The organism is Mesorhizobium sp. M0051, assembly GCF_040323235.1.
Lineage (GTDB): Bacteria > Pseudomonadota > Alphaproteobacteria > Rhizobiales > Rhizobiaceae > Mesorhizobium.
Genome location: NZ_JAMYUT010000001.1, coordinates 171,027 through 227,908, shown reverse-complemented (window position 1 = coordinate 227,908; position 56,882 = coordinate 171,027). Strand labels below are relative to the sequence as shown.

Sequence of the window (56,882 nt, the reverse complement as noted above, 5' to 3'; positions counted from 1 at the left end):
CTCAACATCCAGCATGTCGAAAGCCTGAACGACGTCGTCGCCCAGATCACCAAGGTCAGGGTCCGCGAGACGGTTCCCGATTCCATCATCGACCAAGCCGACGATGTCGAGATCATCGATCTCACCCCCGACGACCTGATCAAACGGCTCGAGGAAGGCAAGGTCTATTTCCCCAACACCGCCCAGCGCGCGATCGAAAACTATTTCTCATCAGGCAATCTGACGGCGCTTAGGGAGTTGGCGCTGCGCCGCACCGCGCAGCGCGTCGACGACCAGTTGCTGATCCATATGCAGGCGCATGCCATTCCCGGACCATGGGCAGCCGGGGAAAGGGTTCTCGTCTGCCTCGACGCGCGTCCTGGAGGAGCGGCCCGCGTCCGCTATGCGCGCAGGCTGGCCGACCGGCTGCGTGCCCCCTGGACCGCGCTGCATGTCGATAGCACGCGCTTGGCCAGTATGCCCGAAGAGGACAAAGACCGGCTCGCAAACAACCTGCGCCTCGCCCAGCAGCTTGGCGCCGAGGTGACGACCATACCGGGTCAGAACGTGGCGCAGGACATCGTGCGTTACGCGACGGCGAACAACTTCACCCATATCGTGGTCGGCAGGCCGACCCGGTCGCGCTGGCGGGAATTGATCGAAGGCTCGCTCACCTATGATCTCATCCGCAATGCCGGCGACATCAGCGTCCATGTCATTTCGGGAAACGAACGCGGCACCGAGGCGGCTTCGAGAAGCGTCCGGGCGGCGGACGAGCAGCGGCAGTTCGAGATCTGGCCCTATCTCAAGGCCACGGCCTATCTCATGGGCTCGCTCGCCTTCGCCGTCGTTCTCGATCAGTTTCTCGACGTCCGCAATCTGGCGATCATCTTTCTCATCGCGGTGCTGGCATCGGCGGTGACCGGTGGCCTGTGGCCGGCACTGTATGCCTGTTTCGTCAGTGCCCTTGCCTTCAACTATTTCTTCATGGAACCGCGCTACACGCTGACCATCCGGGATCCGGAAAGCATTGTCGCGCTTGGCGTGTTCCTGGTTGTCGCCGTTATCGCCAGCAATTTGACGGCGCGCGTGCAGCGCCAGGCGGTCGCCGCCCGCTCACGGGCGCGGGCCACCGAGGACATCTACCTTTTTTCAAAGAAGCTCGCCGGTGCCGGCACGCTCGACGACGTTCTCTGGGCCACCGCTTTCCAGATCGCCTCGATGCTGAAGCTGCGGGTGGTGCTGCTTTTGCCTGAAGACGGAACGATCACCGTCAAGGCCGGCTATCCGCCAGACGACACATTGGCCGAAGCCGACATCGCCGCCGCCCGCTGGGCCTGGGAGCACAATCGGGCCGCCGGACGTGGCGCCGATACGCTTCCCGGCGCCAAGCGCCTCTATCTTCCCTTGCGCACGGGGCGCACGGCACTCGGTGTCGTCGGCCTCGACAATGACAAACAGGGGCCGCTGCTGACGCCCGAGCAACAGCGCCTGCTCGACGCGCTGGCCGATCAGGCGGCGGTCGCCATCGAGCGCATCCAACTGGTCGCCGACGTCGACCGCGCAAAGCTTGCCGCCGAGGCGGACAGGCTGCGCTCGGCGCTTCTCACCTCGATCTCCCATGATCTGAAGACGCCGCTCGCAGCCATCATGGGCGCGGCCGGCACGCTGAGGGAATTCTCAGCCGCACTTCCCGAACAGGATCGGGCAGAGCTTTTGTCGACCGTGCTCGACGAATCCGAGCGGCTGAACCGCTTCATCGCCAATCTGCTCGACATGACCAAGATCGAGTCCGGCGCGATGGAGCCGAACTACGCCTTCCACTATGTCGGCGACATCGTCGGCTCCGCCCTGCAGCGGGCCAGGAAGATCATCGCCGAGCACAAGATCGAGACGGACATCACCTCGGATTTGCCGATGTTGAAGGTCGATCCCGTCCTGTTCGAGCAGGCGCTGTTCAACCTTCTCGACAATGCAGCGAAATACGCGCCGGCCGGCTCGACGATCCGCGTTCAGGGCTGGACCGACAATGGTTCTGTCCTCCTGCAGGTCATGGATGAAGGGCCGGGCATTCCCACCGGCGATCTGGAACGGATTTTCGACACCTTCTACCGGGTGCGCAAGGGCGACCAGGTTCGCGCCGGCACCGGGCTCGGGCTGTCGATTTGTCGTGGTTTCATCGAGGCGATGGGCGGGACGATCACGGCGGCAAACCGGACCGATCGCTCAGGCGCGGTCTTCACCATCAAGATGCCGAAGCCGGCCAACACGCCCGATCTCGACGCCTCTGCCACGGATGATGGGGGCGACTTGGAATGACAAACTCGAATGTCAGGATCCTGGTCGTCGATGACGAGCCGCCGATCCGAAAGCTGCTGCGTGTCGGGCTCGGCAGCCAGGGCTATGCGATCAGCGAGGCGCCGAACGCCAAAGCGGCGATCGAACTGATGGAGACGGAGGAGCCGGACCTTGTCCTGCTCGACCTCGGCCTGCCCGGCATGAGCGGCCATGAGCTGTTGCGCAAATGGCGTGACGACGGTCTCGACATTCCGGTGGTCATCCTGTCCAGCCGCACCGACGAGGCCGGCATCGTCCAGGCTCTGGAACTCGGCGCCGACGACTATGTCACCAAGCCGTTCGGCATGAACGAACTGGTCGCGCGCATCCGCGTGGCGCTGCGGCACAAATTCCAGCAACAGGGCGAGAAGCCTGTTTTCCAGACCGGCGACCTATCCGTCGATCTGGTCAAACGCATCGTCAAGGTCGAGGGCAAGGACGTAAAGCTCTCGCCGAAGGAATACGATATCCTGCGCATTCTCGTGCAGCACGCCGGCAGGGTGCTGACCCATCAATTCCTGTTGAAGCAGGTCTGGGGCGATTCGACCGACGTGCAGTATCTCAGGGTTTATGTCCGGCAGCTCAGGCAGAAGATCGAGAAGACCCCCGACCAGCCGCGCTACATCACCACCGAGACCGGCGTTGGTTACCGCCTGCGCGAGGTCGAGTGAGCGGGCAAGGTCTAGCCGATCGCTTCCCGCGGCTGACCGAAGGGCGTGGATGCCCGGAAGGCCGCAAGGCAGCCGACAATGCCGAGCGGTACGAAGGCAAGAAACAGCCATGACGCGACATTCGCCGCGGCGTCATAATTCAAACCTTGCGAAAAGCCGCTGGCGTTGGCGACGATGCCGGCAAGTGCGGCACCCACGGCATAGCCGATCCGCTGCATGGTCGGCACCGCCACCGAGGCGATGGTCTGCTCGCTTTCAGGCGCTGAGGCGACGATGACGCGCGTCAGGAAGGGTCATGAGACGCCGAAGCCGCCGCCCTGCAGCAGCGCGCAGATCAGGATCAGCGGGATGGAGCCTAGGGGTATCGTATAGGCAAAGCCGGCAATACCGGCCGCGATCATCGCCGCGCCGCCGACGATGATCAGTCGCTCGCGTTGCGGTGGTGCGTTGGCGACCAGGATCGACAGGATCGACCAGGCGATCGATTCGGCGGCGATGATGTAGCCGGTGGTCAGCAGCGGAATGTCGTGCAGGCTGGTCAGGAGCAGCGGGCCGTAGACGCCGAAGGAACAGGTCGCCACCGAAAAGGCGGCAACCATGGTCATGCCGGCGCCGACCGGCGTTCGCCACGAGAACAGCCGCGCCGGAAACAGCCGCGAACGCGGCTTCAACGCGTCGATGGAGAAGAACAGCACCAGGCCGACCAGCCCGAGGGCCATCAGCAGCGAGGAACGCAGCAAGGCGATGTCGACGCCGGCCGAGGCGATCAGCACCACGGCGACGGCAAGGCAGCCAAGGGCTGCGAACGGGAAGGGCGGCGCCTTGCCTATGCTCGTCCTGGGTTTCGTCGCCTCCGGCGTGTCGAGCACGATGAAGCTTGCCAGCGCCATGGCGGTGCCGCCGAGGGTGAAGACGCCAAAGGCCCAGCGCCATGACAGAAGCTCGGTCATGATCGCGCCGAGCAACGGTCCGCTGAAGGCGGCTACGCCCCAGATCGCCGACATGATGCCGAAAAGCTGTGGCCAGATGGTGCGCGAGAACAGCCGCTCGACCGAGACGAAGGCCAACGACACCAGCGCACCGCCGCCAAGCCCCTCGATCAGGCGGCCTGCAAGGAACAGTTGCATGGAAGGCGAGGTGGCGCAGACCAGCGCTCCGGCTGCGTAGAGGAGCGCGGCGACCACCATGTTGGTGCGCAGCGGAACATAGCTCACCAGACGCCCGGCTGCCGCGCCGGCAACGATGGCGCCGAGTTCGTAGATAGCCAGCGACCAGCCGACGAGTTGGACACCGGCCAGTTCGCCGACCATGGCCGGCATCACCGTGGCCACCATGGTTTCGTTGGTGGCGTGCAGCAGGATGCCGAGGCTGATGAAGCAGAAGCGCGCCAGGTCGCCGCTTGCCCACAATGCGCGCCAGTCGACCCTGTTTGTGCTGATTTCGGTCATGTCCACCCCTGCTTTCCATATCCTGACGCCAGAGCAGGACGCCAGAAGCCAGTACCGGTTTCCGGCAGGACCATGCGCAGGCAGGAGCGTGTATCGCGCACCGCATCGAGCGCGCTGCTCCGGTCGGGCAGGCTTGTAAAACCTCAACTGGGGTTGAGCTCAAGCGGATTTTTTCGAGATAGGGTTGCGGTCCGGTTGCGCGGTCAATTCTCGGTACTGCGCAACTGGAACTGACTGACGCCGATCGCGAGGTTCATGCCGGTCTGCGTCTGCAGGCTGAGCGGCTGCAAGGTGAAGGCCTGCGAGGATCCTCCGACCAGCAGATTGGCGCCGGCGCCGACGGCTGCCGTCACTTCGGCGCTGGCGCCGATATAGTCGCCGGCCAGCGCACCCGGGGCATAGATGTTCTTCAGCGGCGTCAGCACGATCCACTGCATGAACGTCTGCTTCGTCGTGCCGATGTCGAGGCCGTATTTGTTGACCGCGCCGAAATAGGCTTCCGGTGCGAAGCTCTTGTCGGCGGGGTTGAACGTGCAGCTCAAATCCTTGCTCGAGCCGAAAATGAAACCGGTGCCGCCGCCGATGGCGCAATCAAGCGTGCCGAGTTCTATCCCTTGGTCCCGCGCCCGCGCCGTCCCGGCGAGCAAAGTTGCGATCATCGCAGCGGCAATGGCTGTCTGCGGTATGGTTGCTTTGGGCATGGCGGTCCCCCTCAAAAACAAACGACGCGGAACCATCCTATCCGGTTCCGCGCCGCAGGGTGAGGGGTCGTGGAGCGCATGGCTCCACTGCATTCACTTGAACGAATGGATGAGCTGGAGCGAGGTCACGGCCACAGCAAGGTTGACGCCGGTCTGCGCCTGGACGCTGAGCGGCTCCAGCATGAAGGCGCTGTCCAGGCCGCCAACCAGCAGGTTGGCGCCGCCGCCGGTCACGACGCTCGCCTCGGCGTTGACGCCGTAGTAGCTGCCGGCGAGATCGCCTCCGTCGCGGTCGCGCGTTGCCGCCAGCACGGCCCAGACGAGCTGGCCCTGATGCGTCTTGCCGACATCCAGGCCGACCTTGGAGATCACGCCGGTGTAAACCTCGGACGGTCCGTGATGATGGGGGCGGAAGACGCAGGACACACCCTTGTTGGACGCGACGATATAAGCGGTGCCGCCGTCAATGGTGCAGTCGAGCGTGCCGAGTTGCAGCTTGCCGGCGCTGGCCGGGGCGACGGCAAACTCCGTCATGGCGAGGACAGCGGCGCAGGCGAGTTTCTTGATCATGGGAGGTCCTTTCGCAAATAGCTTTTTGACAACGGTGGGCAGACCGTTCCGCTGAAAACTTGGCGCGAACAAGGCACGGGTCAACCCCTTGCTGCCGGGGTTAACGCACGGTTGCCGAGATGCGTCTTTTCGGACACGCAAAGGACGCCGCGGCACTTGGATGCCACGCAGATTGTCTGGGAATGCTACCGAAATCGATCAGCTGACGCGGGCGAGGCCGTCCTTGGCCGGCTGGTAGGCCGGGTTCAGGCGGACGGCTTCGCGATAGGATTTCGCTGCCTTGGCCTTGTCGCCGCGCCGCTCGTAGATCAACGCCTGATTGGCCCAGGCTTCGGCATTGTTGCCGTCGAGCTTGATCGCCATGTTGAAGTCGGAGAAGGCGTTGTCTTCGTCGTTGGTTGCCAGATAGGAAAGGCCGCGGCCATTGTAGGGTTCGGCAGCGTCCGGCGCCAGCGAGATCGCCGTCGAGAAGTCCTCGATAGCGAACTTGTGCTGACCCTGGCTCTGATAGATCAGGCCACGATTGTGGTAGGCGCGCGCGTCGGTCGTGTCGAGCTGGATCGCCTTCTGGAAGTCGTTGAAAGCGTCCTGGGTGCGGCCCGCCTTGCGATAAAGGTTGCCGCGCCCAATGTAGGCGGCGTCATAGTTTGAATTGATCTGGATCGAACGGTTGTAGTCCTCGAGCGCGGCCGTCTGATTGCCGAGGAAGCGCTGGATGAGCGCGCGGTTCGAATAGGCCTGGAAGAAATTCGGGTTGAGTTGGATGGCCTGGTTGAAATCCTTGAGCGCTGCCTGGTACTGGCCGCCACGGCCATAGGCCGAGCCGCGCACGTTGTACGCTTCGGGATCCTGGGGATTGCGCTGGATGACCGCCGACAGCGAGGAGATGTTCTCGCTCGACCCCTGCGCCTTGTCGATGTTGTTGAATTCGCCGGTCGGGCCTGACGTCTGGCAGCCGGCAAGCGCCAATCCGGAGAGCAGGGCCACTGTCAGGGCGAAACCACGCAATGCGGTCCCGCGCTCCACGCTTGCTGCGTTCATGTCTGCCCTGTCCTCACTTCAAGCCGCGTCGCTCAGGTCCGGTTCCCCCCTCCGGGCCGGGTCACAACCAAAACAAAAAGGTGGCGGCGATTCCGCATCGCGCCACCTCTGATATCCTTCGAAAAGGACGAAAAATTGGCGTTAGAACCGCGGCGGACGCGGAGCACCGCCGGCGGCGCCAGCAGCAACGGGGCGCGGCGTCATCGGCAGCAGGCCTTCGCGCTGGGCGCGCTTGCGGGCCAGCTTGCGGGCGCGGCGGACAGCTTCAGCCTTTTCACGGGCGCGCTTTTCGGACGGCTTCTCGTAGTGACCGCGCATCTTCATTTCGCGGAAAATGCCTTCGCGCTGCATCTTCTTCTTGAGAGCGCGAAGCGCCTGATCAACGTTATTGTCGCGGACGAGTACCTGCACGGGCAATCCTGTCTTTCGGGTTTGATGTCAACAGGCAAGCGGCCATAGCCACTAGCCTCCGCGGCGGTTTACACCACGAATTGGGGCGGCTGATAGCAGAATCAGGCCGCGCTGTCCACAGTCGAAATGGAAGAATGGCGCCGAAGCCGAAACAAAAAACCCGCCTCATGGGCGGGGTTCAGGCGCAAATCAGCACCATACCCAAAACACTAGCATAGTTGCCGTCACGGCTATGGCCAAGGCGGCAAGGCAGTCGCTTCAGACGAATGATGGCGGGCAAGCCGAGGCCAGCTTGCCTCCCACTCCCCGGCGGATCTCTATGCCGTTGCCAAATGCAGCCGCTCAAAATCCTCGAAAAACTCGCCGTAGTCGCAGGTGATCTCCTCGCCCTCGGCGATGTCGCGGGTCGCGGTGGCCCCGCCATACTGCGAAAAATCCGTGTTCGGGCTGGCCGAATGGTTCATGAAGCGCCCATTGTCGACCTCATAGACCATGAAGCCAGGCCGGTCAGGGCTCGGATAGGCATAGCGCTCGAGCAATTCCCTCAGAGGCGGCGGTGCCGCCTCGTATTTGTCCATCGGGATCAACCGGTCGAAATCCGGATCGAGCCGCCAGATCGAAGCGCCTTTCCTGATCGGCTCGGCGGCGAACATGCCGACGCCCTCGATCGCGCTCGCAGCCACGTAGGTTCTGATCAGCATCATGTTGGCAGGACCCGTTTTGGCAAGAAGACCCGTTTCGAAACGGCATCGCCAAATCGCGTGGAAAAAGCAAGACCGGCGGTCTGCGTTATGACTACGAACATGCGTCCTGGCCGCAAAAAGACTTCACGTCCGGTTGATCGACACGCCGCGCCTTCCTTGTCGCTCGCCAAACAGGCGAGGCCAGTGGGGCGAACTATTGCCGCAACAACCATCCCAGGCGATCGAGCGAGAATGCGTAGCTGATGACGATCAGCAGGGCCATGACGATGCCCGTGGTCGTTTGGCCGGCCAGGTAGAACCCAGCCGCGCCGGCGAACAGGATGACGAGTTCCAGCACCAGCCGCACCGCGCCCGGAACCGGCACAGGGGCGCGGCCCGACCGACTCGGATCATTGAGCACGGCGAAGGTTCCCCACAGCGCAGCAGCAACGAGCGGTATGGCCAACGCAGCGACCCAGCGCCACCAATCGTGTGAGAGGCCCCAGCTGGCGATGCCGAGCCCGAGCAAGGCCGCAAGCTCCAGCAGGAAGCGCAACGTCAGATTCCACCAGGCATTGCCCATAATAGTCCTCCAAAGTCTCGCGACAGACAGTGTGACCGAACGGGGCCTTAGCTGCCAGATCGCATGCGGCTTTTTCGCCGTGGCGCAAAACGGCAAGCGCCGTCGCAAACAGCGCAAGGGTGGAAGCGCTGTTTCGCTAGTGATACACCTCGCGCGCCGGGATCGAATGAACGCCCGGCTGCTATTCGCGAGGCCTTTTCTGGGGCGAGGTTGGGACGTTGAAGAAATATTCGGTATTCGCCATCGCCCGCGAGGCCATGCGCGGCCACAAGGGCTGGGAGGAGCAGTGGTCCTCGCCGGAGCCCAAGAAGGAATACGACGTCATCATCGTCGGCGCCGGCGGCCATGGCCTGGCCACAGCCTACTATCTCGCCACGGTGCACGGCATCACCAATGTCGCTGTGCTGGAAAAGGGCTGGCTTGGCGGCGGCAACACCGGCCGCAACACCACCATCATCCGTTCCAACTATCTCTATGACGAGAGCGCCGGCATTTACGACCACGCGCTGAAGCTGTGGGATGGGCTGAGCCAGGAGCTCAATTACAACGTCATGTACTCGGCCCGCGGCGTCATGATGCTCGCCCACAACGTGCACGACGTCCAGGTGCTGAAGCGCCACGTCCACGCCAACCGGCTGAACGGCATCGACAATGAATGGCTGACGCCGGAGCAGGCGAAGGAATTCTGCCCGCCGCTCAACACCTCCAAGGATGCGCGCTATCCAGTCGTCGGTGCCGCACTGCAGCGGCGCGGCGGCACGGCGCGCCACGATGCGGTTGCCTGGGGCTATGCGCGCGGCGCTTCGGCGCGCGGCGTGCACATCATCCAGAACTGCGAAGTCACCGGCGTCAAGCGGGCCGCCAATGGCGCCGTCACGGGCGTCGACACGACGCGCGGCTTCATCGGCGCCAAGAAGGTCGGCGTCGTTGCCGCCGGCCATTCCTCGGTGATCATGAACATGGCCGGCGTGCGCATGCCGCTGGAGAGCTATCCGTTGCAAGCGCTGGTGTCGGAGCCGGTCAAGCCGGTGGTGCCTTGCGTTGTCATGTCGAACACAGTGCACGCCTATATCTCGCAGTCCGACAAGGGCGAACTGGTGATCGGCGCCGGCACAGACCAGTATGTGTCCTATTCGCAGACCGGCGGCCTGCACATCCTGCAGCACACGCTCGACGCCATCTGCGAGATGTTCCCGATCTTCACGCGCATGAAGATGCTGCGCTCCTGGGGCGGCATCGTCGATGTGACGCCGGACCGCTCGCCGATCCTGGCCAAGACGCCGGTGCCTGGCCTCTACGTCAATTGCGGCTGGGGCACGGGTGGCTTCAAGGCGACGCCGGGTTCGGGCCATGTCTTTGCCCACACAATCGCCAAGGACGATCCGCATCCGATCAACGCACCCTTCACCATCGAACGCTTCCGCACCGGCCGGCTCATCGACGAGGCGGCGGCGGCGGCGGTGGCGCACTGATGATGGCGCAGATGGCTGTCGCTATGCCGCTGATGCTGGCGGGGGAACAGGGGATGTTCCATTTTCCTTCGGCGGATGAATTGCGGCTGCAGCCGATCAGTCGCGCCGACAACGAGGCCGACTGGCCATTTTCGGTCGACGATGGCACGCTGGCCTGCGTCTGGAGCGGCGGCCAGAGGGTGGTGATGTTCTTCGAGGGACGGTCCGAAGGGCTCGAGGAGGACGAGACGTTCCAGCCACGTCAGGTCATCGTCACAACCGATCCGATGCAACTCACCCTCGGCAACATGGCGTCTCGCGATCTGTTTCGTCCCGCTGCAAGCGTGGAAGAGCGCATCCGGCTCGTCGCACCGTTCGCGACGTTGGGACAGAAGCTTTGCGATCAACCGGCGGGCGCCCGCGTCGGCCACGGCGAATTGTAGGAACCAGGACAATGCTTCTCATCCGCTGCCCTTATTGCGAGGAAGAGCGCCCGGAACTCGAGTTCCGCAACGCCGGCGAGGCGCATATCGCGCGCTCGGCCAACATGGCCGGCGAGAGCGACGACGATTTCGAGAAGTTCTTCTTCATCCGCTCGAACCCCAAGGGTATCATTTATGAGCGCTGGCGGCACATGCATGGCTGCGCCCGTTTCTTCAACGCCGTGCGCGACACCGTCACCGACAAGTTCGTCATGACCTACAAGGCTGGCGAGCCGAAACCGTCCAAGTTGCCCAAAAACTCCAACGAAGTGGTTGCCAAATGATCGGCGCGTTCCGCATTCCCGGCGCCGGTCGCTTCAAGCAGGCGAAGACCGCGCGGTTCAGTTTCGATGGCCAGTCCTATACCGGCATCGAGGGCGACACGCTGGCTTCGGCGCTGCTCGCCAATGGCGTCCATCTTGTCGGCCGCTCGTTCAAGTACCATCGTCCGCGCGGCATCCTGTCGGCGGGCGCCGAGGAACCGAACGCGCTGGTCGAGATCAAGCGCGACGCGGCACGCAAGACGCCGAACGTGCGGGCCACCGTGCAGGAACTCTATGACGGGCTGGACGCGCAGTCGCAGAACCGCTGGCCTTCATTGTCCTTCGACGTCAGCGCGGTCAACGACTTTGCTTCGCCGCTGTTTTCGGCCGGCTTCTACTACAAGACCTTCATGTGGCCGAAGGCTGCATGGAAGAGCCTGTACGAACCCAAGATCCGCGCCGCGGCCGGACTTGGCGTTTCCCCGGACCAACCGGACCCGGACCATTATTCGTCGCGCTATGCGCATTGCGAGGTCCTGGTGCTGGGCGGCGGCGCCGCCGGCATCGCGGCGGCGCTTGCCGCAGCCGAGACCGGCGTGCGCGTCATCCTTGCCGACGAACAGGCCGAGTTCGGCGGCAGCCTACGGTTCGAGAGCGGTGCGAAAATCGACGGCCAGGACGGCTTTGCCTGGGCTCAAGGTGCGGTGGCCAAGCTCGCCGCCATGGACAATGTACGCGTGCTCTCGCGCACGACGGCGTTCGGCTATTACGCGCAGAATTTCGTCGGGCTGGTCGAGCGTGTCAGCGATCATTTGAAGACTCCCGGCCACGATCTGGCGCGCGAGCGGCTGTGGCAGGTGAGGGCCAAGCGCGTGGTGCTGGCCTCCGGCGCCATCGAGCGCCACATGGTGTTCGCCGACAACGACCGGCCGGGCGTCATGCTGGCAGGTGCGGCGCGCACCTATCTCAACCACTATGGCGTTGCGGTCGGCAAGAATGTCGGCGTCTACACCGCCAATGATTCCGCCTATGCAGCGGCAATCGACCTGAAGAAAGCCGGCATTAACGTGGCGGCGATCGTCGATTTACGCGACAACCCGACCGGGCCGGCGATCGACGAGGCGAGGGCGCTCGGCATCGAGGTGAATTTCGGCCGTGCCGTCATCCGCGCAGGCGGCAAGCTCAGGGTGTCGTCGATGACCGTGCAGCCGAAGAATGGCGGCGGCGAACGCACCATCCCGGTCGATGCGATCCTGATGTCGGCCGGCTGGACGCCTTCGGTGCATCTGTTCTCGCAGTCGCGCGGCAAGGTCGCCTTCAACGACGAGACCAAGCGCTTCGTGCCGGGCACCTATGCGCAGGACTGCGTCTCTGTCGGCGCCTGCAACGGCACCGACGGGCTGTCGGCGACGATCGACGAAGCCTATGCGGCGGGCGCCAAGTCGGCCAAGGATGCGGGCGCGAAAACCGCCAAGGGCACAAAGCCGAAAGTCGATGCCTCGGAAAACTGGTCGCGCGGCATGCTGGGTGCGGCGCCAGGAGCCGGGCCGGACACGACCGTGAAAGCCTTCGTCGATTTCCAGAACGACGTCGCCGCCAAGGATATCCGCCAGGCGGTGCACGAGGGCATGCGGTCGATCGAGCACGTCAAGCGCTTCACCACCAACGGCATGGCGACCGACCAGGGCAAGACCTCCAACATGCACGGCCTGGCGATTGCCGCCGAGACGCTGGGCAAGCCGATCCCGGAGGTCGGGCTGACCACGTTCCGGGCGCCCTATACGCCGGTGACCTTCGGCGCGATCGTCAGCCATGCGCGGGGTCCGCTGTTCGACCCGACGCGCAAGACTGCGATCCATCCCTGGGCAGAGGCGCAAGGCGCGGTGTTCGAGGATGTCGGCCAGTGGAAACGCGCCTGGTATTTCCCCAAGGCAGGCGAGGACATGCACGCCGCGGTCGACCGCGAATGCGTTGCGGTACGCAAGACGGCCGGCCTGTTCGATGCCTCGACGCTGGGCAAGATCGAAGTGGTCGGTCCGGACGCAGCGAAATTCATGGAGCTGCTCTACACCAACCCATGGGAGAAACTGGAGCCCGGCCGCTGCCGCTACGGCATCATGCTGCGCGAGGATGGCTTCATCTATGATGACGGCGTCGTCGGCAGGCTGGCGCCAGACCGTTTCCATGTGACGACGACGACCGGCGGCGCGCCGCGCGTCATGAACCACATGGAGGATTATCTCCAGACAGAGTTCCCGCATCTCAACGTCTGGCTGACCTCGATCACCGAGCAATGGGCCGTCATCGCGGTGCAGGGACCGAAATCCCGCGACATCATCGCTCCGCTGGTCGAAGGCATCGACATGTCGGACGAGGCGCTGCCGCATATGTCGGTGCGCGAAGGCAAGATCTGCGGCGTGCCGACCAGGCTGTTTCGCATGTCGTTCACTGGCGAGCGCGGCTTCGAGGTCAACGTGCCTGCCGATTACGGGCAGGCTGTCTGGGAAGCGCTGTGGGCGCAAGGCCAGAAGCACGGCGCTGCCGCGTATGGGACCGAGGCCATGCACGTGCTGCGCGCCGAAAAGGGCTACATCATCGTCGGCCAGGATACCGACGGCACGGTGACGCCGAACGATGCCGGTCTCGACTGGGCGGTCGGCAAGAAGAAGACGGACTTCGTCGGCATCCGCGGCTTGACGCGACCCGACCTTGTCGCCAAGGGCCGCAAGCAGTTGGTCGGCCTGAAAACGAAAGACCCGAAAGTGGTGCTGGAAGAGGGCGCGCAGATCGTCGAGGATCCCCGGCAGGCGATCCCGATGAAGATGATCGGCCATGTCACCTCGAGCTATTGGTCGGAAAATTGCGGCCGCTCGATCGCGGTGGCGCTGGTCGCCGGCGGCCGCGACCGCATGGGCGACACGCTCTTTGTGCCGATGCCGAACGGCGCGATCGAAGTGGAGGTTGCCAGCATGGTGTTCTTCGACGAGACGGGAGGGCGCCTCAATGGCTAAGGCTGCTGCAAGAAAGACGGCACCGGTGACATCGCCTTCGGTAGAACGCCGTCCGGCGCTGGCCGGACGCAGCACGACCGGTATCGGCGTCAAGGTCGAGGTGCTGCCGCCGGCCGAGCGCATTTCATTGCGCGCACCGGAGGCCTCGCTTGCAGCGCTTTCCAAGGCGCTCGGCGTGACCTTGCCGAAAAAGCCGAAGACGTCCGCTTCGAAGGGCGGGCGAACCGCCTTGTGGCTCGGCCCCGACGAATGGCTGGTCATCGATGAGGCGGGCAAGGATCCGCTGGCCGATTGTGCTGGGGTTTCCGCCTTGCACTCGGCGGTCGGCATCTCGCATCGCAACATCGCTATCGCCGTGACGGGCACCGGGGCAGCAGCGACGATCAATGCGGGTTGCCCGCAGGACCTGTCGCCCGATGGCTTCCCGGTTGGAGCGGCGTCGCGAACCATCCTCGGCAAGACCGAGATCGTGCTGTTGCGCACGGCGCCGGACGCCTTCAGGGTTGAATGCTGGCGTTCCTTCTCGGACTATGTCTTTACTTTTTTGTCCGAGGGATCGCGCGACGCAGCGGTCTGAATCCGGAACGTTTGCAGGGCAGGCTCGTTCTGCATCCTCACGCCGAGGGAGAATGCCGATGCCGTCGAATTCCGCGCCCAAGTCGCCGGTCAAAAAGACGTCGGCCGTCCGTTCGCTCGAACAGGAGCGGCACGAAGCGCCGAGCGCCGAAGAGGAACTCGAGGAAGGCCTCGAAGACACGTTCCCGGCCAGCGATCCGGTGTCGATCACTGGATCGTCCATCTCGGGCGCTCCGGCGAAGCCGGGCCAGGCCAAGACCGTGCCCGGGCGCAAGAAGCGCAAGGCGTAGTTTTCATCGGGCCAGGCGGCATCGGACCTTCTCAATCCCATTGGACATGCTACTTAAAGCGCTTTGGGAGATAAAAATGCCGACAAAAGCGATCGTCTGGGGCGAGAACGTCCACGAGCAGACCAATGCCGCCGTGCGCGACCTCTATCCCCTGGGCATGCATGGCACCATTGCCGCGGCGCTCAACCAGGACAAGGGCATCGAGGCGACCACCGCCACCTTGCAGGAGCCCGAGCACGGCCTGGGCGAAAAGCGCCTGGCCGCCGCCGACGTGCTGCTGTGGTGGGGCCATGCGGCGCATGGCGAGGTCAAGGACGAGATCGTCGAGCGGGTGCAGAAGCGGGTGTGGGAAGGCATGGGGCTGATTGTGCTCCATTCCGGGCATTACTCGAAGATTTTCAAGCGGCTGATGGGCACGCCCTGTTCGCTGAAATGGCGCGAGGCGGGCGAGCGCGAGCGCGTCTGGGCGATCAACCGCGGCCATCCGATCGCGCAGGGCATCGGCGAGTGCCTGGAGATCGGCGAGACCGAAATGTATGGCGAGCCCTTCGCCGTGCCGGAGCCGCTCGAGACGGTGTTCGTCTCCTGGTACGAGGGCGGTGAGGTGTTCCGGTCCGGGCTGACCTACCAGCGCGGCGCCGGCAGGATCTTCTACTTCTCGCCCGGTCACGAGACCTATCCAATCTATCACAACGAAGGCGTGCGGCAGGTGCTGCGCAATGCGGTGCACTGGGCGCGCAACCCGGCGCCGGCCTGGTCCGGCATCACCAATGCCCCGAACGTGCCGACGGATGCCGCCAAGGAGAAGATCGTCCAAAAAGGCCTGCGCCTGCATGCCGATGGCGACAGGGGTCTTGGCTGATCGGCGCGTGAGTCGATTGCGGCGTGAGGTGATTGGGGGCCTGAACTGATGCATCGAATTCTTCTGCTCGGCACGGGCGGCATCGCCGGGCATCATGTCGAGGAGTTCGCCGGGATTGCCGGCTGCGGCATCGTCGCCTGCGTCGATCAGGTGCCCGGCCGTGCGGCCGCATTCGCCGCTGCCAGCAAGATCGGAGATTTCTTCGAGAGCCTGGAGGCGGCGGTCGCCTGGGGCCATTTCGATGCCGCCATCAACGCGACGCCGGATGGTGCACATTTGGCGACGACGCTGGCGCTGCTTGCCGAGGGAAAGCATGTGTTTTGCGAAAAGCCGCTGGCGCCGAACCACCCCGACGCGCTGGCAATGACCGAAGCGGCAGAGGCAGCCGGGGTGGTCAACATGGTCAACCTGACCTATCGCAACTCACCGGCAATCCAGGAAGCGCGGCGCATGGTGCAGGCCGGCGAGATCGGCGAGCTGCGCCATGTCGAGGCGAGCTACCGACAGAGCTGGCTGATCAGCAAATCATGGGGCGACTGGCGGGTCGAGGACAAATGGCTATGGCGCCTGTCGAGCCGGCACGGTTCGACCGGCGTTCTCGGCGATGTCGGCATTCACATCCTAGACTTCGCCACCTATGGCGCCGGCCAGGATATCGTCAGCTTGCATGCCGATCTGGTGACGTTTCCGAAGGCCGAGGGCGAGCGCATCGGCGACTATGTGCTGGATGCCAATGACAGCGTCGCGATGACGGCGCGTCTCGATTCCGGCGCGCTCGCCACGATCGTGGCAAGCCGCTACATGACCGGCCATACCAACGATTTGTCGCTGGCCCTGCACGGCACCAAGGGCGCCATCAAGGTCGAGACCAATGGCAAGGTGTCGAACCTGTCGGCCTGCCTGGCTGGCGATGTCGATCTTCAGCGCTGGCGAACGCTGCCGCTGCCCAATGTCAAGCGTAACGCCCGGCGCTTTGCCGACGCGCTGGATGCAGGCCGAAACGGCGATCCGTCCTTCCGGCGCGCCGCCGACATGCAGAAACTGATCGACGCGGCCTTCGAGAGTTCTGCGGCCAAGCTGCCGATCCTGGTCGCCTGAAGCTGGCCGGCTTTTGCCGGCCGTACGCGATTTCTGCGAATCTTAGAACGAGCTCGGCACGATCCACGGGTCGATGCTGATGCCGAGCCGCGGGCTCTTGCCTTCAGCGGTGTTTTCCGTGGCGCCCTTCTTCTCGACCGAGCCGGTCGAGGCGCAATCGAGCTTCACGTTGGTCTTCGTGTCTACGCAGGTTGCAGCGGACGCATGCTTGACCATGTGGGGCGCGCTGGCGGCGAAGGCCGAGCCCGAAAGTGCCAGCACGGCTGCGAGGGTGAAGAGTGTCTTTTTCATAGTCTGTCTCCGTTTTCGACGGGTGAATTCTTGTCGTACATGTACGATGCACTGTACACATACGTCCGTAGATCGCGAAGTTCAAGATAAAACCGTACGCGTACGCTAAACTTTTTGTTAACCAAGAATTCGAAAGGAAACTGGCGTTCAGCAGTTGACCGGTGTGTCGGTCAGCGGCGGCACGTTTTGCGTGCTGAGCGTGGCAAGCGTGAAATCGCACATGCGCTTCACGAAAGCCTGCGGATCGCCGAAGGGGTAGAACGGAAAGGTGATCAGCAGCGAGATCGTGCCGTGGCCAACTGCCCACAGCATGGTGGCGATGGCGCGCGGGTCGCCCTGCAATTTGCCGGCGGCCACGCAGGCCTCGACCCTGCTGATCAGCACCTTCATCGCCGGGTTGCCCTCTTCCATGTCCTCGTAGCTCCTGCCTTCCGGCAGCTTCGTCTTCTCGGTCATGAACACGGTGCGGTATTCGTTGGGATTCCCGAGCCCGAAGGCGGCATATTCGGTCATGACGGCCTGCAACGCCTCGATCGGATCGTCGGATGGGTGCTCCTCGATGCGGCGGGCTAGCGTCTCGAACGCATCCTCGGCGAGTGCGAACAGGATGTCCTGCTTGTCGGCGAAATAGGAATAGACCGACATCGGTGCGTAGCCGACCCGCTTGGCCAGCTTGCGGATGGTCAGGCCTTCATAGCCTTCCTCCTGAACGAGCCTGTGCGCGGCCTCGACCAGTTCGGAGCGCAGTTCGGCCTTTTGTTTCTCGCGGCGTGTCTGGACACTCGGCGGCAAAGATCGGTGCCTTTGTTCGGGTTGGTGCTGGCCCAAATTATATACGCTGTACGAAAACGGACAAGGGTGTGACAGGCTCCCAAACGGCAACATGCCTCAGCTCGCACCGAGGCTCGTCCATATCCGAGAGCATCAGTAGCGCGTCTTCAGCGGCAAAAGCGGCAAAGCCTTTCGCGACGCCCCGGCCAAGCCCGCCGGCGGCATCCGCGACCGGCATTGTTGCTGCGTCGAAGCGGCCATCGTCACGCCTCCTTGTCGATCAGTCGGGCAGCGAGATGCGAAAGCAGTTTCACCGCCTCGCCATAGGTTCTCGCCTTTTCGGGATTGGAGGCGTTGCCGTCCAGCGCCCGTTTGAAGACGCCCTGACAGATTGCCGCCAGCCGGAAGAAGGAAAAGGCGAGGAGGAACGTCCAGTTGCCGACGCCGCTGAGTCCGCGCCGCCGGCAGTAGCTGGCGACATAGTTTTCTTCGGAAGGCAGGCCGATCGCGGACCGGTCGATACCGCCCAGGCCGCGAAAACCTGAGGCGTGAGGCAGGCGCCATTGCATGCACTGATAGGCGATATCGGCAAAGGGATGGCCTGATGTCGACAGTTCCCAATCGAGCACCGCCACCACCTGAGGCCGATCGGAAGCGAAGATCAGATTGTCCAGCCGGTAGTCGCCATGCACCAGCGAGACGCTGCCGTCATCTTCGGGCATGTGCGTTTCCAGCCAGGCAATCAGCCGGTCCATATCGGCCACGGTGCCGGTCTCCGAGGCACGGTACTGGCTGGTCCAGCGCGCCAGCTGGCGCTCGAAGTAGTTGCCCGGCCGGCCGAAATCGCCGAGACCCGCGGCCCCGACGTCGACATCATGCAGCGCGGCGAGGGTGTCGTTCATGGCATCGTACATGGCGGCGCGTTCATCGTTATCGCCGGCCTCCGGCAGCGCCGGATCCCAGAAAATGCGGCCGTCGACGAAATCCATGACGTAGAACATACGTCCGATCGGCGAGTCCTCCGACGAGAGATGCAGCATCTCCGGCACGGGCACGGCGGTGCCGGCAAGCGCCTTCATCACCCTGAATTCGCGGTCGAGCTGATGCGCCGATTTCAGCAGCTGGCCCGGCGGCTTGGCACGCAGGACGTAACGGCCGCTTGCCGCCGTCAGCAGATAGGTCGGGTTCGACTGGCCGGATTTGAATTTTTCGATTGCGGCAAGCCCGGAAAAGCCCGGTATGTTTGCCTCGAGGTAAGGCGCGAGCGCCGCCTGGTCGAGGACGTTCGGATCGCTCATGCCGTCTCGGGCTGGCGTTCGATCAAGGTCAGCGTCAGCCAGCGTGCCGTCAGCGCCGGTTTCTTCGAGCCTTCGATCTCGATGGTCACGTCATGCGCGGTCTGCACCCAACCCGACGGCCTGACCTTGACGTCGGCCAGCACGAAACGGGTGCGAATGCGCGCGCCGGTCTTCACCGGCGCCAGGAAGCGCAGCGAATCGAAGCCGTGGTTGACGCCCATCTTGCTGTTTTCCAGCGGCGGCATGGTCTCGAAGGTCATCGCCGACAACAGCGACAGCGACAGGAAGCCGTGCGCGATGGTGCCGCCGAACGGCGTCTCGCGCATGGCCCGCTCCGGATCACAGTGAATGAACTGGTGGTCGTCGGTGGCGTCGGCGAACTGGTCGATCATACGCTGCGTGACCACCCGCCACGGCGACACGCCAACCTCCTTGCCGACATTGGCCAGAAGCACATCGAGACTGATCGGTTCCACGCTCATGTCCTCCAGTTCACCTCCGGCTTCTGTGGCCGGAAAATGTTATTCCTTGAACAGCGTCAGCCCATGCTGCACCGACTGTCCGCCGTCGATCGGCAGGACGGCGCCTGTGACGTAGCTTCCTGCACGGCTGCACAGATAGAGCGTTGCGCCGGCAATGTCATCCGGTGCGCCGATACGGCCGATCGGAACATCGTTTCCGACATGTCTGGCCTGTTCTTCCGTGCCGGTGGCAAACGCCGTCATTCGGCTCTGAAAGGGGCCAGGGGCGAAAGCGTTGACGGTGATGCGGCGAGCGGCGAACTCAAGCGCCAGGGTGCGTGTCAGATGGTGAACCGCGGCCTTCGAAGCCGTGTAGGAATAGGCGTCGTCGGCCAGCGGTTGCGTGCCCATCACCGAACCGAGATTGATGACCCTGGCCGGGTCGGCATCGCTGGCGGCGGCATCGAGCAGCGGTAGCAATTCACGGGTCAGATGGAAGACCGCGGTGACGTTGACGCCGAACACTTTCGCCCACGCCGAATAGGGAAAGCTTTCGAGCGGTGCGCCCCAGGAAACGCCGGCATTGTTGACCAGGATGTTGAGCCTATCGGTCCGCGCCTTGACCTCGGCGACGAGTGCGGCAATGCCGGCCTCGCTGGAGACATCACCCGCAAACCCTTCGGCGCGGCCGGGTGCGCCAAGTCCATTCAGTTCGGCGGCGACCTTGATGCAGTCTTCGCCCTTGCGCGAAGCGATCATCACGCCGGCGCCGGCCTGCACCAGCGCCGTCGCCGCCATGCGGCCGATGCCGGTTGCAGCACCCGTCACCAACGCGGTCTTGCTGGCCACCGAAAACAACTCGTCCAGATAGCTCATCACAGTCCTCCGCGCTCGGCATGCGGGCAAACAGTTCGCGTTGACAAGGCTATCCGAAGTACAGTCATCCTTGCCACCGACAAAATGCCTGGCATCCATGAAGGGTTAGCGACCGATGACGGACATGAATCTCGGCATGACCGAGCGGCTGAGGCCGATCCACGCGCGCGTCGCGGCCATGGTGCGCGACGAGATCATGCCGCTCGACAAGGAATTTCTCGCCGAAGTGGGCAAGGAAGGCGATCGCTGGGTCTATACGGCGCGCCAGAGCGAGATCCTCGAAGGGCTGAAAAGGACCGCGAGAGAGCGCGGCCTGTGGAATTTCTGGCTGACCGGCTCGGAGCGCGGCTACGGCCTTTCCACGGTCGAATACGCCTATCTGGCCGAGGAGATGGGCAAGTCGCATCTCGGTGCGGAAACCTTCAATTGCTCGGCACCGGACACCGGCAATATGGAGGTGCTGGAACGCTACGGCTCGGCCGATCACAAGAAAGCGTGGCTGGAGCCGCTGCTCGAGGGCAAGATCCGCTCGGCCTATCTGATGACCGAGCCGGATGTCGCCTCGTCCGACGCCACCAACATTGCAATGCGCTGCGAGCGGCAGGGCGACGACTATGTACTGAACGGCGAGAAATGGTGGGCATCGGGCGCCGGCGATCCGCGCTGCGCCATCTACGTCGTCATGGTCCGGACCGGGGGCGACAGCGAGCCAAAGCACCGCCGCCATTCCATGATCCTGGTGCCCGCCGACACCAAAGGCGTCACCAAGGTCCGCGCCATGCAGGTCTATGGCGACGATGACGCGCCGCATGGCCATATGCATCTTCGCTTCGACAATGTGCGGATTAGGGCGTCGAACCTGATCGTAGGCGAGGGTAGGGGATTCGAGATCGCGCAAGGGCGGCTCGGTCCCGGCCGCATCCATCACTGCATGCGCGCCATCGGCCAAGCCGAGATGGCGCTGGAAATGCTGTGCCAGCGTTCCATGCGCCGCGAGGCTTTCGGCCAGCCCCTGGCAAAGCTCGGCGCCAATTTCGACATCATCGCGGAATGCCGCATGGAGATCGAGATGGCCCGCCTGCTCTGCCTCAAGGCGGCATGGATGATCGATCAGGGCGACGCGCGGGCCGCCGCCCCTTGGATCAGCCAGATCAAGGTGATAGCGCCCCGCGTCGCGCTCAAGGTCACCGACGAGGCGGTGCAGATGTTCGGCGCGCAAGGCATCAGCCAGGACACGCCGCTGGCGCGGTCGTGGACGCATCTGAGGACATTGCGCCTTGCCGACGGGCCTGACGCCGTCCATCGCCGGCAGGTGGCGCGGACGGAGCTGAAGAAATACTCGCAGGAAAAGGTCTGAGCGCCGGTATCATCTTCCGGCGACCGCTTGCCGAGGCCATGGCGCGGAACTGGCCCAACGGCAAGGTGTTCATCCAGCCTTGGCCCAATCCGAAAGACGCGAGAAACTTGGACATGAGCCGGAAGAATGTCCGGTATCTGGCCGCTGCCCGGATCGTCGGCCTCTGTTCCCATCTTGCGACCCCCTATGCCACGCCGCTTTGTCCGTGATATGTCGCCGCCATCGAATTCCGGACGACGTGGGCAAGCGCCTGATCCGGGCGGGTGTAGGGTGATTTGATGACGATATCCAAGCCGGTCTTCGACCGTTTGGGGTTCAGCCTGTGGATCGGAGCGTTCCTGGTCGTTCTTGTCCTGGTCCTGTGGTCACCCCATACGCGCACGGTATGGAAGGCCTATATAGACGGCAGCGAGGCGCTTCTGGCCGGTCTGCCACTCTACGACACCCAATCCGAGATGGGGTATCTTTACGCGCCAGCCTTTGCCGCGCTGTATATTCCAATAGCCAAACTCGGTCCGCAGCTGGGCGGCGTGGTTTGGCACAGCCTTGGCTTTGCGGTGCTGACCTATGCCGCGATGCGACAGGTGCGCAAGCTCGGCGGCGGCGAATTGACGTGGCTGCTTTCTTTCGGTCTTTTCCTCGCCTTGCCAATGGCAGCGGGGGCGATCCGCAACGGCCAGGCGACGATCCTCTTGACCGGCGCTTGTTGGCTTCTCACCCTGTCGGCGCTGGAGGGACGGCGGGTGGAGACGTTCTTCTGGGCTTCGCTTGCCGTCATCGCCAAGCCGACCGCGATCATCATGCTGTTGTTGGTAGGAGCCCTTCGGCTCCGGTTGATACCGGTGCTGGGGCTGGCCGTACTGTTCGTCCTCGCCCTACCTTACGCTTTCGCTCCTCCCGGCTATCTCAACGATCAGTATCGTGTCTTCGCCAGGATGCTGACCTCGATGGCCGTCGAGAACACCAGCCATTTCGTGCCGACTGATTTCACGGCGCCGTTCACCAGGATAGGGCTGCCCATTCCGGAATTCGGCGCCACGATCATGCGCATCGTCATGGCCCTGTTTACGCTTTCGGCGGTCATCTGGTTCGACCGCAAGCTGGAACGCGGACCGGCGGGGCTGGCGATCTTCCTGACGGCCACTTTCTACATGTGCGTCTTCAACCCGCGCGTCGAGCCCAACACCTATGCAATGATCGCGGTACCCGCCGGTCTCGCCATCGCGCTGTTGTGGCGCGAAGAACGCGGTGGCGTTCTGGCCTCGGTGTTGTCGACGGTGCTGTTCGCGACCGGACTGACCGGCATCGATCGCCATGTGCACGACTTGCTCTACCCCTGGTTCCGGCCGATCGCGGTTACGTTCATCGCGGGTTCGCTGATCTGGTGGTTCTGGGCCACGGCGCGGGTAAAGGTGGTGAATGCAGGGATCGCAAATGACTGAATTGCGGCCGACACTCGATATCGTCGCGCCATTCTTGAACGAGGCGCAATCGGCATCGGCCTTCGCACGCCTGCTCGGCGAACTCGAAGCGGCCGTGGCACAGCGGTTCGGCATGACCGTGCACAAGATCCTGGTCGATGACGGCAGCCGTGACGATGGCGCCCAACGGTTTTCGCAGGCGCTGACGGGGTCGTGGGAGATCGTCCGCCTTAGCCGCAATTTCGGCAAGGAGGTCGCGGTGCTAGCCGGCCTCGATCGGTCGCGCGGCGACATGGTGCTGATCATGGACGCCGACCTCCAGCATTCCCTGGACATCAGCCTGAAGCTGATCGCCGAGCTGGTGGAACATCCTGATGTCGATGTCGTCTATGCACAAAACGACCGGCGCGAGGCGAGCTGGCGGCGCAGCCAGCTGGCCCGGCTTTTCTACAGCCTGATCAACAGCAGTCAGCGTTTCGACATTCCTGAGAATGCCGGCGACTTCCGCGTCATGCGCGGCGCCGTGGCGCGTGCGCTGACCAGCCTGCGCGACAAGCGTCGCTTCAACAAGGGCCTGTTTGCCTGGGCGGGCTTCCGCCAGAAGGCGTTGCCCTATTCGCCGGAGAGCCGGGCCAGCGGCACGTCGAAATGGAGCCGGCTCAACCTGATCGCCTTCTCGCTGGAAGGCTTCACCTCATTTTCCGTCATTCCGCTGCGCCTGATCAGCCTCAGCGGGCTGCTCGCGGCACTTGCGGGCGCGGTTTACGGGGCCAAGGTGCTCTTCGAGGTGATCTTCTACGGCATTGCCGTTCCGGGTTATCCCAGCCTGCTGGTCGCCGTCGTCCTGCTCGGCGGCCTCAATCTGACGCTGCTTGGCCTGATCGGCGAATATGTCTGGGTCACGCTCAGCGAAAGCAAGGATCGGCCGGTCTATCTCGTGCGCGATGTCGTTCGCAGTGAGGTCTCCGCCGACAGATCGGTGGCAGGCGCTCTCGACACATGACGCGGCGCATCCGCCTGATCGCCGACGACTATGGCCTGGCGCCCGGCGTCTCCGATGGGATTCTCGATCTGCTCGATCGCGGCCGCCTGACCGGCACCAGCTGTATGTCCGGCTTTCCGGAATGGCCAAAGGAGGCGGCGCGCATAAAACCTCTTTGCGGCCATGTCGCGGTCGGGCTGCATCTCACCTTGACCGACCAGCCTGCCATCACCGGCAGGTCGAGCCTGGCGCCGGAAGGTCGGCTGCCGCCACTCCGCACGCTGGCCTTGCCGATCCTACGCGGCCGCGTCAATGATCGCGATGTTCATGCCGAGCTCGACGCCCAATACAGCCGCTTCGTCGAAGCACTCGGGCGCCGCCCCGATTTCATCGACGGGCACCAGCATGTGCATTTCCTTCCCGTGGTGCGCAAATGGCTGCGCGCGCGTCTTGGCGAAGAAAGCGACAAGCCGGCGCTACGCGGCGCCCCGGCTCTGACTGCGGCGCCGAAAGTCGCCGCGATCGCCGCGCTCGCCTCCGGCTTCAACCGGTCGATGCGGCGCGCCGGCTTTACCGTTTTCGAGCCGCTCGCCGGCATCTATGACTGGCGCCAACCCGAAAAATTCGCTTCCGTGCTGCAGGCCGCCGTCGAGGCGTTGCCGGAACATGGGCTGTTCATGTGTCACCCCGGCCATGTCGACGCGACCCTGCGCGCGCGCGACCCGATGCAAGGCGTGCGCGAGGTCGAATTCGCGACCCTGGCATCGGATGCGTTCGGCGCCAGCCTGGCCCGCGCCGGTGTCGCAATCATGGGTGGCAAGGGATGAGCGACGCCGAGCGGCCCCCGCGTTCGACCGGCAACAAGATCGTCCGCTTTGCCATTGTCGGACTCGCCAACACAGCGATTGACCTTGCCAGCTTCTCCCTGCTGCTCAAGCTGCAGATGCCGCCGCTGCCCGCCAACATCGGTGCCTGGTTTGTCGCCGTCATATTTTCGTTCGCGGCGAACGGCTTCTGGTCGTTCGAGCGCAATCGAGCCATCCGGCTGCATGATGCGTTCCTTCGCTTCGCCTCGCTTGGGGGTCTGATTTCGCTCGGCGTCTCCAGCCTTTCGATCGCGCTGTTCGCAACGACCGTTGGAGTTTGGCCGGCAAAGATTTCCGGTGTCGTCATCGCCGCGGTGCTTAATTTCCTCGCCGCGCGCTGGTCGATCGAAGGCCGGTTGCTGAAATAGCGGCGAAAGCCGCTTCTCAGTTTTCCCGGAATGTCTCTACTCGGCCGGCTCCGCATTGGTGTAGACGGCTTCCTCGAGCTCGCGCTTCAGCCGGGCCTCCTCATGGGTCTTCGGGGTGACGAAGCGGCCAAGCAGGAGATAGGCGACCGGCGTCAGGAACAGCGTCGAGACGGTGGCAAGCCCCAGTCCGCCGACGATGACCCAGCCGAGCGCGACGCGCGCCTCCGCCCCTGCGCCACTCGCCAGCACCAGCGGCAAGCCGCCGAGCACGGTGCAGATCATCGTCATCATCACCGGCCGCACGCGGATGATCGAGGCCTGCTCGATCGCCTCACGCACGCCAAGCCCGCGGTCGCGCAGCTGGTTGGCGAATTCGACGATCAGGATGCCGTTCTTGGCCATGACACCGACCAGTAAGACCAGGCCGATCTGGCTGTAGGCGTTGAGGCTGCTACCCGAGAAGAGCAGCGCGAAAATGGCGCAGGCAAGACCGAGCGGTACCGTCGCCATGATGATGACGGCGCTGACGAAGCTTTCGAACTGGGCGGCCAGCACCAAAAGAATGATGACTAGGGCGAAGCCGAAGATGGTGACCATGGCGCTGTTGGTCTCGCCCAGCGTCGCGGCCTCGGCCAGCGGCAGGATGCGGCTACCGGGCGGCAACAGCGGCGTGGCGATCTCCTCGGCGCGGGTCAGCGCGGCGCCGAGTGCGAAGTCGCCGCTAAGGTTGGATGTGATGGCCACCGAAGGCTGCTGCTGTTCGCGCGACAGCGATGGCGGCACGGCACGCTCGGTCAGCGTGGCGATTGTCGACATCGGCACGAAGCGTCCGTCGGCTGTTTTCAGGAAGATGTTTTCCAGGTCGGTCGGGTCGTTGATCGGATTTGTCGTCGAGACCAGTTTCACACCATAGCTGCGATCGGCGATGTAGACGTCGACGACGTCGTTGCCGTCGAGCATGGCCTGCAAGGTGTTGGCCAGCCCAGTGATGTCGATGCCGAGGTCGGAGGCGCGCTCGCGGTCGATCGCGACGGCGAGCTGCGGCTGCGTCGGGTCGATCGACAGGCGCGGGGTCTGGAAGCGCTGATCCTTCTGCATCTCGGCGATGATCTTCACCGCTGCGTCGCCGAGCGCCTTGCGGTCGTTGCCGACCAGCGCGAACTGCAGGCCGTTGCCGGCGCCACGGATGCCGAGGCTGTTGGGTTGCACCGGGAAGATGCGCACGCTCGGCACCTGTTTGGTCAATCGGCTGATCTCGGCCATGATCTCCTGTTGGCTGCGGCTGCGCTCGTTCCACGGCGCCAGCGTCATCACCATGAAGCCGGAATTGTAGGAGCCGTTCTGGCCGGCATTCTCGAAAGTGCTGCGGATCTCGCCGGAATCGCGCATTGGCTGGATCAGTTTCTCGATCTTCTGCATCTGCTGTGTCGTGTAGTCGAGGCTGACGCCCTGCGGGGCGCTGATACGCAGCAGCACGGCGGCGCGGTCCTCGGTCGGCGTCAATTCCTGGCGGATGGTGCCGAACAGCGCGAAGGCGGTGCCGGCAAACAGCACCGCGACCAGAAGCACAATCCATGGTGCATCGAGGCAGGCGTGCAGGCTGCGCTTGTAGGCAGTATTGAGCACGCCGCCGATGCGGGCGCCGACGCCGTGACCGCCTTCGTGGTGGAGGGATGCACTGGTCAGCATGCGCGAAGCGAGCATCGGGCACAGCGTCAGCGCGACCACGCAGGACAGAAGCACCGACATGGCAAGCACGAAGCCGAATTCGCGAAACAGGCCGCCGGTCTGGCCGGGCAGGAACGAGATCGGCACGAAGACGGCGACCAGCGTCAAAGTGGTGGCAATGACGGCGAAAAACACTTCCTGTGCGCCGAGCACGGCGGCGGCGCGCGGCCCCATGCCTTCGTTGCGCCGTCGCACGATGTTTTCGAGCACGACGATGGCATCGTCGACGACCAGTCCGGTCGCCAGCACCAGGGCGAGCAGGGTCAGGATGTTGACCGAGAAGCCGGCCAGATAAATCGCGGCGATGGTGCCGATCATGGCGACCGGCATCGACAGCCCTGGGATCAGCGTGGCGCGCCAGTCGAGCAGGAAGACATAGATGACGAGCAGCACAATGGTCACCGACAGGCCAAGCGCGATCTCGACCTCGTGCACCGCGCCCTTGACGAAGACGGCGTCGTCGCTGGTGACCTTGATCGACATGCCCTTCGGCAGGTTTTGCTGCAATTTGGCGACAGCGGCCTGGACGCCGGTCGAGATGTCCAGCGTGTTCGATTCCGCTTGGCGGATGATGCCGACGCCAATGCCGGTCTTGCCATCCGAACGCAGCGTGGTTTGGCCGACATCGGGGCCGAGCGTGACGGTGGCGACGTCGCGGATGCGTGTCGTGCCGCCGATAATGATGTTTTCGAACTCTTCCGGCGTGGTCACGTCGGCCGTCGTGCGGACGATCAGGTCCTGGTTGGTCGTGGTGATCGAACCGGCCGGCGAATCGAAGGCGACCGAGGCAAGCGCCGTCCTGAGGTCGGCAACCGTGAAGCCGAGGCTGGCCAGCTTGTTCTGGTTGACGTCGATGCGGAAGATCTTGTCGCGGTCGCCATAGACCTGGACATCGGCAACGCCGGGCACGGCGGCCAGTTCGTCCTCGATCTGGTCCTGGACCACCACCGTCATGTCCTGGATCGACATGTTGTCCGAGGTCACCGCCAATCGCATCACCGGTTCGGAATTGGCGTCGGCCTTGACGATGCGCGGCGGGTCGGCGGTATCTGGCATCTGGTTGGCGACGCGGCCGACGGCATCACGCACGTCCGAGGCGGCGACGTCGAGATCGACACCGTCGTTGAACTCGATGGTGACGCGGCTCGAACCGAACGAGGAAGAAGACGAGATCGACTTGACGCCGGAGACGCGGGCGACGGCGCCCTCGATCGTGTCGGTCAACTCGCGGTCGACGGTTTCTGCCGCCGCCCCTTCAAAGGCGGTGGAAACAGTAACGACCGCACGATCGACGTCAGGCAGTTCACGAATCTCGACGCCATAGAAGGCGGCAAGGCCAGCAACGGCAATGAGGGTGTTCAGAACGAAGGCCATCACCGGCCTGCGGATGAACAGCGCGGTGAAGCCGGTATCGCTGGCGGTGTTGATGGTTCCGGTCATGAGCCCTCGGCCGCCTCCACGGCACGCTGCTCTTCGCCGGCAAAGCGGACTGTGCCGCCCTCGCTGACGCTCTGGGTGCCTTCGGTGACCACCATGTCGCCGCTGTCGATCTCGGCGTCGATCAGCACGGTCTCGGTGTTGCGCTGGATGATGCGCACCGGGACCCGCCTGGCTTTGCCGTCCTCGATCTGCCAGACATAGGCGCCGTCCGAACCCCACAGGATCGCCAGCGGGCTGACGGCCGGATAGGTCTGTCCCGGGAATTTCATGCTGATGCCGAACGACATGCCGGCGCGCAGGGAATCGGCCGGATTGGCGATCTTGGCTTTGACCAGAAGGGTGCGGCTCTTCTCATCGATGTGATTGTCTATGGCCGAAACCGTTCCGGTATAGGCATTGCTGGGATTGGCGATCGGCGTCGCCGTCAATTGCGCGCCGACCTTGACGGCGGCGGCGAAACGCTCCGGCACCAGGAAATCGACCAGAATGCTGGAGCGGTCGTCGAGCGTGGCGATCGCCGACTGGTTGGTCACGTAATTGCCGGCGGAGATCGGCAGAATGCCGACAGTGCCGGCAATCGGTGCCAGAATCGATCGCCGCTGCAGCGCAAGTTCCGCGTCCTGAAGCGCCAGCTTGGCGCCGGCCAAAACCACTTCGGCATCGGCCACGGCAACCGGTGTCGCGGCGTTGGAGGCGCGCAGCGACTTGACGCGATCGAGCTTGGCCTGCGCGTCCTGCAAGGCAAGCTTGGCGCGGTCCTGGGCGATCGTTTCGGTCTCGGAGTCGAGTGTCGCGATGATCTGTCCCTTGTCGACATGGCTGCCGGATTCGACCAGCAACTCGGCGAGGCGGCCGGAACTGTAGGGATTGACGGTCACGGAGGCGTTGGCACGACCGGTGCCGATTGCCTGCAGGCGATCGTTGATAACGGCCGACGTGGCCGCCAGGGCCACCACGTTCACCCGCTGGTTGCCACCTTCGCGGCCGATTGCCTGCTTCGCGTTGGCGGCGCCGCTTTCAGCCGGGGACGTTGCCGCATAAGCCCAGTCAATGCCCCAGCGTGCCAGCACGTCGTGAGCGCCCGGATAAAAGCGCAGCCAGGCGGATGCCGCCACCACCAGCACCACAAGCGCAAAAATTATCTGTTTCCAGGCGGCCATCGGCACTCCGGTTGGCAAAGCAATCCTTCCGTCTACCGGGTTTCCCGAAATGAAGCAGACGCAGCGAGGCTATTATAAGGCAAGAAGCCACCCTGATATCGCGTTTTTATGACAAGTCTCCAAGGGCCGCGCACATTAAATATATGTAACATTTGAGAAAACATGCGTAACCTTTGGGGTCGTCGTTACATGCACTAACGCAGACTTTCCATCTCGCGAATGCGCTTGGCGCCCTCTGCTTCCAGTTGCCTGGTGACAGCGCCGATCAGCATTTCCGCAACGACGAAGAGGGCAGCGGAGGAATCCCACGCCGACGGCACAGCCGTTCGTCCAGCGATGACATGGCGGGCGAAACGCGCGATCGGCGACAGCCACTGGTCGGTGAACAGCACGATCTGCACGCCGCGCTGATGCGCCTTCTCGGCAAAGCGAGCGAGGCTGTCCTGATAACGCCTGATGTCGAAGATCACCAGCACATCGCGTTTGCCCATGTCGATCAGCCTGTCGCGCCACATGCTTTCCTGGCCGGCAAGGTGAAAGACATCGGGCTGAACGACGGCGAGGTGGGCGGCCATGTAGCGCGCCAGCGGATCGGTGAAGCGGCCGCCGATCAGGAATGTCTTGCCGCGCCGGTCGACAAGCCGGGCGGCGATGTCGGCAAGCTGCCCGTCGGACAGGTGCCTGAACGTCTCGCGCATGTTGTCGAGCGTCGCTTCCAGCATTGGTGACACCGTGCCGCCGCCGGGCGAGGGCGGGTTGAGCGTCCTTGTCGCCGGAGATTGCAATTGCGCCGCCAGTTCATCCTGCAGGCTCGACTGGAATTCCGGATAGTTCTGGAAGCCGAGCCGGGCAACGAAACGCAGGATCGTCGGCGAAGAGACGCCGGCCGTGGCCGAGAATTCGGCAACCGTCTTCAAGCCGATCATCGGGTAACTGGCGATCAGCGTCTGGGCCGCGCGCCGTTCGCCGGCCGGCATCGTGCCGATGCGGTCGGCAATCAGTTCGGCAATACTGGAAATCATCTTTTCCCCACCCTTGGAGCGGGATGGTAAACCATTCCGCTCCGTCTGTTTGTCTTGGTCCCATTTCTCCGACGCCAAGTGATTCTACCTGGCTGCAAAACGCTTCGGCCTAGTCGAAGGTCTTTTCCGAAATCGCATTTGACAAAGTCGCCCAAACTGTATGAAATCATCCATAGGGACGCAATGACACAAAATACGTAACATATGATACAGCGTCCCCGGGGACAGCAGACTATGGAGAAAGCACGGCCCGCCAGCCTTGCAGCGTCTGATACCGTGAGGGTGACGAACCCCGGCGGATCGAGCCCTTTTGTGCTGACCTGCGACCACGCCTCGAACTTCCTTCCCGCTGAATTCGGCACGCTCGGCCTTGCCGCCGAGGACCTGTCGCGCCACATCGCCTGGGATCCCGGCGCGCTGCCGGTTGCCCGCCGCATGGCGGAGGCGCTCGATGCCACGCTGATCGAAACCCGTATCTCGCGTCTCGTCATCGACTGCAACCGACCGCTCGACGCGCCCGACCTCATAATGAGTGTCAGTGTCAGCGAGAAAACCGTCGTTCCAGCGAACCAGGGACTCTCCGCCGACGAGCGGGAGGCGCGTGTAGCGCTCGCATGGCACCCGTTCCATGACACTATCGAGAAGACCATCGAGGATCGGTTGGCGTCGGGCCGAGAGACGCGACTGGTGTCGATCCATTCTTTCACCCCGGTCTTCAAGGGTAAGAATCGGCCCTGGCATATAGGCATCATCCACGACGAGGATCGCCGGCTGGCGTCACCGCTGATATCAGCGCTGAAGCGGCTTGCCGGCGTCACCGTCGGCGTCAACGAGCCCTATTCGCCGGCCGACCGCGTCTATTTCACGCTGGAACGCCACGCGCGCTCGCGCGGCTTGCCTTGCGCGATGATCGAAATCCGCAATGATGAAATTTCCGGCGAGACCGGGCAGCGGAAATGGGGGGATCTGCTCACGGGCATTTTTTCGGATCTGGAGCCGGAGGAGGCAGGACAGACCAGATCGCATTCAGTCGGCCAGATCGCATTCAGTCGGAAAGTCAGTTCAATCGGCTAGCCAGAGCGAGATGAGATTGACGCATCTCGCTCGGAAACAACAGGGGACTTCCAATGATAGCACCGGGTTACACAGACATTGACAAGAAGGAGGACCTCAAGGTTCTCCACGGTATGGGCTATGCCCAGGAATTGTCGCGAAGCATGAGCCGCTTCTCGAATTTCGCGATCTCGTTCTCGATCATCTGCATCCTTTCGGGTGGCATCAATTCCTTTGCACAAGCCACCGGGTCGATCGGCGGCGCCGCGGCGGGCATCGGCTGGATCGTCGGCTGTTGTGTTTCGGCCTGCTTTGCCCTTGCGATGGCGCAGATTGCCTCGGCATTTCCGACCGCTGGCGGCCTCTACCACTGGTCTTCGATCCTCGGAAACCGCTTCACCGGCTGGCTGACCGCCTGGCTCAATTTGCTCGGCCTGATCACCGTGCTGGGCGCGATCAATATCGGCACCGCATTCTTCTTTGTCGGAACGTTCGGAAGCTGGTTTGGCATAACCGGAACGCCTGGCGAGATCGTCGGGTTCGTTACCTTCATCACGGTATTGCAGGCGGTGTTCAACCATTTTGGCATCAGGCTCACGGCCATGCTGACGGATGCTTCGGGCTTCCTCATCCTGGGCGCGACGGCAGTACTGATCGTGGCTTGCTTGGTGTTTGCGCCGGCGATCGATATCACGCGGTTGTGGACATTCACCAACTATTCGGGCGATGCCGGTGGCGGTGTCTTCCCGCAGTCCGACTCCATGAGCTACCTGTTCCTGCTCTGCCTGCTTCTGCCGGTCTACACCATCACCGGCTACGACGCGTCAGCGCATACCTCCGAAGAAACAGAGAAAGCAGCACACTCGGTGCCGCAGGCGATCGTTTCGTCCGTGCTCTGGTCTTCGCTAATCGGTTGGGTGATGCTGTGCGCAATCGTTCTGGCAATCCCCGACCTGGCCGCCGGCGCCAAGCAGGGCTGGAACGTGTTCTTCGCCACCATGGACGCGATCATGCCCGTCTGGCTGAAGACGTTGCTGTATCTCGCAATCCTGATCTCGCAGTTCCTGTGCGGTCTCGCCACGGTGACCTCGGCCTCGCGCATGTTGTTTGCCTTCTCGCGTGACGGTGGCATGCCGTTTGGTTCCGCATCGCTCGCCAAAGTCAACCCGACCTGGCGCACGCCGGTCAACGCGATCTGGACCGCTGCGGTGCTTGAGATCATCTATGTCTTTCTTGCGCAGTTCATTTCGATCGGCGGCACCAACATCTACACCATCGTCGTCAATTCTACGCTGGTGTTCCTGTTCCTGTCGTTCATCATTCCGATCGTGCTCGGCATGATGACTTTCGGAACGGCGAAATGGCCGAATCCGGGCCCGTGGAACCTCGGCGCCGGGCTGTTCAAGCTGTTTTGCGTCCTGTCGGTTGTCGGCATGGCGATCATCTTCTACATCGCCATCCAGCCGCCGAACGACAAGGTGCTATACATCACCATTGGCTTCATTGTGCTGACCGCCGTGCTTTGGTTCGGTTTCGAGAACCGCCGCTTCCAGGGTCCACCGATCGGCGACCAGATTGCCAAGCGCAAGGCTGCCATCGCGGCCGCCGAACTGGCCGTCGGCGAAACCGGCTACTGACATCAACCATCATGGCCATGGCCGGCGTTTTTGCCGGCCATGGTTTCGTTAGCCCCTCTCAATCGTCAAGCGCTGGAGTGCCAAAGGAATGGCCGGAAATTTCTCGTTCGATCAATTGAAGAAAGCGGTCTCCAGCGGCGAGATCGACACGGTGCTGGCCTGCATCGTCGACATGCAGGGCCGACTGGCGGGCAAACGGTTCCTGGCGCAATACTTCGTCGATTCCGCGCACGACGAAACGCATGGCTGCAACTATCTGCTGGCCGCCGACATCGATATGGAGCCCGTGCCCGGCTACAAGGCGGCGAGCTGGTCGAAAGGCTATGGCGACTTCGTCATGAAGCCGGAACTGGCCACGCTTCGGCGCATTCCCTGGCTGGAAAAGACCGCACTTGTGATCTGCGACGTGCTCGACCACCACACGCATGACGACCTGCCGCACTCGCCGCGCGCCATCCTCAAGAAGCAGGTCAAGCGGCTGACGGAGCGCGGCTATATCGGCTATTTCGCTTCAGAGCTGGAATTCTACCTGTTCAACGAGACCTACGATTCCGCCCGCAAGAAGCATTGGCAGGGCCTCGACACGGCATCGCCCTATATCGGCGATTACCAGATCGGCATCACCACCAAGGAAGAAGGCGTCATGCGCCGGCTTCGCAACGAGATGGAAGCGGCCGGCATCCCGATCGAGAATTCCAAGGGTGAATGGGGTCCCGGCCAGGAAGAGATCAATGTGCGCTACGCCGAGGCGCTCGACATGGCCGACCGCCACGTCATCCTGAAGAACGGCGCCAAGGAAATCGCCGAGTCCGAGGGCAAGGCGATTTCGTTCATGTCCAAATACAATTATGGGCTCGCCGGCAATTCCAGCCACATCCACAATTCGCTGTGGAGCGCCGACGGCAAGACGCCGCTGTTCTTCGACAAAAATGCGGAGTGGACGCTGTCGACGCTCGGCCAGCAATGGGCGGCCGGCCAACTCAAATACGCCAACGAATTCACCTGGTTCCTGGCACCTTACGTCAACTCCTACAAGCGCTTCCAGGCCGGAACCTTCGCGCCGACCAAGATCATGTGGAGCGAGGACAACCGCACCGCCGGTTTCCGGCTGTGCGGCGAGGGCACCAAGGGCATCCGCATGGAGTGCCGCATCGGCGGCGCCGACCTCAACCCCTATCTTGCCTTCGCGGCGCTGATCGCAGCCGGTCTTGCCGGCATCGACGAGAAGCTGGAACTGCAAAAGCCGTTTGTCGGCGATGCCTATCAGGCATCTCGCCTGCCGGAGATCCCGAAGACGCTGCGCGATGCCACCGAGACGCTGACGAACTCGATGATGCTGAAGGAGGCGCTCGGCGAGGACGTGCTTGAACACTATGTCCATACCGCCAAGTGGGAGCAGTTCGAATACGACCGCCGGATTACGGATTGGGAACTGCATAGAGGGTTCGAGCGATATTGACAGTGTTGCGTTTTTCGCACTATGTTGTAATTATGGCATCGCAACATACGGGAGGCAGGATTGCCCCGAGGCAAAGCCAATGTCGACAAGGTGTGGTTTGACAGTCAGATGAAGGAGCGCAACCTGACGGTGCGCCGCATGGCCACCCAAATGAACATGCACTACAGCGCCCTGTCGCGGACGCTGAACGGCGAGCGGCGTATGCAAGTTGATGAAATACGCAAGATCGCTGAAATTTTCGACCAGCCGGAAAGCGAGGTGTTGGTCCACCTGGGCTCTTCGGATGCGAAGGCGGCGGAGCGTCGTCCCGGCTTCATGGAGGGGCAGGTGGATTTCGAGAAGGCGTTAGACGTAAACGACCCCGCTGGAGAATACATCGTGCCGCCTCGAGGCGGCGATCCGTTGTTTGGATGCATGGCTGGGACGCTCACGCTTCTCCCGGACGTCGATTACACCGCACCCGCGGATCCGGATTGGGGCAAGGTGTATGACGACTGATGGGGTGCTCCTGGACACATGCTTCATACTGTGGCTGTCGACGGAACAACCGGTCGCGAGAGCGGCGGTTGAGAGGGTGACAAGCGCGCGGAAAAATGGCGACGTGATCGCCGTTTCCGTCATGTCCGCTTGGGAAATCGGAATGCTGGTTTCTAAAGGCCGGCTTCCGCTCATCAAGTCACCGCTCGCATGGTTTGAACGGTTCGTGAAGACTGGTGCAACGAGTGTTGAAGGAATCGACAGTGAGCTCTTGGTCGAGTCTTCGTTCCTGCCCGGCGTCGTTCACAATGATCCAACAGACCGGATCATCATAGCTACGGCGCGCTCGAAGAATTTGGAAATTATCACCCGCGATCGCGCGATCCTTGCCTATGGCTCGGCTGGCTTCGTCAAAACAGTTCCTTGTTGATTTGGAGACGTTTAATTGGAAACCGTGAAACTCATATCCCCCGTCGATGGCTCGATCTATGCCGAGAGGCCCGTGGCAACGGACCAGGCGATCAACGCCGCGGTCGAGCGCGCCAAAGCGGCGCAGGAGAAGTGGGCTGAGACACCGATCGTCGAGCGCGGCAAGTACATGCTGGCGATGCTAGAAGCGCTGGTCGCGATGACCGACGAGATCGTGCCGGAGATTGCCTGGCAGATGGGGCGGCCTGTTCGCTATGGCGGCGAGTTCGGCGGCGTCAAGGAACGCACCAACTACATGGTCGAGATCGCCGAACAGGCACTCAGGTCAATGCCGGCTTCCAATCCGAAGGACGGTTTCCGCCGCTATGTGAAGAAAGATCCGCTCGGCGTGGTCATGGTGATCGCGCCGTGGAATTATCCTTATCTCACCGCCGTCAACACCATCGTGCCGGCACTGATGGCCGGCAACGCCGTCATCCTCAAGCATGCGGCGCAGACACTGCTGGTCGGCGAGCGCTTTCAGCAGGCCTTCGAGAAGGCCGGTCTGCCGAAGGGTGTGTTCCAGAATATCGTGCTCAACCACGCCCAGACCGAGAAGCTGCTCGGCTCGGGCAAGATCGACCATGTCAATTTCACCGGTTCGGTCGCCGGCGGCCGCGCCATTGAAAGAGCGGCGGCGGGCACCTTCATGACGCTCGGCCTCGAACTCGGCGGCAAGGATCCGGCCTATGTGCTGCCCGATGCCAAGATGGACCATGCGGTCGCCAATCTGGTCGACGGCGCTTTCTACAATTCCGGCCAGTGCTGCTGCGGCATCGAGCGCGTCTATGTGCACGAGAACGTCTATGACGAGTTTGTCGAAGGCTTCATCGCCGAGACGAAGAACTATGTCGTCGGCAATCCGCTCGACCAGGCGACGACGATGGGGCCGATGGCGCAGGCGCGCTTCGCCGACCTGATCCGTGAGCAGAAGGCCGAGGCGCTGCGCAAAGGCGCGGTGGCGCACATCAACATGAAGGTGGCGAACGACAAGGCCGGTTCGCCCTATCTGGCGCCGGAAGTGCTGACCAATGTCGATCATCAGATGAGCGTCATGCGCGAGGAGAGCTTTGGCCCGATCGTCGGCATCATGAAGGTGCGCAACGACGAAGAGGCGATCGCGCTGATGAACGACAGTCCTTACGGGCTGACGGCCTCGATCTGGACGCGCGATACCGAGCATGCGGTGGCGATCGGCAACCGCGTCGAAACCGGCACGGTGTTCATGAACCGCTGCGACTACCTCGATCCGGCACTGGTATGGACCGGCGTCAAGGACACCGGCAAGGGCGCGGGGCTGTCGGCCATCGGCTACGACAATCTGACGAGGCCGAAGTCATTCCATCTGCGCGAAGCCATTTGATTTATTGAAAGACAAAAATGTCCAAGCTGATCTCCAAATGGAACTACCCCACCACCGTCCGCTTCGGCGCCGGGCGCATCAAGGAATTGCCTGAGGTGCTGGCGGCCACCGGCATCAAGCGGCCGCTGTTCGTCACCGATCCAGGCCTGGCAAAACTGCCGGTCGTCGCCTCGACGCTGAAGATCCTTGACGACGCCAAGGTCCCCTACGGCGTCTTCTCGGAGGTCAGGCCGAACCCGGTCGAATCCAATCTGACCGCCGGCATCGACGTGTTCAAGAAGGGCAAGCATGACGGCGTCATCGCCTTCGGCGGTGGTTCGGCGCTCGATCTCGGCAAGCTCATCGCCTTCCAGGCCGGGCAGACGCGGCCGGTGTGGGACTTCGAGGATGTCGACGACTGGTGGACGCGCGCCAATTCGGAGGCCATCGCGCCGATCATCGCCGTGCCGACCACCGCGGGCACCGGATCGGAAGTCGGCCGCGCCGGCGTCATCACCAACGAGGCGACCCACACCAAGAAGGTCATCTTCCATCCCAAATTGCTGCCGGCCATCGTAATCGCCGATCCGGAACTGTCGGTCGGCATGCCCGGCTTCATCACCGCCGGCACCGGCATGGATGCGCTTGCCCATTGTCTCGAAGCCTATTGCGCGCCGGGCTATCATCCGATGGCCGATGGCATCGCTGTCGAAGGTGTGAGGCTGGCTTTCGAAAACTTGCCGAAGGCTTTTGCCAACGGCAAGGATCTCGTCGCGCGCGCCCATATGATGAGCGCAGCCGCGATGGGCGCCACCGCCTTCCAGAAGGGGCTTGGCGCCATCCATTCGCTGTCGCATCCAGTCGGCGCGCTCTACGACACTCATCATGGCATGACCAACGCGGTGTTCATGCCCTATGTGCTGGCCTTCAATCGTGATCCCATCGAGGAGCGTATCGGCCGGCTCGCCGCCTATTGCGGCATCAAGGGCGGCTTCGACGGCTTTGCCAAGGCAGTCATCAAGCTGCGCAAGGAACTGAAGGTACCGCACGCGTTGCCGGGCCTGATCAAAGGGCTCGACATGGACAAGAAGCGCAAGGCGCTGATCGCCGACATGGCCGTGGTCGATCCGACCGCAGGCGGCAACCCGGTCAAGCTGACCAAGAAGGCGGCGCTGACCTTGCTCGAAAACGCCATCGCCGGCACGGTCTGAGGCGTTTTCCGCATCGCAAAGTGATTTGAAAAGGGGCTACAAAAACAAGGGGGAGGATGACGGGCAAGGCAGAAATTAGTTAGCCGGAAAAAGAATCGCGAAGCGATTGCTACAGCCGGTTAAAAAGAGTTTACTTTTCGCACTGCGAGCAGCCGGTTTCATAAAGCTTTCATCTGGCTGTCACATGAAAACGATACCGCATCGCAGGCGTCCAACGGCGTCAGTTCAACGGAGAGAACACATGTTGAAATTCACGGGGAAAATGCTTTCCCTTTCGGCCGCGACCCTGATGGTGTCGTCGGTGATTTCGTCCGCGGCTTCGCTGGACGATCTCGTCAAGGCCGCCAAGGCCGAAGGCCAGCTCACTACCATCGCTTTGCCGCATGATTGGTGCGGCTACGGTGCCGTCATCGATGGCTTCAAGGCCAAGTATCCTGGGATTACCGTCAACGAACTCAACCCCGATGCCGGATCCGGCGACGAGGTCGAGGCGATCAAGGCCAACAAGGACAACAAGGGCCCGCAGGCGCCCGACGTCATCGACGTCGGCTTGTCGTTCGGCCCGTCGGCCAAGAAGGATGGCCTGATCCAGGCTTATAAGGTGTCGACCTGGGATTCGATCCCCGACAGCGCCAAGGACGCCGAAGGGTTCTGGACCGGCGACTACTACGGCGTGCTGTCCTTCCAGGTGAACAAGGATCTGGTCAAGGAATCGCCGAAGGACTGGGCCGACCTGCTGAAGCCGGAATTCGCCAACTCGGTCGCTTTGGCCGGTGATCCGCGCGCGTCGAACCAGGCCATCCAGGCGGTATATGCCGCTGGCCTGTCGTCGGGTGCGGCTGCTGGCGAGGCCGCCGGCACCGCTGGCCTCGACTTCTTCAAGAAGCTCAACGCCGCCGGCAATTTCGTGCCGGTCATCGGCAAGGCCGCCACGCTCGCCCAGGGTCAGACTCCGATCCTCGTCACCTGGGACTACAACGCGCTCGCCGGCCGTGACACGCTGAAGGGCAACCCGCCCGTCGACGTCGTCGTGCCGAAGACCGGTGTCGTCGCCGGCGTCTACGTGCAGGCGATCAGCGCCTACGCGCCGCACCCGAACGCAGCCAAGCTCTGGCTGGAATACCTCTATTCCGACGAAGGCCAGATCGCTTGGCTGAAGGGCTATTGCCACCCGATCCGCTTCAACGATCTTGCCAAGAACAACAAGATCCCGGCGGACGTGCTGGCCAAGCTGCCGCCGGCTGAGTCCTACGCGGCCGCGGCGTTCCCGACGCTCGACGAGCAGGGCAAGGCGAAGGAAGCCATCACCAAGAACTGGGATGCCGTTGTCGGCGCCAACGTCAAGTAAGTTACGCCATGCCGGGCGGCCTCTGGGTCGCCCGGTCTTTCTCTCGAAGACGGTAGCCGGCGCATGACCGATATCTCAATGTCCGACCACGCTGTTACCGGCAAGACTGCGCCTCCCGCCGAAGCACGCAGCATGCGGCTGCCCACACAATGGCTGGGTGTCGCGCCGTTCTTCATCTTCGCCATAATGTTCCTGATCCTGCCGACGCTGTATCTGATGCTGGGCGCGTTCCAGAATGAGGCGGGTGAATTCACCTTCGAAAATATTGCCGCACTGGCGCAGCCTTCGATCATTGCCGCCTACTGGATTTCGATCAAGGTCAGCCTCGCCTCATCGCTGATCGGCGCCTTCGCAGGTCTCGCCATCGCCATCGCCATTGTGCGCGGCGGCCTGCCGGAGTGGATACGCTCGGCGACGCTGACCTTTTCCGGGGTCGCTTCCAATTTTGCCGGCGTGCCGCTGGCCTTCGCCTTCCTCGCCACGCTCGGCCGGCTCGGCCTTGCGACGGTGATCCTGAACACCCTGTTCGGTCTCAACATCTATGCGCATGGCTTCAACATCCTGTCATTCTGGGGACTGACGCTGACTTATGTCTACTTCCAGATTCCGCTGATGGTGGTGATCATCGTACCGGCAATCGATGGGCTGAAGAAGGAATGGGGCGAGGCCGCCGCAACGCTTGGGGCGACCATGGCGCAATACTGGCGCATGGTTGTCATCCCGGTGATCTGGCCGAGCTTTCTCGGCACCGTCATCCTTTTGTTCGCCAACGCATTCGGCGCGATAGCCACCGCCTATGCTTTGACTGGCTCGTCGCTCAACATCGTGCCGATCCTGCTCTATGCGCAGATCCGCGGTGACGTGCTGCACAATGCCCATCTTGGCTATGCCATAGCCTTCGGCATGATCTTCATTACCGGCCTGGCCAATGTCTTCTACATTTGGTTCCGGACCCGTTCCGAGAGGTGGCTGAAATGAAGTCGGGAAAGTTCTGGGCCTGGCTCGTTTTCGCCCTGGGTGCGGCCTATTTCTTCATTCCGCTGATCGCGACCGTGGAGTTCTCCATGCGCATGCGGCGTGGCGAGTACTCCTTCGACGCCTACAAGGTCGTGCTCGGCGATGCGCGCTTCCAGGCGACCTTCGGCTATTCGGTGCTTGCCGCCGTCTTCACCATCATTCTGGGTGTGCTTATCGTGGTGCCTGCTGCGTACTGGATCCGGCTTCGCCTGCCGCAGTTGCGGCCGATCGTCGAGTTCATCACGCTGCTGCCGCTGGTCATCCCGGCCATCGTCATCGTCTTCGGCTACATCAGAATGTACGGGTCGAATTCGCCGCTGCCGTTCCTGGCGACCGATACAGGCACCAATGCCTTGCTGGTCATCGGCTATGCGACACTGGCGCTGCCTTATATGTATCGCGCCGTCGACACCGGGCTTCGCACCATCGATGTGCGTACCCTAACGGAAGCGGCACAGATCCTTGGTGCTGGTTGGGGGACGATCATCACCCGTGTCATCCTGCCCAATGTGCTGATCGCGGTGCTGTCGGGCGCCTTCCTGACCTTCGCCATCGTCATTGGCGAGTTCACCATGGCGAGCCTGCTCAATCGACCGGCTTTCGGCCCCTATCTGCAGAATATCGGCGCCAACCGCGCCTATGAGCCGGCAGCGCTCGCCATTATCGCCTTCGCCATTACCTGGGGCTGCATGTCGCTGATCCAGATCCTGTCCCGCTTCGCGCCGAGATCGGCGAACCGTCCGAACTGAAAGTCAAAGCCATGGCCGATCCGTTTCTGTCCATCCAGCACGTTCGAAAATCCTTCGGTGCCACCACGGTGGTGGAGGATTTCAATCTCGATGTCGAGAGCGGCGAATTCGTCTCCTTTCTCGGCCCGTCCGGCTGCGGCAAGACCACCGTGCTGCGGATGGTCGCCGGCTTCGAGGAGCCGAGCGCCGGCAAGATTGTCGTCAGTGGGAAGGACATCACAAGGCTGAAGCCCAACCAGCGCAATGTCGGCATGGTGTTCCAGGCCTATGCGCTGTTTCCGAACCTGACCGTGGCGCAGAATATCGGCTTCGGCCTCAAGGTCGTCGGCATGCCGAGGGCGGACATCGATGCCCGTGTCGCCGAGATGCTCGGGATCATCAAGCTGCCGCAGATGGCAGATCGCTATCCCTACCAGCTCTCGGGCGGCCAGCAGCAGCGCATCGCGCTGGCCCGCGCCATCGCGCCGAAGCCGAAGCTGCTGCTGCTCGACGAGCCGCTGTCGGCGCTTGACGCCAAGGTGCGCGTGTCGCTGCGCGAGGAAATCCGCTCGATCCAGAAGAAGCTCGGCATCACCACCATCTTCGTCACGCATGACCAGGAAGAGGCGCTGTCGATCTCCGACCGCATCGCCGTCATGTATGGCGGCAAGGCCGAGCAGGTCGGCACGCCGTTCGAGATCTACAACCGCCCGGCAACCAAGTTCGTCGCCAATTTCGTCGGCACGCTGAACGTGCTCGAGGGAACCGTCACCGATCCCGCTGCGGGCACGGTGCGGGTCAATTCCGAACAGATATCGCTGCAGGGCAAGCTCAACGGTTCCAAGTCGGGCGACACGCTGTCGCTGGCGTTGCGGCCCGAGGCGATCTCGCTGGGCCGCCAGCCCGGCCGTGACTCCAGCCTTTCGGGAGAAATTTCCGAAGTGCATTTCCTCGGATCGGTGATCCGGGTTCGGGTCGGCATCGGCGGCAGCACGGTCTCGCTCGATACGTTCAACAGCCCGGCAACGCCGCCCCCCGCGGTGGGTGAAAAGGCCGAGATATCGTTCTCGTCGAGCGATATGCTGGTGCTGCACTAGGCGTGACAGCTCTCCCTCAGGCTGGCACCATGAATGGACGCAACACCGCCTGAAAAACCGGCAGGGCTTCCATTCGCGTGGCTTCCAACGGCGGCGCAGTGATTTCGACCTTGGGTCGATGCGCTCGCCGAAACCAGTAGAGTGTGGAAGAAAAGCTGGTGGGGGTACATTGCCTGCCATCCTGAGCTTGCTGGCCAAGCGTTTTCCAGCTGCTTTGCCACTGCCGACAATCCCGCTTACCGGCTATAAACAAGCCATGGCCCTCTTCGAACTGACACTCCTTCTGCTGTTGATCGCCGTTGCGCTGACGGCGCTGTCACGGCGCGTGCAGGTTCCCTATCCCTCCTTGCTGGCGCTGGCAGGGGTGGGCATCGCCTTCGTGCCTGGCGTGCCGACGATCGAGATCGACCCGGAACTGGCGCTTGCCCTGTTCATCGCGCCGGTGCTGCTCGATGCCGCCTATGATACGTCTTTGCGCGACCTCAATCGTTACAAGGTGCCGCTTGTGCTGCTGGCACTCGGTGCTGTCCTTTTCACGACGGCGACCGTGGCTCTGGTCGGGTGGACGATGGCAGGCCTGCCGATCGCCGCGGCCATAGCCCTCGGCGCCATTGTGGCGCCGCCCGATGCGGTGGCGGCGTCGGCCGTGCTTGGCCAGTTCAAGGTGCCGCATCGAATCACAGCCATCCTGCAAGGCGAGAGCCTGCTCAACGACGCCACCGCGCTGCTGATTTACCGGATGGCGGTTTCGGCGGCAGCAGGCTCCATCCTGCTGAGCAGCGCCGTTCCGATGATCCTGCTGTCCACCCTGGGCAGCCTTGCGGCCGGCTATCTGCTTGGCCGGCTGTCTCTGATGACACTGGACCGTATCGAAGATCCGGCGAGCGGCACTGTGGTGCAATTTGCCGGCACATTCGGGGTCTGGATCCTGGCCGACAGGCTGGGCCTTTCTGCCATCATCACCATCGTGGTCTATGCAATGACAATCGCTCGCACCGCGCCGCGCCGCATGCCGGCCAGAAACCGCATCAGTTCCTATTCGGTGTGGGAAACGGCGGTGTTCGTGCTCAACGTGCTGGCTTTCGTGCTGATGGGCCTGCAGGCACGTTCGATTGTCGGCAGGCTTGCCGGCGAGCAGCAGACCGATGCCTTCTTGCTGGCCGGGACCGTACTTGCCATCGTCATCGTTTCCCGTCTGGCCTGGGTGCTGGGCTGCGGCGCGGCCATCAGGTGGTTGGCCCGTTTCGGCAATGCGGATCGTCAGCGAGACGCGCCATCGTTGCGCGGCGGCATGCTCATCGGCTGGTGCGGGATGCGTGGTCTGGTGACGCTTGCGGCGGCATTTGCCTTGCCGGCTGAATTCCCCGCCCGCGACCCGATCGTGCTCGCTGCCTTCACGGTTGTGCTAGGTACGCTGGTGCTCCAGGGCATGAGCTTGAAACCGCTGCTGCGCCTGCTCGACCTCGACCCGGATGAAACGGTCGACCGAGAGGTTGCGCAGGCACGCGTTCTGGTCATGCAGGCCGCCCTCGACATATTGAGCCGCAAGACATCGGACGCGGCGGCTGCGGTGCGCGAGCAATATGCCGCTCAACGCAAGATCGCCAAAAATCCTGACGATGCCCAGGCGGCCACCGAATATGACCGCTTGCGCCTCTATGCCATCAAGAGCCAGCGCGACGTGCTGGAGGAACTGCGCCGCAACGGCACGATCGGTGACGAAGCCTATCACCGCCTCGAGGAAGAGATCGATTGGACCGAACTGGCGGCGTCGCCACCAGGCCGGTTCCAACCGCTGACGACATAGAGCCTGCTCCATCCGATGGACTCAAGATGAAGCAGGCTCTGATTCCTGTTTGAGCATGATCTATTCCGAAAACCGGGTTCCACTTTCCGAGATCAAACTTTGGCCGCTGGCCCAGCCCCGTCGCTCGCCCGGTACATTGCAACCAATCTGCCGAACCGCTACTGCCATTCAACATTGAGCCGGATAAGCAATGAAGCTGGTCAGCTACAACATCCAGTACGGGTTCGGCGGCGACGGCCGCTATGATCTGTCGCGCGCCGCAGGCATCGTTGCCGGCGCCGACATCATCGCCTTGCAGGAGGTCGAGCGGCACTGGCAGCGCAGCAATTTCGACGACCAGCCGGAACTGCTTTCGCGCCTGCTGTCGGGCTATCACTGGGTTTACGGCCCAGCTTTCGACATGGATGCCAGCGAGCGGCGCGACGGCCGCCTGGTCAACCGGCGCCGGCAGTTCGGCACCATGGTGCTGTCGAAGCTGCCGATCGTCTGGTCGCGACTGCATGCGCTGCCGATGCGCCGTACGCTCCGGCCACTCAACACGCGCAATGCGGCACTCGAATGCATGATCCGCACGCCAGCGGGCCCGGTGCGGATGGTTTCGCTGCATCTCGCCCATATCGCGGTCGAAGAGCGGCTGGAGCAGATCGATTACCTCATGGCCGCGCACCGCCGGGCACCCTCCGATGGCGGGCCGTGGAGCGGCGTCGACGACGAGCCCACGCGCAACTGGACCAGCGGCGAAGCGGAGCCGGAGAACCCGCTGGCGGCGATCTGGATGGGCGATTTCAACATGGAACCGGGCAGTGCCGAATACCATCGCATCGTCGGCAGCTCGCCCTACCATCGCGGTGCTGCTTATCTCGACGGCTTCGTCGATGCCGCTGCCGTGGCCGGCGAGCCGGTCCCGGACTTCCACACCCATGTGAAGACCATCGACGGCAAGGTGGCAAGGCGGCGGCTCGACCATTGTTTCGTCGGCGGCATGCTAGCCGGGCGCGTGCGTTCAATCAGCGCCGACATCGGCGAGGTTGCGTCGGACCATTTCCCGCTCCGGGTCGACATCGATCTGGAAACACCCGGCTTCGCCCCATGACACTTTTCGTCTTCTTCGCAGTGCTTGCGGCCGCCGCCATGCATGCGATCTGGAACGCGCTGGTCAAGGTTCATCTCGACCGCTTCCTGTCGATCACGCTGATGACGCTGGGCATGGGTGCCGCGGCCCTCCTGGTGCTGCCCTTCGTCGAAATGCCGAAAGCGCAAGTGTGGCCCTACATCATCGCCTCCGTGTTTTTCCACATGGGCTACCGGACTTTCCTGATCGGCGCCTACAGGGCCGGCGACTTCGCCCAGACCTATCCGCTGGCGCGCGGCACCGCACCGCTGCTGGCGGCGCTTGGCGGCATGTTCGTCGTCGCCGAGGTTCCGGCCCCGCTTGCCATTCTGGGTATCTTTCTGTTGTCGGCCGGCACGCTGGTGATGTCGTTTCGCGGCGGTGCGCATCTGGAGAGGCTCAACTTGAGCGCGGTCGGCTTTGCGCTGGCCACCTCGATTTTCATCGCCAGCTACACACTGTCGGACGGCAGCGGCGCACGGCTGGCCGCCACGGCGCAGAGCTATGCCGCCTGGCTGTTCATCTGCGATGCTTTTGGCGCCTTGGTGCTGTGCCTTATCTTCCGTGGGCCGAAGGCGCTGCCGGTGCTGGCGCGCGACTGGAAGGCAGGACTGTTCACCGGCGTGCTCAGCGGCGCGGCCTACTGGATCGTGATGTGGGCGATGACCAAGGCGCCGATCGCCTCGGTGGCGTCGCTGCGCGAGACCTCGATCCTGTTTGCCATGATGATCTCGGTCTTCGCGCTCGGCGAGAAGATGACGGGCTGGCGCGGTGCCGCCGCGCTCAGCATCGTCGCCGGTGTCGTTGCGCTCAGGCTCGGTTAGTCCAGGTGTCGTCTCGCGATCACCCATTTCACCAATGGGGCGACGAAACTAAGCACATCTACAAATGTGCCCCAATTTTTCGATTGAAGGTGAGCATCTTGTCTTAAGGAGCAATCCTAAGGTCGAAGACCATCAGTCCGTCCGTGCCGCCTTCGAGCGCCGCGACCAGTCTTGCGCCGGCGCGCTGATGGGCCCCATGCACCAAATAGGCGTCGCGCGCGGAGGCATCGCGAAAGTCGATGGTGAAGCCGTGGGTGAAGCCGCGCGCGAACGGCTCCGGGCTGACATTGGCGCTGAAATTTACTGCGTCCATGCCGTCGATAACCTGTCGCAGCGCCTCGAGGTCGGCATGGATCGCCATGCGCTCGGCGACGGGAACATCGTTGCGGAATCTAGCGAACACACAGTGCCTGATCATTTTTTGCTCTATCCCTTTGTTGTAAGCAATTCCGGACGGAAAACCGTTTTACACTTTTCCTGGAATTGCTCCTAAGCCGCCCGGTTTCCAGAAAACACGGCCGGCGGCAGCGGCTCGCGGCCGAGGATCAGGTCGGCGCCCTTTTCGCCGACCATGATGGTCGGCGCATTGGTGTTGGAGGAGGGGATGCGCGGCATCACCGAGGCGTCGCAGACGCGCAGCCCCTCGACGCCGCGCAGACGCAGATCCGGTGTTACGACAGCCATGTCGTCATGACCCATGCGGCATGTGCCGACCGGGTGATGGTCGGTCTTGGAACTGCGGCAGGCGTAGTCGAACAGCTCGTCGTCGCTGGCGAGCGATGGGCCGGGCAGCACCTCGCGCAGCACATAGGGGGCAAGCGCCTTCTGCCGCATGATCTCACGCGCCAGTCTCAGCCCCCTGATCGACATGGCGCGGTCATAGGGATCGGACCAGTAGTTCGGATCGATCAGCGGGTGGTCGGCGGGATCGGCACTTTTCAGCCGCACCGTGCCGCGCGAGCGTGGCCGCAAGAAGGCCGAATTCAAGGTGACACCCGGGTTTTTCAGCTTCTCGACGCCGGCCTCGATGCCGGAGCCCAAGCCGAGATGGAACTGGATGTCGGGCGAGGCGGCCGTCGGGTCGGCGTACCAGAAGCCGCCGGTCTCGAACAGGCTGGAGGCCACCGGCCCCTTCTTTAGCAGCAGGTATTGCAGGCCGGCCCAGGCCGTGCGGTGCAGCTTCGCGTAGTTGTCATAGGTGTGGTCGCCGGTGCATTCGGCAATGACGAACAGATCGAGATGATCCTGCATGTTGGAGCCGACGCCTGGCAGGTCATGCACCGGCGTGACGCCGACCGATTTCAGATGATCGGCCGGACCGATGCCCGATTGCATCAACAGTTTCGGCGAGCCGATGGCGCCGGAGGAGACGATCACCTCGCGCTCGGCGCGCAGGATTTTCTTCTCGCCGCCTGGCCTGTCGACGATTTCGACGCCGATGGCGCGGCCCTTCTCGACGACGATGCGCGTCACCAGCACATCGGTCCTGACGGTGAGGTTCTTGCGGGAGCGGATCGGTCTGAGATAGGCGACCGACGCGGAGGAGCGCCGGGCGTCCTTCTGGGTCAGTTGGTAGTAGCCGACGCCCTCCTGGCTGGCGCCATTGAAGTCCGGGTTGAAGGGGATGCCCATTTCCTGGCCGGCTCGAAAATAGGCCTCGCAGATCGGCAGCGGCGAAATCGGGTTCGACACGCCAAGCGGGCCCTGGTCGCCGTGAAAGTCGTTGGCGTAGCGCTGGTTGTTCTCGGCGCGTTTGAAGTAAGGCAGCACATCGCGATAGCCCCAGCCGGCGAGGCCCTCCTCCTTCTCCCAGGCATCATAGTCGCGGGCGTTGCCGCGCGTGTAGATCTGGGCGTTGATGGACGAGCCGCCGCCGACCACCTTGGCCTGCGTGTACCAGAAGACGCGGTCCTTCATGTGCTTCTGCGGTACGGTCGACCAGCCCCAGGAGGCAATGCCCTTGGTCATCTTGGCAAAGCCGGCCGGCATATGGATATAGGGATGCCAGTCTTTGCCGCCGGCCTCCAGCAGCAGGACCGAATTGCCCGGATCCTCGCTCAATCGGTTGGCCAGAACGCAGCCGGCCGGACCGGCGCCCACGATGATGTAGTCGGTCATGACACTGTCCACTTACAGTCGCGGCACGGAGAGCGCGCCGTCGACATTGATGATCGAGCCGGTCGAAAAGCCGAGCTTGCCGCCGGCGAGCGTCGCCACCACCGCACCGATGTCTGAGGCTTCGCCCCAGCGTTTGGCGGGCACCAGCCCTCCGTCGATCAGCGCATCGTATTTGGCGGCGACGTTGGATGTCATGTCGGTGCGGATGATGCCGGGCCGCACCTCGAAGACGCCGATGTTTTCGGGCGCCAGCCGCAGCGCCAGGTTCTTTACCCACATCGAAAGCCCGGCCTTCGAGATGCAGTAATCGGGCCGCTCGGGCGATGCCATTTCGGCACTGACCGAGGTAATGGTGATGATCGATTTCGGATGATCGCTACGTGCGGCCAGCATCGCCTTGGCGACGGCCTGGCTGAGGAAGACAGTGCCGCGCAGATTGATGTTCAGCGTGCGGTCGAAATTTTCCGGTTTGAGGTCGAGCAGGTCACCGCGCACGGCAGCGCCGACGCCGGCATTGTTGACCAGGCAGTCGATGCGGCCGAAGGCGCGCGTCGCGGCATCGACAAGCGTGGTGTGGCTGGCGAGATAGGCGATGTCGCAAGGGGAGTAGGCGAACTTTGCGCCACGCCCGGCGATATCAGTAGCAAGACCATCTGGCGCTTGTTCGGCAAGATCGGCGACCAGAATATCGAAGCCGGCATCGGCGAGCGCCCCGGCGCAGGCAAGGCCGATGCCGCGCGCGCCGCCGGTGACGATGGCCGCCGGGCGGGTCATGCGGTCAACTCCATCTTGCGGATATGATCAGCCACCCGCAGCGCTTGAGCCGCGATCGACAGGGCCGGGTTCACGGCAGCCGAGTTGGGCAGGAAGCTGGCATCGACGACGAACAGGTTCCTGTGGTCGAACGACCGGCAGAAGGGGTCGAGCGGTGCGGTCGCCGGATCGTCGCCCATCTTCACCGTACCGCACTGGTGCGAGGGGGTGCGCTTGTCGAAAGGCCGCGACAGAACAATTGGATAGCCGCAAGCGCGGAAGTTTTCGCGCATCACCTTGGTCAATCCATCGAGTGACTGAATGTTGGAACGCCGCCACTGCATGACGATGTCGTTGCCGTCGACCATGATGCGGCTTTCGGGATCGGGCAGGTCTTCGCACATCAGGTACCAGTCGACCGCATGACCGGCCATGAAGTCGAGCGCGAATTTCGGCGCGAACCTTATATTGGCCTTCAGCATGTTGCCGTCGATCTTGCCGAGAAGCTGGACATTGCCGAGTGGCTTGCCGCCCTTGCCGTCGGACAGATAATAGTCGTTCAGCATCAGCGTTTTCTGGTAGACGGCATCGTTGCGGCGGCGCGGGTCGATCGCCAGCATGGCGCTCGAATTGTGATTCATGAAATTGCGGCCGACCTGGTCGGAGCGGTTGGCGAGGCCTTTGCCGTCTGGCGAGGGCGAGCGCAGCAGGATGACGGCGGAATTGACCGCGCCGGCGGAGAGGATGACCAGCTTCGGCGTGACCTTCTTCGCCTCGCCATTCTGGCGATAGTGGACGGCGGCGATGCTTTTGCCGTCGGGTGACGCTTCTAGGTACTCGACATAGCAGCTGGTCTCGAGCCGGATGTTGCTGTCCTTGAGTGCTGCAGTCAGCGGTCCGGTCTCCGCGTCGATCTTGCCCTGACCGGTATTGGGAAACGCGTCCCAACCGGTCCTGCCATCCTTCAGCCAGCTGTCGATGTCGACGCCGAGCGGCAGCGAGGCCGGATGCAGGCCGAGGCTCTTGAGTTCGGCGCGGGCGCGGGCGATCGGTGCCTCGTCGGGCACTGGCTTGTAGGCATACGGGATCGAGTGGAAAGGCTCTGTCGGGTCTTCACCCAGCGCACCGCGCACGCGAAACAGCTGTTCGGCTGTCGAATACCAGGGCTCGAACTCCTCGTAGGAAAACGGCCAGGCCGGCGAAACGCCGCCGAAATGCTCCATCGCGGCAAAGTCTTCCTTGCGGTAGCGGATCAGCACTGCGCCATAGAATTTCGAATTGCCGCCGACATAGTAGTAGTTGCCGGGATTGAAGGCAGCTCCTCCGGCCTCACGCCACATCTCCTTCGGCCGGTAGTGGCCGTCGACGAAGATCGAACGCGTGTCACGCGCATGCGGCGTCGCCGGCAACGGCACACCGCGCTCCAGCATCAGGATCGAGGCGCCGCTGCCGGCAAGGCCTGAGGCGATCGTTGCGCCGCCTATGCCGGAGCCGATGATGACGATGTCCGGATTTGTCATGGCCGTCAGCGAATGCGGCTCTCGGTCGCCGGATCGAAGAACACTGCCTTTGTCAGGTTGAAGGCGAGCGGCGTGTTGGTGCCCGGCTGGATGTTGGCGTCGGCACGCAGCCGCGCCACCACGCCCTTGCCTCCGAGATTGGTGACGGCGAAGGTATCGGAGCCGGCCGGTTCGACGACCTCGATATGGCAGTCGGCCGTGGCGATGTTCGAGGCGTTGCGTTCGGCGCCTTCCGGATCGGTCAGCGCTTCAGGGCGGACGCCGAAGATGATCGGCTTGCCCTGGAATGCCGACAGGCCGGCCGGTGCATTGGCCATCGTCAGATTGATCGGCGCGCGCGCCTCGCGCTGGAGCACGACGGACAGCGCGTTGCCGTTGGTGCCGATCGTCGCCGGGATCAGGTTCATTGCCGGCGACCCCATGAAATCGGCGACGAAGAGATTGGTCGGGTTGTTGTAGATTTCGGCCGGGGTGCCGAACTGCTGTACCTCGCCGTCGCGCATGACAGCGATCTTGGTCGCCAGCGTCATCGCCTCGATCTGGTCGTGGGTGACGTAGACGATGGTGGTGCCGGTGGTGGCGTGCAGGCGCTTGATCTCGATGCGCATGTCGACGCGAAGCTTGGCGTCGAGGTTGGACAAGGGTTCATCGAACAGGAACAGTTTGGGGTCACGCACCAGGGCCCGGCCCATGGCGACGCGCTGGCGTTGGCCGCCGGAAAGCTGGCTCGGCTTGCGCTGCAGCAGGTGACCGATCTGCAGCACCTTGGCTACCTTGTCGATCGCCTTCTGGCGCTCCGCCGTCGGCACGCCGCGCATCTCCATGCCAAACGAGATGTTTCCGGCCACCGTCATGTTCGGGTAGAGCGCGTAGCTCTGGAACACCATGGCGATGTCGCGCTTGGAGGGATGCAGATCGTTGATCTGGCGGCCATCGACGCGGATTTCGCCCGAGGTGATCGTCTCCAGCCCGGCGATGGTGTTGAGCAGCGTGGACTTGCCGCAGCCGGACGGGCCGACCAGCACCAGAAAGCCGCCTTTCTCGAGCTCGACATCTATCCCCTTGAGGATTTCGACCTGGCCGAAGCGCTTTCGCAGACCATCAATTTCCAGAAAAGCCATCAGATTATCCTTTGACGGCGCCAGCCATCAGACCGCGCACGAAATAGCGGCCGGCGAGCACATAGACGAGAAGGATGGGCAGCGCGGCGATCATCGCGGCCGCCATGTTGACGTTGTATTCGACGACGCCTGTCGAGGTGTTGACGACGTTGTTGAGCGCCACCGTCATCGGCATTACGTCGCCGGAGCCGGCATAGGCGGAGGCGAACAGGAAGTCGTTCCAGATGTTGGTGAACTGGTAGATCACCGTCACCACGATGATCGGCAGTGAGTTGGGCAGCATGATGCGCCGGAAGATCTGGAAGAAGCTTGCCCCGTCGACCTGCGCCGCCTTGACCAGTTCGGTTGGGAACGTCTCGTAGTAGTTGCGGAAGAACAGCGTGGTGAAGCCGATGCCGTAGACGACGTGGACGAAGACAAGGTTGACTGTCGAATTACCGAGGCCGAAGCTCGTTCCGGTCGCATTCTGCAAAGTCACGCCGAAACGGCCGATGCTGCCAAGGATGGTCGCCATCGGCAACAGCACCGACTGGAACGGGATGAAGCAGGCAAACAGCATCAGCCCGAACACCAGCGTCGCCCCGCGAAAGCGCCATTTTGTCAGCACATAGCCGTTGAGCGCGCCGAGCAGGGTCGAGATGATGACTGCCGGAACCACCATCTTGATCGAGTTCCAGAAATAGCCCTTCATTCCGACGCAGGTCAGGCCCGAGCAAACTTCGCTCCACGCCTTTATCCATGGGTCGAAGGTCGGCGCTTGCGGCAGCGCCAGCATGTTGCCGTTCTGGATCTCTTCCATGGTCTTGAACGAGGTCACCAGCATGACGAACAGCGGCATCAGGTAGAACAGCGCAAACAGCGCCAAGAGCCCGTAGATGACGACGCGGTTGATGAGCTTGACGTTGACGCCGCCTGAGGCCTGACGGGCGGGAGTGGTGACGGCGCTCATCGCGGCTTCTCCCTGAGTTCCGAATAGAGATAGGGCACGATGATGGCGATGATGGTCATCAGCATGATCACGGCGCTGGCCGAGCCGACGGCCATCTCGTTGCGCTTGAAGGTGTACTCATACATGAAGTTGGACGGCAGCCAGGCCGAGCCGCCGGGGCCGCCGCTGGTCAGCGCCACCACCAGATCGTAGGACTTGATGGCGAGGTGCGCGAGCACGATGAAGGCCGACAGGAAGATCGGCCGCAGCAGCGGGATGACGATGCGGCGATAGAGCTGGAAGGTGGTGGCGCCATCGATCTGCGCCGCCTTCATGATCTCGCCGTCGATGCCGCGCAGACCGGCCAGGAACATCGCCATGATGAAGCCCGAGGCCTGCCAGACACCGGCGATGACCACCGTGTAGATGACGAAATCCTTGTTCTTGATCCAGTCGAAATGGAAGCTCGTCCAACCCCATTGATGCAAGGTCTGCTCGAGGCCGAGGCCGGGATCGAGGAACCATTTCCAGGCAACCCCGGTGACGATGAAGGACAGCGCCATCGGGTAGAGATAAATCGGCCGCAGCACGCCTTCGCCGCGGATCTTCTGGTCGAGCAGGATGGCCAGGAACAGGCCGAGCGCCAGGCAGATGAAGATGTAGAGAAAACCGAAAATGCCCATGTTGGTGATCGACGTGTACCAGCTCGATGGCGGGTCGGTGTCGAAGGTCCAGCCCCACAGCCGCTGATAAGCGCGCGAGCCGGTGATGGCATAGGACGGGAAGGTCTTGGAATTGGTGAAGGACAGATAGATCGTCCACAGGATGAAGCCGTAGACGAAGACGATGGTGATGGCGAAGCTCGGTGCCAGCACGATCTTGGGCAAGGCGTCCTGCAGGCGCGAGCGCACCGAGGCGCGCGGGCGTGCGTGCTCCGGCGTCAGCTTGATCTGGCTTGTCGCTACCGTGCTCATGAGGCTCCTCCCGTCGACGCGCGACCAACCGGCTTCGCGGATCGGAGCCTTCCCCACCGGAGCAGGGAAGGCCTTTTCTTGTGTGGCGCTTACTTGGCGTCGTCGATGGCCTTGACCAGTTCGGTCACGGCCTCGTCCGAGGTCTTGATCTGACCATGGACGAACTTGGAGACGACATCCTTATAGGCATTGGCGACCGCTGGAGGCGCGCCATAGCCCTGGGCCAGCGAACCGAACAGCGTGCCGCCTTCGTTGGCAGCCTTCAGGTCGGCGATGCCCTTCTTGCCGCAAGCGTCGAAGTCGGTGTCCGGAACGTCGGTACGAGCCGGAACCGAACCCTTGACGACGTTGAAGGCCGACTGGAAGCTCTTCGACAGGGTAGCGGTGGCCAATGCGATCTGGGCGGCCTTGCGGTCGTCCGGAACGTTGAACATGCCGAACATGTCGGAGTTGTAGATCACCGAGCCGTCGGTGCCCGGGAAGCGGTAGCACAGGAAGTCCGTGCCCGGGGTCTTGTTGGCGGCGTGGAACTCACCCTTGGCCCAGTCGCCCATGACCTGCACGAGGGCATCGCCCTTGATGACCATGGCGGTGGCAAGGTTCCAGTCGCGGCCCGAGAAGTTCGGGTCGACATAGGTGACGAGCTTGGCGAGGTTGTCGAACGACTTCTTCATCGTGTCGGACTTGAGCGAAGCGTCGTCGAGATCGTTGAAGGCCTTCTTGTAGAACTCAGGTCCGCCGGTCGACAGCACGACCGAGTCGAACATGGTGGCTTCCTGCCAGTTCTGGCCGCCGAGAGCGAGCGGGATCACGCCTGCTGCTTTGGCCTTGTCAAGCAGGGCAACGAAGTCGTCGAAGGTCTTCGGCTCGGTGCCGCCGATCTTGTCCATGACGGCCTTGTTGATCCACAGCCAGTTGACCGAGTGGACATTGACCGGAGCCGCGACCCATTTGCCTTCGTAGACCGAGAACTTCTGCAGGGCTGCCGGAACGGACTTGTCCCAGCCTTCCTTCTTCGCCGTCTCGGTCAGATCGCCCATGACGCCGGCCGCCGCATAATCGAGCACGGTGTAGCCGAGCATCTGCGAGGCAGTCGGGTAATTGCCGGCCGCGACCATCGCCTTCAGCGCGGTCATGGCAGCGTCGCCGCCACCACCGGCCACCGGCACGTCTTTCCAGGCATAGCCTTCCTTGGCCAGGTCGCCCTTTAGGACGTTGAGAGCAGCCGCTTCGCCGCCCGACGTCCACCAATGCAGCATCTGGACTTCCTTGACGTCCGCGGCATGGGCCGCGAAAGCCAGACCCGATGCGAGAGCCGTTCCGATAAGCAGTTTGCGCAACATGTACTTCCTCCCTTGTTTCATTACACGACCGGTGGAGGCCCACCGGGTTCTTCTCAACTCAGCCGACCCACCATCCGGTGCGTTGGCCGCGATGAAACTGGATTGTCTTTTCCTCGGTATAGTCCTCGACGGCGCGTTTGCCGAGTTCGCGTCCGAGACCGGACTGCTTGTAGCCTCCGAAAGGCAGCTCGGGATAACCTTCCATGAATGTGTTCACCCAGACGGTCCCCGAACGCACCCCACGCGCTATCGACATGCAAGTGTCGATGCTGGCGCTCCACACGCCCGCCGACAAACCATAGGGCGTGTCGTTGGCGATGTGCAACGCCTTTTCAATCGATCCAAAAGTCAGCACCGAGAGCACCGGGCCGAACACTTCCTCGCGAGCAATGGCCATATCCTCGGTGACGCCGCGGATGATGGTGGGATCGAGGTATTGGCCGGCATTGGAGGCCAGCTGATTGCCGCCGCTGTAGACGCTGCTGCCTTCGGCCGCGGCTGCTGCCACGTAACCGGCGACCTTGGCCAAATGGTCGGATGAAATCATCGCGCCGACCTTGGTCTTGTCATCGAGCGGATCGCCGACCGTCACCCTAGCGGTGAGCGCCTTGACGGCGTCGAGAAAATCGTCGGCGATCGCCTCGTGCACGATCAGCCGGCTGCCGGCATTGCAGCATTCGCCGGCATTGAAGAAGCCGCCGAACACCGCCGCGTCGGCGGCCGCCTTGAGGTCGGCGTCGGGGAAAACGATCTGGCCGTTCTTGCCACCGAGTTCCATCGAGACTTTCTTCAGCGACTGCGCGGCCGAGGCCATCGTCATCCTGCCGACGCGGGTCGAACCGGTGAACGACACCATCTCGACCAGCGGATGGCTGACCATCGGGGCGCCGACATCGGCGCCGAGTCCTGCGAGGATGTTGACGACGCCGGCAGGAAGGCCGGCCTGCATCAGGATGTCGCCGAGCACGAAGGTGGAAGCCGAGGTCATTTCGCTCGGCTTGACCACCGCCGTACAGCCGGCGGCGAGCGCGAAGGGCAGTTTCTGGCTGACGATCAGGAAGGGGAAATTCCAGGGCGTGATGATCGAGACGACGCCGATCGGCTCGCGCAACACGACACCCAGCATCGTATCGCCGAGATTGGCGTAGGATTCGCCATGCAGCGTGCGGGCGAGCGAGGCGGCGTAGCGCCAGATGTCGACGGCGCCGCCGATCTCGCCGCGCGCCTGAGCAATCGGCTTGCCGGATTCCAGCGCGTCGAGCCGGGCGATGTCTTCGAGCCGCGCCTCGATCAAGTCGGCCGCCTTGAGCAGGATCGCGGCACGTTCAGCAGCCTTCATGCGCGGCCATGGGCCCGTTTCGAAAGCTTTGTGCGCAGCCTGCACAGCGGCTTCCACTTCGGCCTCGCCGGCCTGCGCATAGTGCGAGACGGTGAAGCCGTGGCCGGGGCTCTGGCGCGCAATCGTGCGGCCGTCGCGGGCATCGACATGCTTGCCGTCGATCAGCAGCTTGTACGCCTTTGGCGCCGCGGACGCCTCGACCGGCATGGAAATCTTGAGAGGTGCGTTCATGTGGTTCCTCTAGGATCTCGAAAAGGTCGGTTTGTGCTTGGCCTTGAAAGCGCCGACACCGGCCTTGAGATCGCCGGACATCGCGATGAAGCCGCTGGCCAGCGCTTCGGTGGCGGCGGCGCTTTCCTCGCCTTCGGCGACAGCGATCATCAACTTGGCGGCCTCTGTCGCCAGCGGCCCGCGCTCGGCGATCTTTTCGGCCCAGGTCCTGGCTTCGTCGTGAGCCTTGCCGGTCTCGACCACCCGGTCGACCACACCCAGGGCCAGCGCTTCGGGCGCGAGCAAGATCTCGCCGCCCAGCGCCATGCGACGCACCGTCTGTGCACCAAAACGGCGCACCGCGCGCTGCGTGCCGGACCAGCCGGGGACCACGCCGATCGAGGTTTCCGGGAAGCCCAATTTCACCTGTGTTTCCGCAACGCGGAAATCACAGGCCACAGCCAGTTCCAGGCCGCCGCCCAGCGCATGGCCGGACAGG

At 63.0% G+C, this 56,882-nt stretch carries 53 protein-coding genes and 1 pseudogene (2 of these 54 cut by a window edge); 29 read left to right on the top strand and 25 right to left on the bottom strand.

What is annotated here, in order from left to right:
* Both NKJ90_RS01040 and NKJ90_RS01035 read left to right on the top strand, forming a co-directional pair.
* Window positions 1-2,298, top strand: the 3' portion of a protein-coding gene (locus NKJ90_RS01040) for a DUF4118 domain-containing protein (RefSeq protein WP_023759670.1). 432 nt of this gene lie to the left of the window's left edge; 2,298 of the gene's 2,730 nt are visible here — the last part of the coding sequence; its start codon lies off the left edge, out of view; it ends in the stop codon at window positions 2,296-2,298.
* Window positions 2,295-2,987 (top strand): response regulator transcription factor, encoded by a 693-nt coding sequence (locus NKJ90_RS01035; RefSeq protein ID WP_023759671.1) that lies wholly within the window; start codon window positions 2,295-2,297, stop codon window positions 2,985-2,987. Before NKJ90_RS01040 ends, NKJ90_RS01035 begins: the two co-directional genes overlap by 4 nt.
* A gap of 11 nt (window positions 2,988-2,998) precedes the next feature.
* Here NKJ90_RS01035 and NKJ90_RS01030 read toward each other — a convergent pair.
* From NKJ90_RS01030 to NKJ90_RS01000, 7 genes and pseudogenes are all read right to left on the bottom strand, one after another.
* Window positions 2,999-4,435, bottom strand: a pseudogene (locus tag NKJ90_RS01030) (MFS transporter).
* A 203-nt stretch (window positions 4,436-4,638) separates the two neighbouring features.
* On the bottom strand, window positions 4,639-5,136 hold the full coding sequence (locus NKJ90_RS01025; RefSeq protein ID WP_031260295.1) for a DUF992 domain-containing protein: 498 nt from the start codon (window positions 5,134-5,136) through the stop codon (window positions 4,639-4,641).
* 93 nt (window positions 5,137-5,229) lie between these two features.
* Window positions 5,230-5,706, bottom strand: coding sequence for a DUF992 domain-containing protein (locus NKJ90_RS01020; RefSeq protein ID WP_023759673.1), 477 nt, complete (start codon window positions 5,704-5,706; stop codon window positions 5,230-5,232).
* Between the two features lie 198 nt (window positions 5,707-5,904).
* Window positions 5,905-6,747, bottom strand: a complete 843-nt coding sequence (locus tag NKJ90_RS01015; RefSeq protein WP_352485542.1) for a tetratricopeptide repeat protein — start codon at window positions 6,745-6,747, stop codon at window positions 5,905-5,907.
* A 141-nt stretch (window positions 6,748-6,888) separates the two neighbouring features.
* Entirely contained in the window at window positions 6,889-7,158 is a 270-nt protein-coding gene (gene rpsU, locus NKJ90_RS01010) for a 30S ribosomal protein S21 (RefSeq protein ID WP_023759674.1), read from the bottom strand.
* 317 nt (window positions 7,159-7,475) lie between these two features.
* A complete protein-coding gene (locus tag NKJ90_RS01005; protein ID WP_023759675.1) occupies window positions 7,476-7,862 on the bottom strand; it encodes an SET domain-containing protein in 387 nt (128 codons plus the stop codon).
* Window positions 7,863-8,055: 193 nt separating this feature from the next.
* Window positions 8,056-8,424 carry a YrdB family protein gene (locus NKJ90_RS01000; protein WP_023759676.1) on the bottom strand — a complete coding sequence of 123 codons (369 nt, stop codon included), beginning with the start codon at window positions 8,422-8,424 and terminating at the stop codon, window positions 8,056-8,058.
* 218 nt (window positions 8,425-8,642) lie between these two features.
* Between NKJ90_RS01000 and NKJ90_RS00995 the strand changes: the two genes are divergently transcribed.
* The 8 genes from NKJ90_RS00995 to NKJ90_RS00960 all read left to right on the top strand — a co-directional run bounded on the left by NKJ90_RS00995 (window position 8,643) and on the right by NKJ90_RS00960 (window position 16,457).
* The gene (locus NKJ90_RS00995) at window positions 8,643-9,896 is read left to right on the top strand and encodes a sarcosine oxidase subunit beta (RefSeq protein ID WP_023759677.1); all 1,254 of its coding nucleotides are present in this window, start codon (window positions 8,643-8,645) and stop codon (window positions 9,894-9,896) included.
* Window positions 9,896-10,318, top strand: a complete 423-nt coding sequence (locus tag NKJ90_RS00990) for a hypothetical protein (RefSeq protein ID WP_023759678.1) — start codon at window positions 9,896-9,898, stop codon at window positions 10,316-10,318. Before NKJ90_RS00995 ends, NKJ90_RS00990 begins: the two co-directional genes overlap by 1 nt.
* An 11-nt stretch (window positions 10,319-10,329) precedes the next feature.
* Entirely contained in the window at window positions 10,330-10,641 is a 312-nt protein-coding gene (locus tag NKJ90_RS00985) for a sarcosine oxidase subunit delta (RefSeq protein WP_023759679.1), read from the top strand.
* Window positions 10,638-13,631, top strand: coding sequence for a sarcosine oxidase subunit alpha (locus NKJ90_RS00980; protein ID WP_352485540.1), 2,994 nt, complete (start codon window positions 10,638-10,640; stop codon window positions 13,629-13,631). The genes NKJ90_RS00985 and NKJ90_RS00980 overlap by 4 nt, the downstream gene beginning before the upstream one ends.
* Window positions 13,624-14,208: a sarcosine oxidase subunit gamma gene (locus NKJ90_RS00975; protein ID WP_023759681.1), complete on the top strand. Its 585-nt coding sequence runs from the start codon at window positions 13,624-13,626 to the stop codon at window positions 14,206-14,208. Before NKJ90_RS00980 ends, NKJ90_RS00975 begins: the two co-directional genes overlap by 8 nt.
* A gap of 58 nt (window positions 14,209-14,266) precedes the next feature.
* Entirely contained in the window at window positions 14,267-14,497 is a 231-nt protein-coding gene (locus NKJ90_RS00970) for a hypothetical protein (protein ID WP_023759682.1), read from the top strand.
* A gap of 76 nt (window positions 14,498-14,573) precedes the next feature.
* A complete protein-coding gene (locus tag NKJ90_RS00965; protein ID WP_023759683.1) occupies window positions 14,574-15,359 on the top strand; it encodes a ThuA domain-containing protein in 786 nt (261 codons plus the stop codon).
* Window positions 15,360-15,407: 48 nt separating this feature from the next.
* On the top strand, window positions 15,408-16,457 hold the full coding sequence (locus tag NKJ90_RS00960; RefSeq protein ID WP_023759684.1) for a Gfo/Idh/MocA family protein: 1,050 nt from the start codon (window positions 15,408-15,410) through the stop codon (window positions 16,455-16,457).
* Window positions 16,458-16,499: 42 nt separating this feature from the next.
* On the opposite strand, the gene NKJ90_RS00955 is transcribed toward NKJ90_RS00960, so the two are convergent.
* The 5 genes from NKJ90_RS00955 to NKJ90_RS00935 form a co-directional block, all read right to left on the bottom strand.
* Window positions 16,500-16,748 carry a DUF680 domain-containing protein gene (locus NKJ90_RS00955; protein ID WP_023759685.1) on the bottom strand — a complete coding sequence of 83 codons (249 nt, stop codon included), beginning with the start codon at window positions 16,746-16,748 and terminating at the stop codon, window positions 16,500-16,502.
* A gap of 147 nt (window positions 16,749-16,895) precedes the next feature.
* A complete protein-coding gene (locus NKJ90_RS00950) occupies window positions 16,896-17,540 on the bottom strand; it encodes a TetR/AcrR family transcriptional regulator (protein ID WP_023759686.1) in 645 nt (214 codons plus the stop codon).
* Between the two features lie 242 nt (window positions 17,541-17,782).
* Window positions 17,783-18,817 carry a phosphotransferase family protein gene (locus NKJ90_RS00945; RefSeq protein ID WP_023759688.1) on the bottom strand — a complete coding sequence of 345 codons (1,035 nt, stop codon included), beginning with the start codon at window positions 18,815-18,817 and terminating at the stop codon, window positions 17,783-17,785.
* Window positions 18,814-19,299: a MaoC family dehydratase gene (locus tag NKJ90_RS00940; RefSeq protein ID WP_263495443.1), complete on the bottom strand. Its 486-nt coding sequence runs from the start codon at window positions 19,297-19,299 to the stop codon at window positions 18,814-18,816. Before NKJ90_RS00940 ends, NKJ90_RS00945 begins: the two co-directional genes overlap by 4 nt.
* A 39-nt stretch (window positions 19,300-19,338) precedes the next feature.
* On the bottom strand, window positions 19,339-20,154 hold the full coding sequence (locus NKJ90_RS00935; protein WP_023759689.1) for an SDR family oxidoreductase: 816 nt from the start codon (window positions 20,152-20,154) through the stop codon (window positions 19,339-19,341).
* Between the two features lie 115 nt (window positions 20,155-20,269).
* Between NKJ90_RS00935 and NKJ90_RS00930 the strand changes: the two genes are divergently transcribed.
* The 5 genes from NKJ90_RS00930 (at window position 20,270) to NKJ90_RS00910 (ending at window position 25,148) form a co-directional block, all read left to right on the top strand.
* A complete protein-coding gene (locus tag NKJ90_RS00930) occupies window positions 20,270-21,511 on the top strand; it encodes an acyl-CoA dehydrogenase family protein (RefSeq protein ID WP_023759690.1) in 1,242 nt (413 codons plus the stop codon).
* 278 nt (window positions 21,512-21,789) lie between these two features.
* Entirely contained in the window at window positions 21,790-22,953 is a 1,164-nt protein-coding gene (locus tag NKJ90_RS00925) for a glycosyltransferase family 87 protein (RefSeq protein WP_023759692.1), read from the top strand.
* Entirely contained in the window at window positions 22,946-23,935 is a 990-nt protein-coding gene (locus NKJ90_RS00920; RefSeq protein ID WP_023759693.1) for a glycosyltransferase family 2 protein, read from the top strand. Before NKJ90_RS00925 ends, NKJ90_RS00920 begins: the two co-directional genes overlap by 8 nt.
* Entirely contained in the window at window positions 23,932-24,741 is an 810-nt protein-coding gene (locus tag NKJ90_RS00915; protein ID WP_023759694.1) for a ChbG/HpnK family deacetylase, read from the top strand. The genes NKJ90_RS00920 and NKJ90_RS00915 overlap by 4 nt, the downstream gene beginning before the upstream one ends.
* A complete protein-coding gene (locus tag NKJ90_RS00910; protein ID WP_023759695.1) occupies window positions 24,738-25,148 on the top strand; it encodes a GtrA family protein in 411 nt (136 codons plus the stop codon). The genes NKJ90_RS00915 and NKJ90_RS00910 overlap by 4 nt, the downstream gene beginning before the upstream one ends.
* A 36-nt stretch (window positions 25,149-25,184) precedes the next feature.
* On the opposite strand, the gene NKJ90_RS00905 is transcribed toward NKJ90_RS00910, so the two are convergent.
* The 3 genes from NKJ90_RS00905 to NKJ90_RS00895 all read right to left on the bottom strand — a co-directional run bounded on the left by NKJ90_RS00905 (window position 25,185) and on the right by NKJ90_RS00895 (window position 30,498).
* Complete coding sequence (locus NKJ90_RS00905; RefSeq protein ID WP_352485539.1) at window positions 25,185-28,316, bottom strand: efflux RND transporter permease subunit; 3,132 nt, start codon at window positions 28,314-28,316, stop codon at window positions 25,185-25,187.
* Window positions 28,313-29,476: an efflux RND transporter periplasmic adaptor subunit gene (locus NKJ90_RS00900; RefSeq protein ID WP_023759696.1), complete on the bottom strand. Its 1,164-nt coding sequence runs from the start codon at window positions 29,474-29,476 to the stop codon at window positions 28,313-28,315. The genes NKJ90_RS00905 and NKJ90_RS00900 overlap by 4 nt, the downstream gene beginning before the upstream one ends.
* A 194-nt stretch (window positions 29,477-29,670) precedes the next feature.
* Window positions 29,671-30,498 (bottom strand): MurR/RpiR family transcriptional regulator, encoded by an 828-nt coding sequence (locus tag NKJ90_RS00895; protein ID WP_023759697.1) that lies wholly within the window; start codon window positions 30,496-30,498, stop codon window positions 29,671-29,673.
* A gap of 234 nt (window positions 30,499-30,732) precedes the next feature.
* Between NKJ90_RS00895 and NKJ90_RS00890 the strand changes: the two genes are divergently transcribed.
* The 14 genes from NKJ90_RS00890 (at window position 30,733) to NKJ90_RS00825 (ending at window position 46,077) form a co-directional block, all read left to right on the top strand.
* Complete coding sequence (locus tag NKJ90_RS00890; protein WP_023759698.1) at window positions 30,733-31,572, top strand: N-formylglutamate amidohydrolase; 840 nt, start codon at window positions 30,733-30,735, stop codon at window positions 31,570-31,572.
* Window positions 31,573-31,625: 53 nt separating this feature from the next.
* Window positions 31,626-33,188, top strand: a complete 1,563-nt coding sequence (locus tag NKJ90_RS00885; protein ID WP_023759699.1) for an amino acid permease — start codon at window positions 31,626-31,628, stop codon at window positions 33,186-33,188.
* 88 nt (window positions 33,189-33,276) lie between these two features.
* On the top strand, window positions 33,277-34,647 hold the full coding sequence (locus NKJ90_RS00880) for a glutamine synthetase family protein (protein ID WP_352485538.1): 1,371 nt from the start codon (window positions 33,277-33,279) through the stop codon (window positions 34,645-34,647).
* Window positions 34,648-34,707: 60 nt separating this feature from the next.
* Entirely contained in the window at window positions 34,708-35,145 is a 438-nt protein-coding gene (locus NKJ90_RS00875) for a helix-turn-helix domain-containing protein (protein WP_023759701.1), read from the top strand.
* The gene (locus NKJ90_RS00870) at window positions 35,135-35,554 is read left to right on the top strand and encodes a type II toxin-antitoxin system VapC family toxin (RefSeq protein ID WP_031260300.1); all 420 of its coding nucleotides are present in this window, start codon (window positions 35,135-35,137) and stop codon (window positions 35,552-35,554) included. The genes NKJ90_RS00875 and NKJ90_RS00870 overlap by 11 nt, the downstream gene beginning before the upstream one ends.
* Window positions 35,555-35,569: 15 nt before the next feature.
* Window positions 35,570-36,955 (top strand): aldehyde dehydrogenase family protein, encoded by a 1,386-nt coding sequence (locus NKJ90_RS00865; RefSeq protein WP_031260301.1) that lies wholly within the window; start codon window positions 35,570-35,572, stop codon window positions 36,953-36,955.
* Window positions 36,956-36,972: 17 nt separating this feature from the next.
* Window positions 36,973-38,145, top strand: coding sequence for an iron-containing alcohol dehydrogenase (locus tag NKJ90_RS00860; RefSeq protein ID WP_023759704.1), 1,173 nt, complete (start codon window positions 36,973-36,975; stop codon window positions 38,143-38,145).
* A 241-nt stretch (window positions 38,146-38,386) separates the two neighbouring features.
* Entirely contained in the window at window positions 38,387-39,493 is a 1,107-nt protein-coding gene (locus tag NKJ90_RS00855) for an ABC transporter substrate-binding protein (protein ID WP_023759705.1), read from the top strand.
* A gap of 63 nt (window positions 39,494-39,556) precedes the next feature.
* Window positions 39,557-40,471, top strand: coding sequence for an ABC transporter permease (locus NKJ90_RS00850; RefSeq protein ID WP_023759706.1), 915 nt, complete (start codon window positions 39,557-39,559; stop codon window positions 40,469-40,471).
* Window positions 40,468-41,259 carry an ABC transporter permease gene (locus NKJ90_RS00845; RefSeq protein WP_023759707.1) on the top strand — a complete coding sequence of 264 codons (792 nt, stop codon included), beginning with the start codon at window positions 40,468-40,470 and terminating at the stop codon, window positions 41,257-41,259. Before NKJ90_RS00850 ends, NKJ90_RS00845 begins: the two co-directional genes overlap by 4 nt.
* Window positions 41,260-41,270: 11 nt before the next feature.
* Complete coding sequence (locus NKJ90_RS00840) at window positions 41,271-42,335, top strand: ABC transporter ATP-binding protein (protein ID WP_023759708.1); 1,065 nt, start codon at window positions 41,271-41,273, stop codon at window positions 42,333-42,335.
* A 256-nt stretch (window positions 42,336-42,591) separates the two neighbouring features.
* Window positions 42,592-44,142: a cation:proton antiporter gene (locus NKJ90_RS00835; protein ID WP_023759709.1), complete on the top strand. Its 1,551-nt coding sequence runs from the start codon at window positions 42,592-42,594 to the stop codon at window positions 44,140-44,142.
* Between the two features lie 190 nt (window positions 44,143-44,332).
* Window positions 44,333-45,235, top strand: coding sequence for an endonuclease/exonuclease/phosphatase family protein (locus NKJ90_RS00830; protein ID WP_023759710.1), 903 nt, complete (start codon window positions 44,333-44,335; stop codon window positions 45,233-45,235).
* Window positions 45,232-46,077: an EamA family transporter gene (locus NKJ90_RS00825; RefSeq protein ID WP_352485536.1), complete on the top strand. Its 846-nt coding sequence runs from the start codon at window positions 45,232-45,234 to the stop codon at window positions 46,075-46,077. The genes NKJ90_RS00830 and NKJ90_RS00825 overlap by 4 nt, the downstream gene beginning before the upstream one ends.
* 103 nt (window positions 46,078-46,180) lie before the next feature.
* On the opposite strand, the gene NKJ90_RS00820 is transcribed toward NKJ90_RS00825, so the two are convergent.
* The 10 genes from NKJ90_RS00820 to NKJ90_RS00775 form a co-directional block, all read right to left on the bottom strand.
* On the bottom strand, window positions 46,181-46,495 hold the full coding sequence (locus NKJ90_RS00820) for a Dabb family protein (protein WP_023759712.1): 315 nt from the start codon (window positions 46,493-46,495) through the stop codon (window positions 46,181-46,183).
* 71 nt (window positions 46,496-46,566) lie between these two features.
* Entirely contained in the window at window positions 46,567-48,195 is a 1,629-nt protein-coding gene (locus NKJ90_RS00815) for a GMC family oxidoreductase (RefSeq protein WP_352485535.1), read from the bottom strand.
* 12 nt (window positions 48,196-48,207) lie between these two features.
* The gene (locus NKJ90_RS00810; RefSeq protein WP_023759713.1) at window positions 48,208-48,969 is read right to left on the bottom strand and encodes a 3-ketoacyl-ACP reductase; all 762 of its coding nucleotides are present in this window, start codon (window positions 48,967-48,969) and stop codon (window positions 48,208-48,210) included.
* A complete protein-coding gene (locus NKJ90_RS00805) occupies window positions 48,966-50,468 on the bottom strand; it encodes a GMC oxidoreductase (protein ID WP_023759714.1) in 1,503 nt (500 codons plus the stop codon). Before NKJ90_RS00805 ends, NKJ90_RS00810 begins: the two co-directional genes overlap by 4 nt.
* 5 nt (window positions 50,469-50,473) lie before the next feature.
* Window positions 50,474-51,589 carry an ABC transporter ATP-binding protein gene (locus NKJ90_RS00800; RefSeq protein WP_352485534.1) on the bottom strand — a complete coding sequence of 372 codons (1,116 nt, stop codon included), beginning with the start codon at window positions 51,587-51,589 and terminating at the stop codon, window positions 50,474-50,476.
* Between the two features lie 4 nt (window positions 51,590-51,593).
* Complete coding sequence (locus NKJ90_RS00795) at window positions 51,594-52,538, bottom strand: carbohydrate ABC transporter permease (protein ID WP_352485532.1); 945 nt, start codon at window positions 52,536-52,538, stop codon at window positions 51,594-51,596.
* Window positions 52,535-53,491, bottom strand: a complete 957-nt coding sequence (locus tag NKJ90_RS00790) for a carbohydrate ABC transporter permease (RefSeq protein ID WP_023759717.1) — start codon at window positions 53,489-53,491, stop codon at window positions 52,535-52,537. The genes NKJ90_RS00795 and NKJ90_RS00790 overlap by 4 nt, the downstream gene beginning before the upstream one ends.
* 89 nt (window positions 53,492-53,580) lie before the next feature.
* Entirely contained in the window at window positions 53,581-54,834 is a 1,254-nt protein-coding gene (locus tag NKJ90_RS00785) for an ABC transporter substrate-binding protein (protein ID WP_031260305.1), read from the bottom strand.
* A gap of 58 nt (window positions 54,835-54,892) precedes the next feature.
* The gene (locus NKJ90_RS00780) at window positions 54,893-56,404 is read right to left on the bottom strand and encodes an aldehyde dehydrogenase family protein (RefSeq protein ID WP_023759719.1); all 1,512 of its coding nucleotides are present in this window, start codon (window positions 56,402-56,404) and stop codon (window positions 54,893-54,895) included.
* A 9-nt stretch (window positions 56,405-56,413) separates the two neighbouring features.
* Window positions 56,414-56,882: the 3' portion of an enoyl-CoA hydratase/isomerase family protein gene (locus NKJ90_RS00775; RefSeq protein WP_023759720.1), read on the bottom strand. Its footprint extends 308 nt past the window's final position; 469 of the gene's 777 nt are visible here — the last part of the coding sequence; its start codon lies off the right edge, out of view — the gene reads right to left on this strand; its stop codon occupies window positions 56,414-56,416.

Excerpts from the sequence above, each read along its gene's own strand:
- NKJ90_RS00845 (WP_023759707.1), top strand. The coding sequence starts at position 40,468 with ATGAAGTCGGGAAAGTTCTGGGCCTGGCTCGTTTTCGCCCTGGGTGCG.
- NKJ90_RS00870 (WP_031260300.1), top strand. The coding sequence starts at position 35,135 with ATGACGACTGATGGGGTGCTCCTGGACACATGCTTCATACTGTGGCTG.
- NKJ90_RS00915 (WP_023759694.1), top strand. The coding sequence starts at position 23,932 with ATGACGCGGCGCATCCGCCTGATCGCCGACGACTATGGCCTGGCGCCC.
- NKJ90_RS00890 (WP_023759698.1), top strand. The coding sequence starts at position 30,733 with ATGGAGAAAGCACGGCCCGCCAGCCTTGCAGCGTCTGATACCGTGAGG.
- NKJ90_RS00795 (WP_352485532.1), bottom strand. The coding sequence starts at position 52,538 with ATGAGCGCCGTCACCACTCCCGCCCGTCAGGCCTCAGGCGGCGTCAAC.
- NKJ90_RS00800 (WP_352485534.1), bottom strand. The coding sequence starts at position 51,589 with ATGGCTTTTCTGGAAATTGATGGTCTGCGAAAGCGCTTCGGCCAGGTC.
- NKJ90_RS00965 (WP_023759683.1), top strand. The coding sequence starts at position 14,574 with ATGCCGACAAAAGCGATCGTCTGGGGCGAGAACGTCCACGAGCAGACC.
- NKJ90_RS00955 (WP_023759685.1), bottom strand. The coding sequence starts at position 16,748 with ATGAAAAAGACACTCTTCACCCTCGCAGCCGTGCTGGCACTTTCGGGC.
- NKJ90_RS00905 (WP_352485539.1), bottom strand. The coding sequence starts at position 28,316 with ATGACCGGAACCATCAACACCGCCAGCGATACCGGCTTCACCGCGCTG.
- NKJ90_RS01035 (WP_023759671.1), top strand. The coding sequence starts at position 2,295 with ATGACAAACTCGAATGTCAGGATCCTGGTCGTCGATGACGAGCCGCCG.
- NKJ90_RS01015 (WP_352485542.1), bottom strand. The coding sequence starts at position 6,747 with ATGAACGCAGCAAGCGTGGAGCGCGGGACCGCATTGCGTGGTTTCGCC.
- NKJ90_RS00980 (WP_352485540.1), top strand. The coding sequence starts at position 10,638 with ATGATCGGCGCGTTCCGCATTCCCGGCGCCGGTCGCTTCAAGCAGGCG.
- NKJ90_RS00935 (WP_023759689.1), bottom strand. The coding sequence starts at position 20,154 with ATGAGCTATCTGGACGAGTTGTTTTCGGTGGCCAGCAAGACCGCGTTG.
- NKJ90_RS00820 (WP_023759712.1), bottom strand. The coding sequence starts at position 46,495 with ATGATCAGGCACTGTGTGTTCGCTAGATTCCGCAACGATGTTCCCGTC.
- NKJ90_RS00900 (WP_023759696.1), bottom strand. The coding sequence starts at position 29,476 with ATGGCCGCCTGGAAACAGATAATTTTTGCGCTTGTGGTGCTGGTGGTG.
- NKJ90_RS00930 (WP_023759690.1), top strand. The coding sequence starts at position 20,270 with ATGACGGACATGAATCTCGGCATGACCGAGCGGCTGAGGCCGATCCAC.
- NKJ90_RS01005 (WP_023759675.1), bottom strand. The coding sequence starts at position 7,862 with ATGATGCTGATCAGAACCTACGTGGCTGCGAGCGCGATCGAGGGCGTC.
- NKJ90_RS00925 (WP_023759692.1), top strand. The coding sequence starts at position 21,790 with ATGACGATATCCAAGCCGGTCTTCGACCGTTTGGGGTTCAGCCTGTGG.
- NKJ90_RS00880 (WP_352485538.1), top strand. The coding sequence starts at position 33,277 with ATGGCCGGAAATTTCTCGTTCGATCAATTGAAGAAAGCGGTCTCCAGC.
- NKJ90_RS01025 (WP_031260295.1), bottom strand. The coding sequence starts at position 5,136 with ATGCCCAAAGCAACCATACCGCAGACAGCCATTGCCGCTGCGATGATC.
- NKJ90_RS00960 (WP_023759684.1), top strand. The coding sequence starts at position 15,408 with ATGCATCGAATTCTTCTGCTCGGCACGGGCGGCATCGCCGGGCATCAT.
- NKJ90_RS00790 (WP_023759717.1), bottom strand. The coding sequence starts at position 53,491 with ATGAGCACGGTAGCGACAAGCCAGATCAAGCTGACGCCGGAGCACGCA.
- NKJ90_RS00835 (WP_023759709.1), top strand. The coding sequence starts at position 42,592 with ATGGCCCTCTTCGAACTGACACTCCTTCTGCTGTTGATCGCCGTTGCG.
- NKJ90_RS00985 (WP_023759679.1), top strand. The coding sequence starts at position 10,330 with ATGCTTCTCATCCGCTGCCCTTATTGCGAGGAAGAGCGCCCGGAACTC.
- NKJ90_RS00910 (WP_023759695.1), top strand. The coding sequence starts at position 24,738 with ATGAGCGACGCCGAGCGGCCCCCGCGTTCGACCGGCAACAAGATCGTC.
- NKJ90_RS00940 (WP_263495443.1), bottom strand. The coding sequence starts at position 19,299 with ATGAGCGTGGAACCGATCAGTCTCGATGTGCTTCTGGCCAATGTCGGC.
- NKJ90_RS00970 (WP_023759682.1), top strand. The coding sequence starts at position 14,267 with ATGCCGTCGAATTCCGCGCCCAAGTCGCCGGTCAAAAAGACGTCGGCC.
- NKJ90_RS00840 (WP_023759708.1), top strand. The coding sequence starts at position 41,271 with ATGGCCGATCCGTTTCTGTCCATCCAGCACGTTCGAAAATCCTTCGGT.
- NKJ90_RS01020 (WP_023759673.1), bottom strand. The coding sequence starts at position 5,706 with ATGATCAAGAAACTCGCCTGCGCCGCTGTCCTCGCCATGACGGAGTTT.
- NKJ90_RS00860 (WP_023759704.1), top strand. The coding sequence starts at position 36,973 with ATGTCCAAGCTGATCTCCAAATGGAACTACCCCACCACCGTCCGCTTC.
- NKJ90_RS00945 (WP_023759688.1), bottom strand. The coding sequence starts at position 18,817 with ATGAGCGATCCGAACGTCCTCGACCAGGCGGCGCTCGCGCCTTACCTC.
- NKJ90_RS00810 (WP_023759713.1), bottom strand. The coding sequence starts at position 48,969 with ATGACCCGCCCGGCGGCCATCGTCACCGGCGGCGCGCGCGGCATCGGC.
- NKJ90_RS01000 (WP_023759676.1), bottom strand. The coding sequence starts at position 8,424 with ATGGGCAATGCCTGGTGGAATCTGACGTTGCGCTTCCTGCTGGAGCTT.
- NKJ90_RS00780 (WP_023759719.1), bottom strand. The coding sequence starts at position 56,404 with ATGAACGCACCTCTCAAGATTTCCATGCCGGTCGAGGCGTCCGCGGCG.
- NKJ90_RS00895 (WP_023759697.1), bottom strand. The coding sequence starts at position 30,498 with ATGATTTCCAGTATTGCCGAACTGATTGCCGACCGCATCGGCACGATG.
- NKJ90_RS00850 (WP_023759706.1), top strand. The coding sequence starts at position 39,557 with ATGACCGATATCTCAATGTCCGACCACGCTGTTACCGGCAAGACTGCG.
- NKJ90_RS00990 (WP_023759678.1), top strand. The coding sequence starts at position 9,896 with ATGATGGCGCAGATGGCTGTCGCTATGCCGCTGATGCTGGCGGGGGAA.
- NKJ90_RS00975 (WP_023759681.1), top strand. The coding sequence starts at position 13,624 with ATGGCTAAGGCTGCTGCAAGAAAGACGGCACCGGTGACATCGCCTTCG.
- NKJ90_RS00855 (WP_023759705.1), top strand. The coding sequence starts at position 38,387 with ATGTTGAAATTCACGGGGAAAATGCTTTCCCTTTCGGCCGCGACCCTG.
- NKJ90_RS00805 (WP_023759714.1), bottom strand. The coding sequence starts at position 50,468 with ATGACAAATCCGGACATCGTCATCATCGGCTCCGGCATAGGCGGCGCA.
- NKJ90_RS00825 (WP_352485536.1), top strand. The coding sequence starts at position 45,232 with ATGACACTTTTCGTCTTCTTCGCAGTGCTTGCGGCCGCCGCCATGCAT.
- NKJ90_RS00785 (WP_031260305.1), bottom strand. The coding sequence starts at position 54,834 with ATGTTGCGCAAACTGCTTATCGGAACGGCTCTCGCATCGGGTCTGGCT.
- NKJ90_RS00815 (WP_352485535.1), bottom strand. The coding sequence starts at position 48,195 with ATGACCGACTACATCATCGTGGGCGCCGGTCCGGCCGGCTGCGTTCTG.
- NKJ90_RS00830 (WP_023759710.1), top strand. The coding sequence starts at position 44,333 with ATGAAGCTGGTCAGCTACAACATCCAGTACGGGTTCGGCGGCGACGGC.
- NKJ90_RS00920 (WP_023759693.1), top strand. The coding sequence starts at position 22,946 with ATGACTGAATTGCGGCCGACACTCGATATCGTCGCGCCATTCTTGAAC.
- NKJ90_RS00885 (WP_023759699.1), top strand. The coding sequence starts at position 31,626 with ATGATAGCACCGGGTTACACAGACATTGACAAGAAGGAGGACCTCAAG.